The 57,671-nt window shown below is 64.5% G+C and carries 50 protein-coding genes and 2 pseudogenes (2 of these 52 cut by a window edge); 13 read left to right on the forward strand and 39 right to left on the reverse strand.

From position 1 onward, the window contains the following. Nucleotides 1-704 carry the 5' portion of an FAD binding domain-containing protein gene (locus A9975_RS02065; protein WP_183031185.1) on the reverse strand. The gene continues 496 nt to the left of window position 1, outside the view, so 704 of the gene's 1,200 nt are visible here — the first part of the coding sequence; the start codon lies at nt 702-704; its stop codon lies beyond the left edge, outside the window. Nucleotides 705-956: 252 nt separating this feature from the next. Between A9975_RS02065 and A9975_RS02070 the strand changes: the two genes are divergently transcribed. Next, nucleotides 957-1,616: a DsbA family protein gene (locus A9975_RS02070; protein ID WP_183031186.1), complete on the forward strand. Its 660-nt coding sequence runs from the start codon at nt 957-959 to the stop codon at nt 1,614-1,616. 134 nt (nt 1,617-1,750) lie between these two features. Here the strand turns inward: A9975_RS02070 and A9975_RS02075 are convergent, their stop codons facing one another. Then, nucleotides 1,751-2,719, reverse strand: a complete 969-nt coding sequence (locus tag A9975_RS02075) for a TIGR03571 family LLM class oxidoreductase (RefSeq protein WP_183031341.1) — start codon at nt 2,717-2,719, stop codon at nt 1,751-1,753. Nucleotides 2,720-3,472: 753 nt separating this feature from the next. Between A9975_RS02075 and A9975_RS02080 the strand changes: the two genes are divergently transcribed. The 3 genes from A9975_RS02080 (at nt 3,473) to A9975_RS02090 (ending at nt 9,050) form a co-directional block, all read left to right on the forward strand. Further along, nucleotides 3,473-6,871: an EAL domain-containing protein gene (locus A9975_RS02080; RefSeq protein WP_183031187.1), complete on the forward strand. Its 3,399-nt coding sequence runs from the start codon at nt 3,473-3,475 to the stop codon at nt 6,869-6,871. A 54-nt stretch (nt 6,872-6,925) separates the two neighbouring features. Further along, nucleotides 6,926-7,501 carry a hypothetical protein gene (locus A9975_RS02085; RefSeq protein ID WP_255503018.1) on the forward strand — a complete coding sequence of 192 codons (576 nt, stop codon included), beginning with the start codon at nt 6,926-6,928 and terminating at the stop codon, nt 7,499-7,501. A 148-nt stretch (nt 7,502-7,649) separates the two neighbouring features. Then, nucleotides 7,650-9,050, forward strand: coding sequence for a hypothetical protein (locus A9975_RS02090; RefSeq protein ID WP_183031188.1), 1,401 nt, complete (start codon nt 7,650-7,652; stop codon nt 9,048-9,050). 97 nt (nt 9,051-9,147) lie between these two features. On the opposite strand, the gene aroQ is transcribed toward A9975_RS02090, so the two are convergent. Genes aroQ through A9975_RS02120 form a run of 6 tightly spaced genes read right to left on the reverse strand, consistent with a single transcriptional unit; the run spans nt 9,148 to nt 13,476 of the window. Beyond that, entirely contained in the window at nt 9,148-9,591 is a 444-nt protein-coding gene (gene aroQ / locus A9975_RS02095; protein WP_183031189.1) for a type II 3-dehydroquinate dehydratase, read from the reverse strand. Nucleotides 9,592-9,610: 19 nt separating this feature from the next. Continuing rightward, the gene (aroE, locus tag A9975_RS02100; protein ID WP_183031190.1) at nt 9,611-10,444 is read right to left on the reverse strand and encodes a shikimate dehydrogenase; all 834 of its coding nucleotides are present in this window, start codon (nt 10,442-10,444) and stop codon (nt 9,611-9,613) included. Beyond that, nucleotides 10,437-11,663: a CaiB/BaiF CoA-transferase family protein gene (locus tag A9975_RS02105; protein ID WP_183031191.1), complete on the reverse strand. Its 1,227-nt coding sequence runs from the start codon at nt 11,661-11,663 to the stop codon at nt 10,437-10,439. Before A9975_RS02105 ends, aroE begins: the two co-directional genes overlap by 8 nt. Continuing rightward, a complete protein-coding gene (locus tag A9975_RS02110; RefSeq protein WP_183031192.1) occupies nt 11,663-12,121 on the reverse strand; it encodes a MaoC family dehydratase in 459 nt (152 codons plus the stop codon). The genes A9975_RS02105 and A9975_RS02110 overlap by 1 nt, the downstream gene beginning before the upstream one ends. Nucleotide 12,122: 1 nt before the next feature. Then, nucleotides 12,123-12,518 (reverse strand): VOC family protein, encoded by a 396-nt coding sequence (locus A9975_RS02115; protein ID WP_183031342.1) that lies wholly within the window; start codon nt 12,516-12,518, stop codon nt 12,123-12,125. Between the two features lie 10 nt (nt 12,519-12,528). Continuing rightward, nucleotides 12,529-13,476: a ketopantoate reductase family protein gene (locus A9975_RS02120; protein ID WP_183031193.1), complete on the reverse strand. Its 948-nt coding sequence runs from the start codon at nt 13,474-13,476 to the stop codon at nt 12,529-12,531. Between the two features lie 168 nt (nt 13,477-13,644). Here A9975_RS02120 and A9975_RS02125 point away from each other — a divergent pair, with 168 nt between their 5' ends. Next, nucleotides 13,645-14,652: a LysR family transcriptional regulator gene (locus A9975_RS02125; protein WP_183031194.1), complete on the forward strand. Its 1,008-nt coding sequence runs from the start codon at nt 13,645-13,647 to the stop codon at nt 14,650-14,652. A gap of 243 nt (nt 14,653-14,895) precedes the next feature. Here the strand turns inward: A9975_RS02125 and A9975_RS02130 are convergent, their stop codons facing one another. From A9975_RS02130 to guaB, 6 genes and pseudogenes are all read right to left on the reverse strand, one after another. Then, entirely contained in the window at nt 14,896-15,675 is a 780-nt protein-coding gene (locus A9975_RS02130) for a nucleotidyl transferase AbiEii/AbiGii toxin family protein (protein ID WP_183031195.1), read from the reverse strand. Next, nucleotides 15,669-16,664 carry a hypothetical protein gene (locus A9975_RS02135; RefSeq protein WP_183031196.1) on the reverse strand — a complete coding sequence of 332 codons (996 nt, stop codon included), beginning with the start codon at nt 16,662-16,664 and terminating at the stop codon, nt 15,669-15,671. The genes A9975_RS02130 and A9975_RS02135 overlap by 7 nt, the downstream gene beginning before the upstream one ends. 292 nt (nt 16,665-16,956) lie before the next feature. After that, nucleotides 16,957-17,435 (reverse strand): annotated as a pseudogene (locus A9975_RS02140) (Arm DNA-binding domain-containing protein); the annotation flags it as partial. Between the two features lie 206 nt (nt 17,436-17,641). Then, a complete protein-coding gene (guaA, locus tag A9975_RS02145; RefSeq protein WP_183031197.1) occupies nt 17,642-19,261 on the reverse strand; it encodes a glutamine-hydrolyzing GMP synthase in 1,620 nt (539 codons plus the stop codon). Further along, nucleotides 19,236-19,847, reverse strand: coding sequence for a hypothetical protein (locus A9975_RS02150; protein WP_150983475.1), 612 nt, complete (start codon nt 19,845-19,847; stop codon nt 19,236-19,238). Before A9975_RS02150 ends, guaA begins: the two co-directional genes overlap by 26 nt. 138 nt (nt 19,848-19,985) lie before the next feature. Beyond that, complete coding sequence (gene guaB / locus A9975_RS02155; protein WP_006163509.1) at nt 19,986-21,449, reverse strand: IMP dehydrogenase; 1,464 nt, start codon at nt 21,447-21,449, stop codon at nt 19,986-19,988. A 123-nt stretch (nt 21,450-21,572) separates the two neighbouring features. Here guaB and A9975_RS02160 point away from each other — a divergent pair, with 123 nt between their 5' ends. Continuing rightward, nucleotides 21,573-22,541, forward strand: coding sequence for a DMT family transporter (locus A9975_RS02160; protein ID WP_183031198.1), 969 nt, complete (start codon nt 21,573-21,575; stop codon nt 22,539-22,541). Between the two features lie 118 nt (nt 22,542-22,659). Then, the gene (locus A9975_RS02165) at nt 22,660-23,229 is read left to right on the forward strand and encodes a DUF4124 domain-containing protein (RefSeq protein WP_183031199.1); all 570 of its coding nucleotides are present in this window, start codon (nt 22,660-22,662) and stop codon (nt 23,227-23,229) included. Between the two features lie 29 nt (nt 23,230-23,258). On the opposite strand, the gene A9975_RS02170 is transcribed toward A9975_RS02165, so the two are convergent. Together A9975_RS02170 and A9975_RS02175 are read right to left on the reverse strand one after the other, a co-directional pair. Beyond that, nucleotides 23,259-23,603 carry an RnfH family protein gene (locus A9975_RS02170; RefSeq protein WP_183031200.1) on the reverse strand — a complete coding sequence of 115 codons (345 nt, stop codon included), beginning with the start codon at nt 23,601-23,603 and terminating at the stop codon, nt 23,259-23,261. Continuing rightward, entirely contained in the window at nt 23,596-24,033 is a 438-nt protein-coding gene (locus A9975_RS02175; RefSeq protein ID WP_150983478.1) for a type II toxin-antitoxin system RatA family toxin, read from the reverse strand. The genes A9975_RS02170 and A9975_RS02175 overlap by 8 nt, the downstream gene beginning before the upstream one ends. 239 nt (nt 24,034-24,272) lie before the next feature. Here A9975_RS02175 and smpB point away from each other — a divergent pair, with 239 nt between their 5' ends. Next, complete coding sequence (gene smpB, locus A9975_RS02180; RefSeq protein WP_006164727.1) at nt 24,273-24,725, forward strand: SsrA-binding protein SmpB; 453 nt, start codon at nt 24,273-24,275, stop codon at nt 24,723-24,725. A 74-nt stretch (nt 24,726-24,799) separates the two neighbouring features. Here the strand turns inward: smpB and A9975_RS02185 are convergent, their stop codons facing one another. The 3 genes from A9975_RS02185 to ppsA form a co-directional block, all read right to left on the reverse strand. After that, nucleotides 24,800-25,732 carry an SPFH domain-containing protein gene (locus tag A9975_RS02185; protein ID WP_183031201.1) on the reverse strand — a complete coding sequence of 311 codons (933 nt, stop codon included), beginning with the start codon at nt 25,730-25,732 and terminating at the stop codon, nt 24,800-24,802. An 84-nt stretch (nt 25,733-25,816) separates the two neighbouring features. Then, a complete protein-coding gene (locus A9975_RS02190) occupies nt 25,817-26,242 on the reverse strand; it encodes an NfeD family protein (RefSeq protein WP_183031202.1) in 426 nt (141 codons plus the stop codon). A 143-nt stretch (nt 26,243-26,385) separates the two neighbouring features. Next, nucleotides 26,386-28,770 (reverse strand): phosphoenolpyruvate synthase, encoded by a 2,385-nt coding sequence (ppsA, locus tag A9975_RS02195; protein ID WP_183031203.1) that lies wholly within the window; start codon nt 28,768-28,770, stop codon nt 26,386-26,388. A gap of 268 nt (nt 28,771-29,038) precedes the next feature. Between ppsA and A9975_RS02200 the strand changes: the two genes are divergently transcribed. Beyond that, a complete protein-coding gene (locus tag A9975_RS02200) occupies nt 29,039-29,950 on the forward strand; it encodes a pyruvate, water dikinase regulatory protein (protein ID WP_220810595.1) in 912 nt (303 codons plus the stop codon). A gap of 70 nt (nt 29,951-30,020) precedes the next feature. Here A9975_RS02200 and A9975_RS02205 read toward each other — a convergent pair whose 3' ends face one another. The 16 genes from A9975_RS02205 to rpsB all read right to left on the reverse strand — a co-directional run bounded on the left by A9975_RS02205 (nt 30,021) and on the right by rpsB (nt 46,231). Further along, entirely contained in the window at nt 30,021-30,803 is a 783-nt protein-coding gene (locus A9975_RS02205; protein ID WP_183031204.1) for an RNA methyltransferase, read from the reverse strand. After that, nucleotides 30,800-31,510, reverse strand: coding sequence for a ribonuclease HII (gene rnhB, locus A9975_RS02210; RefSeq protein WP_183031205.1), 711 nt, complete (start codon nt 31,508-31,510; stop codon nt 30,800-30,802). The genes A9975_RS02205 and rnhB overlap by 4 nt, the downstream gene beginning before the upstream one ends. After that, nucleotides 31,510-32,715, reverse strand: a complete 1,206-nt coding sequence (lpxB, locus tag A9975_RS02215; protein ID WP_183031206.1) for a lipid-A-disaccharide synthase — start codon at nt 32,713-32,715, stop codon at nt 31,510-31,512. The genes rnhB and lpxB overlap by 1 nt, the downstream gene beginning before the upstream one ends. A gap of 14 nt (nt 32,716-32,729) precedes the next feature. After that, the gene (gene lpxA / locus A9975_RS02220; RefSeq protein ID WP_183031207.1) at nt 32,730-33,533 is read right to left on the reverse strand and encodes an acyl-ACP--UDP-N-acetylglucosamine O-acyltransferase; all 804 of its coding nucleotides are present in this window, start codon (nt 33,531-33,533) and stop codon (nt 32,730-32,732) included. Nucleotides 33,534-33,636: 103 nt separating this feature from the next. Further along, a complete protein-coding gene (gene fabZ, locus A9975_RS02225) occupies nt 33,637-34,086 on the reverse strand; it encodes a 3-hydroxyacyl-ACP dehydratase FabZ (protein WP_150983486.1) in 450 nt (149 codons plus the stop codon). After that, entirely contained in the window at nt 34,083-35,189 is a 1,107-nt protein-coding gene (lpxD, locus tag A9975_RS02230) for a UDP-3-O-(3-hydroxymyristoyl)glucosamine N-acyltransferase (RefSeq protein ID WP_183031208.1), read from the reverse strand. The genes fabZ and lpxD overlap by 4 nt, the downstream gene beginning before the upstream one ends. A 34-nt stretch (nt 35,190-35,223) precedes the next feature. Beyond that, complete coding sequence (locus A9975_RS02235) at nt 35,224-35,751, reverse strand: OmpH family outer membrane protein (protein WP_150983488.1); 528 nt, start codon at nt 35,749-35,751, stop codon at nt 35,224-35,226. 36 nt (nt 35,752-35,787) lie between these two features. Further along, a complete protein-coding gene (bamA, locus tag A9975_RS02240) occupies nt 35,788-38,121 on the reverse strand; it encodes an outer membrane protein assembly factor BamA (protein WP_255503019.1) in 2,334 nt (777 codons plus the stop codon). Nucleotides 38,122-38,219: 98 nt separating this feature from the next. Next, a complete protein-coding gene (gene rseP / locus A9975_RS02245; RefSeq protein WP_150983490.1) occupies nt 38,220-39,611 on the reverse strand; it encodes an RIP metalloprotease RseP in 1,392 nt (463 codons plus the stop codon). 138 nt (nt 39,612-39,749) lie between these two features. Continuing rightward, a complete protein-coding gene (gene ispC, locus A9975_RS02250; RefSeq protein ID WP_183031210.1) occupies nt 39,750-40,928 on the reverse strand; it encodes a 1-deoxy-D-xylulose-5-phosphate reductoisomerase in 1,179 nt (392 codons plus the stop codon). A gap of 11 nt (nt 40,929-40,939) precedes the next feature. Further along, nucleotides 40,940-41,761, reverse strand: coding sequence for a phosphatidate cytidylyltransferase (locus A9975_RS02255; protein ID WP_183031211.1), 822 nt, complete (start codon nt 41,759-41,761; stop codon nt 40,940-40,942). Between the two features lie 38 nt (nt 41,762-41,799). Beyond that, a complete protein-coding gene (locus A9975_RS02260) occupies nt 41,800-42,573 on the reverse strand; it encodes an isoprenyl transferase (protein ID WP_174425188.1) in 774 nt (257 codons plus the stop codon). A gap of 53 nt (nt 42,574-42,626) precedes the next feature. Next, entirely contained in the window at nt 42,627-43,187 is a 561-nt protein-coding gene (gene frr, locus A9975_RS02265) for a ribosome recycling factor (RefSeq protein WP_043346946.1), read from the reverse strand. A gap of 120 nt (nt 43,188-43,307) precedes the next feature. Next, nucleotides 43,308-44,018 carry a UMP kinase gene (pyrH, locus tag A9975_RS02270; protein WP_043346948.1) on the reverse strand — a complete coding sequence of 237 codons (711 nt, stop codon included), beginning with the start codon at nt 44,016-44,018 and terminating at the stop codon, nt 43,308-43,310. 325 nt (nt 44,019-44,343) lie between these two features. Beyond that, nucleotides 44,344-45,222, reverse strand: a complete 879-nt coding sequence (gene tsf, locus A9975_RS02275) for a translation elongation factor Ts (RefSeq protein WP_006163113.1) — start codon at nt 45,220-45,222, stop codon at nt 44,344-44,346. 265 nt (nt 45,223-45,487) lie between these two features. Beyond that, the gene (gene rpsB, locus A9975_RS02280) at nt 45,488-46,231 is read right to left on the reverse strand and encodes a 30S ribosomal protein S2 (RefSeq protein ID WP_043346950.1); all 744 of its coding nucleotides are present in this window, start codon (nt 46,229-46,231) and stop codon (nt 45,488-45,490) included. 395 nt (nt 46,232-46,626) lie between these two features. Between rpsB and map the strand changes: the two are divergent. The 3 genes and pseudogenes from map to A9975_RS02295 all read left to right on the forward strand — a co-directional run. Beyond that, nucleotides 46,627-47,448, forward strand: a pseudogene (gene map, locus A9975_RS02285) (type I methionyl aminopeptidase); the annotation flags it as partial. A gap of 67 nt (nt 47,449-47,515) precedes the next feature. Further along, nucleotides 47,516-50,101 carry a [protein-PII] uridylyltransferase gene (locus A9975_RS02290; RefSeq protein WP_183031343.1) on the forward strand — a complete coding sequence of 862 codons (2,586 nt, stop codon included), beginning with the start codon at nt 47,516-47,518 and terminating at the stop codon, nt 50,099-50,101. 23 nt (nt 50,102-50,124) lie between these two features. After that, nucleotides 50,125-51,978 (forward strand): pseudouridine synthase, encoded by a 1,854-nt coding sequence (locus A9975_RS02295; protein ID WP_183031212.1) that lies wholly within the window; start codon nt 50,125-50,127, stop codon nt 51,976-51,978. Nucleotides 51,979-52,237: 259 nt separating this feature from the next. Here the strand turns inward: A9975_RS02295 and A9975_RS02300 are convergent, their stop codons facing one another. Continuing rightward, entirely contained in the window at nt 52,238-53,389 is a 1,152-nt protein-coding gene (locus tag A9975_RS02300) for a hypothetical protein (RefSeq protein ID WP_183031213.1), read from the reverse strand. 174 nt (nt 53,390-53,563) lie between these two features. On the opposite strand from A9975_RS02300, the gene A9975_RS02305 reads away from it, so the two are divergent. Further along, complete coding sequence (locus A9975_RS02305; RefSeq protein WP_183031214.1) at nt 53,564-54,508, forward strand: LysR family transcriptional regulator; 945 nt, start codon at nt 53,564-53,566, stop codon at nt 54,506-54,508. Nucleotides 54,509-54,536: 28 nt separating this feature from the next. Here the strand turns inward: A9975_RS02305 and def are convergent, their stop codons facing one another. The 3 genes in view from def to A9975_RS02320 are tightly spaced (at most 52 nt apart) and all read right to left on the reverse strand, a layout consistent with a single transcriptional unit that may run on beyond the window. Then, nucleotides 54,537-55,070, reverse strand: coding sequence for a peptide deformylase (gene def, locus A9975_RS02310; protein ID WP_183031215.1), 534 nt, complete (start codon nt 55,068-55,070; stop codon nt 54,537-54,539). Continuing rightward, nucleotides 55,067-57,193, reverse strand: a complete 2,127-nt coding sequence (ligA, locus tag A9975_RS02315; protein ID WP_183031216.1) for an NAD-dependent DNA ligase LigA — start codon at nt 57,191-57,193, stop codon at nt 55,067-55,069. Before ligA ends, def begins: the two co-directional genes overlap by 4 nt. Before the next feature lie 52 nt (nt 57,194-57,245). Next, nucleotides 57,246-57,671, reverse strand: partial view of a cell division protein ZipA C-terminal FtsZ-binding domain-containing protein gene (locus A9975_RS02320; protein ID WP_183031217.1) — the final stretch only. 948 nt of this gene lie beyond the right edge of the window; the window shows 426 of its 1,374 coding nt (coding positions 949-1,374); its start codon lies off the right edge, out of view — the gene reads right to left on this strand; its stop codon occupies nt 57,246-57,248.

Consider the following 57,671-nt stretch of genomic DNA (forward strand, 5'->3'; position numbering starts at 1 on the left):
GAACCGTCGACGCCCGGGACCATGTACTGCAGCATCATCGATCCGGGGTCATGCTGGAACACGAAGTTCTCATAGAGCAACGGTCTGGCGGCGTCGGGCAATTGATCTTCCTCGATCAGGCCGCGCCATACCACATAGCCCGCGTAGGTCGGTGCGACATCCGGGAGCATGAGCTGTCGCACGGTGGAGTTCGCCCCGTCCGCGCCAATCAGCAGATCCCCCTCAACCCGGCGCCCGTCGGCAAACGTGGCAATCACGCTGTGATCGTTCTGTTCTACGCCGCTCAGCTGTGCATTGCGATGATAGTGTTCGGCCGGGAAGCTCTTGAGCAGTGCGGAGTAAAGCGTGTTCCAGGACGTCTGGGTCTGCGGCATGCTTTGCCGGTGGCGAATGCCGCCATCACGGCCGAGATAGAGCCTGTCATGCGAGCGAACGCCGAGCGCCCCGTGCGGTTCGACACCCGCAAACGAGAATGCCCGTACCACCTCTGGCTGCAGGACGATGCCGCCACCACGGCTCGTCAGATCGGACGGCGACCGTTCGAATACCTCCACGTCCCACCCCACTGCGCGCAGCGCGGTCGCCGCGAACAGGCCGCCCAACGAACCGCCGATCACCAGCGCCTTGCGCGTTCCCGCGGGTGCAATGCCATCCGCGGCAACGGGCGACGCCGGCCGGCTTCCAAGGGATACATTCGCTTCCATTTCCTGCTCCGCTATGTGAGTACATGGCGCAATGGTAGAAGGCAGCCCGCGATAGCTTAATAGGGCGTCCACGCAACACCGCTTTGCAGAGAAGGCAACACGATGCCCCCTCGATCTGCCGACCTCCCCTCCTCGCACATCGCTTTGCGCCCGATGCAACGCTGGGTTGCGTGCTGATCCCATTCAATCGACATGCGATTGAACCTAACCTTCCCGCATCACAAACGCATCGCGTTGAACCGGAGAATCCACATGGACAAGCAGGCAACCCTTCACTATGTCTACGACCCATATTGCGGATGGTGCTACGGCATGGCGCCGCTCGTGTCAGTGGCCGACGAGACCGAAGGTCTGAAGGTGGTGGCGCACAGCGGCGGCATGCTCGCGGGCGATCAGGCACAGAAGATGTCGACTGAGTGGCGCGACTTCGTCCGCCCGCATGAGGAGCGCATTACCGCGCTCAGCGGCCAGAGATTTGGCAAGGCGTACCAGGAAGGCACCCAGTTCGACTATGACGTGGAGCTCGATTCCGCACCGCCAACGGCGGCGATGCTGGCGGCGGAGTCTGTGGCGGGCACTGGGATCCGCATGCTCAAACGCCTTCAGACTGCGTACTATGTGGAAGGCCGGCACATTTCCGAGCGGGCGGAACTGATCGGCATTGCCGTCGAGCTCGGGCTGGACGCGGGTGCATTCGCGAAGGCCTACGATGCAGCCACGCTGAATGTGACCGAGCACTTCAGGGATACGCAGGCCCTGCTTGAAGCGCTGGGCGGCCGTGGCTATCCGACACTGGCCATCGAAAAGGACGGCAAGCTGTCACGGCTTCACCTGGGACGCTACTTCGGCAAGCCCGAGCGATTTCGCCACGCGCTTGCTGAACTGCTCGCTCCCGCGCAGTCTGCAAACTGAGCGCGCCGCCCGGGTACTTAGCCCGGGCGGTGCGTCGGCCCGGGCAGTGCGGCCAGGAAATCCAGAAACGCCGCTCGACCGGATCGATCGGCATGCCCCGGCTCTCCAGATAGGATGCAAGGAGCTTGTCCATATCAGGCCGCCTTCGCGTGGAAAGCAGGCAGCACCGAAGTTGCGAGTTCATCCAGCACTTCCCGTACCGGCCGCTCCGAGTCCGTGATATTGAAGGCCACGTGATGGATTCCCCCCGCGCGCATCTCTTCGAGAATCGCCACCAGATGCTGGGTGCCCGTCTTGTATCCAAGTCCGATTGCCGTGGGCGGCTCGGATGCGCGTTCACTCAACTGCAGGCGCACCGCAACCCCGAATGCATGGAATTGGCCTGGAGCCACGCGGTCGCACGCCGCTCGCCACATGCTGTGCCGGTCGTGTTGCGTTGCCGGATCGCGATGATAGGTCATCCATCCGATCGAATGACGGGCAATCCAGTCGACGCTCTGCCCGGCGGAGCCGACCGCCAGCATCGGGACCGCGCGCTGCTGGCGCGGCAGCATATAGAACCGGGTCCCATCGTCGGGTTGCCGATCCGCAACGACGCTGGACGGGACACCTACGGCCGCACTCACCACATCCCAATGATTGCGATAGAGGTCTCGCCGCGCGTCGCCGTCTTGCCCGAACGCCGCGTACTCCGGCGGTCTGTCTCCAGAGCCAAGTCCAAGAATGAAGCGCCCCCCCGATAGTTCCTGCGTGGATATCGCCGCCTTGGCGATATGCAGCGGATGCCTGAGCGTAAGGACAATCGCCCCACTCACGAGTATGGCGCGTTGCGTGCGCATGGCGAGTCCCCCCAGTAGCACCCATGGGTCCAGATGACCAACAGGATCGGGGTAGTTGGCGCTGTTGAGCGGCACGTCACGCACCCATAGCGCACGAAAGCCGGCCGCATCCGCATGCTGGGCCAGGTCGAGTTGCGCGCCGTAGTCCACCACTGCCTGGCCTGAACCTAGCAGCGGAAGCACCAGGCCAATGGACAGTTCACGCTCCCGAAAGAGTCTGAGAGCGGCGTCGGCCTGAAACAACTGGGGGTTGTAGTTCGCCATGGTCCATGTATTCGACACAATTGCGTTCCACGAGATGATGCCATTCCTCGTTCTGGACTGCGTAGTGCCGCCTGCAGCAAGGCTTTCCGGCCTTGTATCCACCGCATCACTTTGCGGAATATCATTCCGATGGCCCGAATCAGGGTAAATACCCCGCTCATCAGGCACCGGCACGCTCGACCACATCGCCTTCCTCGCCACCGGCGTCAGACAGATGTGGGAAGCCCTGCACGTGGAAGGCATCCCCTGGCCATCAATCCGGACTCGTGCCCTACCTTTGTGTCATTGCCGATTCATTGCATAACAGGAGCATGACCCCAATAGACATCGTCATCACTGATGACTTCATTTGCCCCTGGTGCTGGATCGGACACCAGTCGCTGAAAGCCGGCATCGAGCAGGCTGGCAGGGAATAAACGCCGTTCGATCGGCGATTCGGAAATTGGCGCAAAGATCTGAAATGCAACAACCCTCCTCTATGGGATCGACGACTCGATCATTGACGATCACATCGAGCTGGATGCGCCCCTTATGTTTGACAAAACACATCCCCCCCCACTTGAGTGGGGAATCCAAAACCGTATTCGACCTTGCCCTTGCTCCAGTTTGGGATAACGTTTTAGAGACAGGTAAAAGAACGCTGTGCATATCCGCGCGCCCGGGTGGCGGCGGCCCAGCAGTAGCCGGCTGACACCATCGCCGCTTGATCGCTTAGGTCTGCAGTCCACAGGTCACGTTCCTGGGGGATATCGTGTGCGCAAGCTACTGACGCAATTGCTGCGTCCGATCGGACGCGTCAGTACAACCGCCATCACACTCGGCACGCTGCTGCTCGGCCTGCTTAGCACGATCGTCGTGCATTCGCTCTACACAGAGTTGCTGGAGAGGGATGCGCGCCTGCGATTCAAGAGCGATACCGACGATATCGCCCAGCAGATCGATACGCGTATCCGGCTCTACACCGACGTCCTGGTAACCATGCAGGCGCTCTTCGGCGCTAGTGATGATGTTTCGCGCGAGGAATTCCGCGACTTCGTCAATGGCCTCAACCTGGAGCAACGCTACCCCGGGTTCCAGACGCTGAACTACGCGCCCTATGTGCCGGCCTCCGAGCTGGCCAGCTTTGTCGCCAGCCAGCGCAAGGACCCAGTCCTGCGCGAGGCTGGAGTGGCGTTCTCCGTCCACCCTGCAGGGAAGCGGCCAGCCTATTTCGTGTTGACTTATGCCGAGCCGTTCCAGAACAACCTGCCGTCGATCGGCATCGACATGGGTGCGGAGCCGGGGCGCCTGGCCGCTCTCGAAAGAGCCCGTGACAGCGGGCAGGCAGTGAGCAGCGGGCGCCTGATCTTCAGCGAGGCCAAAGGTCCTCACGTCGGCATTGCCTTGCGCCTTCCGGTCTACAGAAAAGGCCAGCCGCTCGATTCAGTGGAGCAGCGCCGCCTTGCCTATATCGGCTCCGTTGGTGCTGGCATACGAATCAGCGGGCTGCTTGGGGAGATCGCCGGCAGCGAGCGCGTGTATGGGACTCGTTTCGAACTGTACGACGCCGGGAAACTCGATGGTGATCCGGTGCGACCGTCCCCGGCGACTCTGCTGTATGACAGCGCCGGCGGCATGACGGCCACCGCCCCCACCAGTGCCAAGGCGGCTAGCCAGGCCGGCGCCGCACGGCTCGCCGCCAGCGACGAGCCCCCCGCGCGCCAGCGGGCAAGCGTATCGGACGATCGTTCCCTCCAGCGCAAGGAGTTGACACAGCCGTTTGGAGGGCGGCGCTGGCTCATTGTCTTCTCCGCCGACGCCCAGGCCATGGCGGGCCCGCAACGCTACCTGAAGCGTGTGGTGCTTGGGGCCGGGCTGATCATTACCGCGCTGCTGGCCGGGCTGGCCTACGCGCTATCCAGTGCCCGGTCACGCGCCCTGGCGGTGGCCGATGGCATGACGCACAACTTGCGCGAGAGTCAGGAGGGGCTTGCCCAGGCACAGAGGATCGCGCACCTGGGCGATTGGCGTCTCGACCTTGAGCGCAATGCGGCCTATTTTTCCCGCGAGATGGCCCGGCTGCTGGGTGTGCGAGCGCTGGATCCCACCCCCGACACACTGCTAGGCGCAGCCGATCCCCGTTTTCGCGGGGTGTTGCGGCAGAGGATGCAAACCGCCTTGCGGGAGCACGTCGCTTTTGAGCTCGAATGCCCCTACCGCTCGTCACGCGGACGCATGGGTTGGCTTCACTTCATCGGCCATGCGCATGGCCCACCGGGCACCGCCGTCCTGCGCGGTACCGCGCAGGACATCACACAGCGAAAGCTCATCGAGCAGGCTCGCGCACAGGAGCATCTGGTTGCCTTGCATCTCGCCACCGAGTCTAGCGAAGCCGAAGTCCTGGAAAAAATCATCCATACCTTGGTCGCGGGAATGGAATGGGAGGCGGGTGCATTCTGGCCTTCGGATGCAGGACGTGGCTTGGCGCTTGCGCCGGTTTGCCGGGCCAAAGAGCAAGAACTGGAACCTTGGCTGGCACGGCGGCCGGCCGAGCCGCAGGCAGATCTGGCAAATCAGGCGGACGCACTGACGGAGCCGCGTTGGTATGCGGGCTGCGGTGCCATCGCGCGTTTGCCTCAGCATCGCTGGCTGGCCGACGGGGGCGTGCGAACTGTATTCGCTTTCCCGCTGCGCAAGGGCACGAGCACGCTTGGACTGGTGGAGATGTATTCGCGCACCAAGCGTCCGCGCGATCCACATGCGCTTGCCATGGCTAGCGCGATAGCTAGCCACACGGGCCACTTCCTGCTGCGTTGCCAGGCCGAGGAGACCCTGCGCTTTTTTGCCAATCATGATGCGCTCACTGGTCTGCCCAACAGGTTGATGTTCAAGCGCCATCTCGAGAGCAGCCTCGCTCGTTCCCGCTCCCGGCAACATCGTCTCGATATCCTCTTTGTTGATCTGGACCAGTTCAAGAGGGTCAACGACACAATGGGCCACAACGCAGGCGACGTCTTGTTACGCGCCGTGGCAGATCGCTTTAGCGCCACGCTTGGCGAAGCCAGCCTGATTGCCCGGCTCGGCGGTGACGAGTTTGTCGTACTGGTCGAGCCGATCGACGACTTTTCCCTTTTGCACCGCATCATCAAGCGTATCCAGGCATCTCTCGCCTCCGGCTTTGTCGTCAATGGCAAGGAGCTGCAGGTGACGGCCAGCATTGGCGTCAGCTCCTTTCCTGAAGATGGCAATGACGCGCAGACGCTACTCAAGCATGCGGATCTCGCCATGTATGCCGCCAAGCAGCTCGGCAAGAACGGCTTCCAATACTATGTGCGCGAGATGAGCGTGACGCTGCAGCATCGCATCGACATGGAATCGCATCTGCGCGGCGCGCTCGAACACAATGAGTTCGTGCTGCACTACCAGCCACGCATCTCGCTGGACACCAATGCCTGTACCGGCGTCGAAGCCCTGATCCGATGGCACCACCCGAAGCTCGGCATGGTGATGCCTGCGGACTTCATCCCGGTTGCGGAGGAATGCGGGGCCATCGTGCAGATTGGGGCGTGGGTACTGCGTGAGGCCTGTCGCCAGAATGCGCAATGGCTTGCCGACGGCAATGCCCCGATACGCGTCTCGGTCAATCTTTCCGCAAGGCAATTTGCCGACAAGGACCTGAGGCGGGTCGTGCTCGATGCCCTGAAGCAAGCCGGCTTGCCCGGGTATCTGCTCGAGCTTGAACTGACCGAAAGCATGGTCATGCGCGATGCCGAGCAAGCGGCCCGCTGGCTGTCGCGCCTGAAGCGAACCGGGGTACGGCTGGCCATTGACGATTTCGGCACCGGCTATTCCTCGCTCGCCTACCTGAGCCGCTTCCCGATTGACACCGTGAAGATCGACCGCTCGTTCATACGCTATCTGCCCGATAGCAGGAGCGATGCGCAAATCACGAGCGCAATCATCGGGCTAGGACATCAGATGGAGCTGGAGGTCGTGGCCGAAGGCGTCGAGAACGAGGCTCAGCTGGGCTTTCTTCGCCGCGAAGGCTGTGACGAAGTCCAGGGCTACTACTTTAGCCGTCCTATGCCTGCCGAGGACGTCACCGCGTTCCTCGCCGGCCATACCGTGCACGATCCGCTGCCTGAGCAGGGACCGCAGCCGATGCGCGCCTGATTCTGAATTCGGGCGCGCGCTCCAGCGTCAACTCAACAATAGGAGGGATACATCATGACAGTGCAGAAACGATCGATTGAAGGGTCATGGCAAGCCATCGATGCGCTCGATTTCTCGAGGATCAAAGCCAAGCTTCTACATGGCAACTCCGCCCATTGGAGCCCCGAAAGCCTGATTGATGCCGAGTCCGGTTACCGCAGGTTTCTCAAGCTTGCGGCGAAGTACCCCGACGCACCCATCGTGCCAAGCGAACAAGTGGACGCGTTCTGGCACGCCCATATTGTCGATACCAGGCGCTATGCGAGCGACTGTGAGCACATTTTTGGCCATGTCCTGCATCATGACCCCTACGTCGGTATCGATGGTCCACAGGATGAAGCCCGCCTGCGCGCGTTGGCCAAGGCAAGTGCCCAGCTTAGCACGCGCGAGTTTGGGTTGACACCGGCGACGGCGGCCTACTGTGCGGTCACGAGCGAGGGGAAACCCGCGCCAAGCGCGCCCGCGGACGCCAAGGCGGCGTATTGCGCAATCACCAATGGGAACCAAGCGGCTTACTGCGCGATCACCTCCGGAGTCGCTTCGTGCAGCGGTCGGGATGCGGCTTCCCCTGCGAGGCTTGCGCGTCACTGATGCGCAGTTGCAACTGTTGGCCAGATCACCCCCGTCGATGTCCTGCCGGTCTAACGGGTTAAGTCAGTGCCGTGCCAACTGGCCGTAGGCGCATTCGCGGCACCCCGCCCACGTCCGGGAGGGGTGCCATTCTGTGGGAGACGATGCGATGATGGATTCATTGCTGTTTAGCAAGCCGTTTACCTTCCTGGCCTGCCCGCCGATTGCAGAGCTCAAAGAAGCCATCGATGCGCTTAACACCTTGCCGGGACATTCGCGCTGGCTCAAGGAGGAAAACGCCATCCGCCGTGAGCATGTTCCAGCCTTTGTCGAGCAGAGCCGCCAGGCCCTGGAGGCGCTTGTTCCGGGCCGGTCCTTCATGGTCGACAGCCTCGCCGATCGGATTCGGCACACACCACGGGTGCTACAGGAGTTGCGCGAGTACGGTCCGGAGGTGGCAGCTGCCGCTCACTCCTATTTCTACTGGCGCTATTCAGCTGACGTGCTCGGACGGGCGCAGGGCATTCCGCGCAGTGCGCTGGAACGTCAATTCGGCAGGGTGGCGGCACGCGATGGCTCTCACAAGATCATATGGGGATGCCCGTGCTGCGATCATCCAGCGCGATACCAGGTCGATGGGCTACTTGCCAATCAGCGCCCGGCGCGCCAGGGCGGCTTTGCGCTTGAGTGCGATCACTGCGGGCATCAGGAACGGGTGTATGCCGGATTTCTGCATTACGGGCGTCTCCAGTGCCAATGCGCTGCGTGCAGGAGCTATGTTGGTGTTCTCGCCTATGACATGGCCAGGGCCGCGCGAAAACTTGCTGAGAACCTCGAGAAGTACGCCTGGAGCCAAGCTGCCGAGACCATTGCCGAGATCCAGGAGTACAAGGACGAGTTCCTGCAAATGCTCCAGCGCCGGGCTAGCCCATCACGCAATGCCATCTCCTTCGCACTCGAAGTTGCGTCCGGCAGGCACCAATCGATGCCAGCGATTCTAGCGAGCCTGGACCCTGGCCTGAAAGGATGCATGGAGAAGAATCCCAGGGCTTGGGCGTTGCTGTGCGAACTGCTGCGCGAAGGCGTGGTTGACAACGAATACCTCATCTACGAGGAAGCCGACCGCGAGCGCGTGGCGCTGCAGCTGTCACTGCTAGATGAGCCCTCCTCCCAAACGGAAGGCTTGCCACAGAAGAATCTCGAAACGCTGCTGCAAGGCTACCAGCCTGCGTCTCGCGAATCGTTTGTCGCTTGGCTGAAGGCAAGCATGCAACTAAAGATTTTCACCGGCAAGTTCTGTACCGCGGTGGAGGTCACCTGGAAACCCAACGCGCAGCGGTGCGAGATCGTCGCCGGCAGCCAGGTCGAACATGCCCAGCCGCTCGCGCACGATGCGGCGGCAAGATCAGCTACGTCGTTCGTGCCGCATTCAAAACACCTGCCTCACACTGACGCTGAAATTGAGGCGGTGACGCTATTGAGATCGCTGGGGTACATTGTTGTGGATCCCGCCGTCATTGAAGCGCATGGCTACGCAAAACTGGAAGAAAGCACACCGCTCAACAAGTAGCTCTGCGTAGCATGCATCGGTGATCTTCATCTGACGGCCCGGAGTACTTTGCTTTCGGCAAGGGGGCAGCGCCTTGCGCCACCGGTTGCGGCCCCTTTCATTCTCGATCAATATCTGCGGCTACCGCCCGCAATGCGAGGAGGTAGCTCTGCATACCGAAGCCGCAGATCTGCCCCCGAACAATTTCCGCGAACACGGAGTGGTGACGGAACGGCTCTCTGGCGTGGATGTTGGACATGTGCAATTCGACGACCGGGCAGGTGAGCATAGCCAGCGCATCGCGAATCCCGTAGCTGTAGTGTGTCCAGGCGCCGGCGTTGATCAGAACGGCGTCTTGGCCTTCTTCGAGTGCACGATGGATGCGTTCGCACATCGCCGCTTCGCTGTTCGTCTGGAAGGACTCAACCCGTATGCCCAGCTCGCTGCCCAGAGCCTGCAACTGTGTATCGATCTCGTCCAGCGTGATCGCCCCATATTGCAACGGGTCTCGCTTGCCGAACATGTTGTGATTGATGCCGTGGAGCATCAGGACCTTGCTCATTCATATCTCCGCTGCGGGTTCAATCGAGTGGCACCGTGAGTCGATCGATGACGGCCCCTGTCTGAGGGCGCACGCCACGCCACCAGGCGAAGGCTTCCGCCGCCTGCTCCACCAGCATGCCGACGCCGTCCGCGACACCCGCCACGCCAGCATTGCGTGCGAGCCGCAGGAAGGGCGTCAACCGCTTGCCATAGGCAAGTTCATATGCCGTGCCCTCCGTGCTGAAGACGCCTGGGGGCACGGGCGGCAGGTCGCCAGTGAGACTGGCCGACGTGGCGTTGACCACAAGATCGAAGCGTCCCATCGCCTCGAGATCGCCATAGCCGCAAGCGAGCAGCGGACCGCGCCCGCCGGCTTGCGCGACCAGTGCCTGGCCCTTGGCGATCTCTCTATTAGCGATGACCAGTTCAGCCGGCCGCGCTGCGAGCAAGGGCAGCAATGCGCCACGCACCGCTCCACCCGCACCGAGCACCAGCACGCGCTTGCCGGCCATCGACAAGCCCAGATTGACCTCGATATCGCGCACCAGTCCGAGCCCATCGAAGTTCTCGGCCACAATCCGCCCGTCCTCAAATCTCAGGGCATTCGCGGCGCCGGCGAGTTTGGCGCGCTCACTGCGTTCATCTGCCATCGCGAACGCCTTCAGCTTGAACGGCGCTGTCACGTTCATCCCCTTGCCGCCCGCGGCGGCGAAAGCACGCACTGTCACGGCAAAGGCGTCCTGCGGCTCCAAGGGACCCTCGATGGCCGTATAAGACATGTCCTGCTGCGTCTCCCGCGCAAAGAGACCGTGGATCAAAGGAGATTTCGTGTGTCCGATCGGGTTGCCGATCACCGCGTACTGGTCAGTCATCCTGGCCTCGCTTTGAATACAGAACGCCATCGGTCTGCATGGCGTCGATTTCGGCCGGGTTGAAGCCCAGCGACTGCGCCACTTCCGCGTTATGCTGACCGAGGTCCGGCGCTACCTCGCGGATCGTCGTGTCGCAATCCGAGAAGCGAAACGGCAAGTTGGGCAAACGCAGCATCCCATAGCGCGGGTGATGCTGTTCGACCACCATGCCCCGCGCGATGATCTGCGGATCGGCGAGCACTTCGTCAATGCGCTGCACCTTGGCGCAAGGCACGTCGATGCCATCCAACAGTTCCAGCACCTGCGCGACCGGTCGGCCGGCCACCCATGGATTCACAACCGACAGGATCTCCTCGCGATGAGTATTACGCCCCGTCAGGTCGTGGAAGCGCGTGTCGGCGCCAAAGCCAGCGGGCCCTCCGTGCGCTCCGACCAGTGCGGCGAAGCGTTTCCAGGCGTCGTCCACCTGCGCCGCGATCACCAGGTTAGCGTCGGCGGCACGGAACACGCCATATAGCGTCGACGTGGGCATGTCGTGACCCGTCTGCTCAGGCAGCACACCTTGCATCGTGTAGCACTGCACGGCGTATTCGTGCATCGACACCAGCGTGTCGTACAGCGCCATGTCGATGTGCTGGCCGCGCCCACTCTTCACGCGACCGAGCAGTGCGGCGTTGATGGCCGCCACCGCGTGAATACCCGTGTACATGTCGCCAAGCGAGATGCGCATGAGCGGCGGTGGCTCGCCGGGCTCGCCGATCATCTGCATGATGCCGCTCTTCGCTTCGGCAATCAGACCGAAGCCTGCGCGGTGCGCATCCGGCCCGGTATGGCCGTAAGCCGAAATCGAGCAGTAGACGAGGCGCGGATTGCGCGCCGACAACTCTGCATAGCCCAGCCCCAGCTTGTCCAGCGCGCCCGGCCGGTAGTTCTCGACGAACACGTCCGCCGAATCGCACAAGCGCTGTATGAAGTCCTTGCCGCGGGGATCCTTCATGTTGACGCTGACGCCGCGCTTGCCCATGTTGAGTTGCAGGAAGTAGCCGCTTTGCTGGTCATCGAGCACGGTCGCATGCTGGCGCCCTGCGTCGCCGCTGCCTGGGCGTTCAACCTTGATGACTTCGGCGCCAAGCGCCGCGAGGCAGCGCCCTACGTACGGGCCGGCCAGGAAGTGGCTGTAGTCGACGACGCGAATACCTTCGAGAGGACGGTCCTGCATCACATTGCTCCCGGCCGGCGCGGCACCATCAGGCGATGCTCGCCACGCTGGACGACCTTGCCGTCCTGATTGACCAGCTCGGACGGCAGTACGACGATGCCCCAGTCCGGTCGGCTCTTGCTCGCGCGCATGGCACCCACGCGGAATTTCACTTGCAGCACGTCATTGACCTTGATTGGCAAGAGGAAGTCCCATGTCCAGCCCAGCGACATGCCCGGCAGGAAGCGGTAGTCGCTCTGCGTCTTGAGGCCATCGGCGATCGACAACCCGAACAGGCCGTGCGCCACGATTGAGCCAAAGTGGCTGGCATTGGCATACTCTTCGTCGACGTGTACCGGCGTGTGGTCACCCGTGAGGTCGGCGTAGGCCAGAATGCGCTCTTTGGTGACTGTGTAAGTGGCGCTCACGCACTCGTCGCCTTCGCGGGCGTCGTCCCAGTATTTTTCAATGATCGTCATGTCACACCTCTGCACGTGGGTTGATCGCCAGCGCCTGCGCAACGCATGCGGCGGGCCTGGCCTGAATCAGTTCGACCGCGAGGCCGTCCGGCAGGCGCAGCCAGTTGCGGCCTTGCGGCATCTCGGTGATGCCGAAGCGTCGGGCTGCCGCCAGCGCGGCCTCCAGGTCCTCGCACATCACGCCCAGGTGCGCGAGGCGGCCTTCGGGACCCTCGAATGCGGGGTTGGCAATGAACTGCATGCCGCCCAGCGTCCAGTACTGCCGCGGCTGTTCCGGCGTGCCGTCCACCTCGCGCAGGGTCATGCCCAGCACATCGTGAAAAAAACGGATATGCCAGTGGATGTCCTTCACCCAGACGGCGACATGCTCCACATAGGCTTTGGTTGCGACTCCCATGTCAGTCATGTCATTGGCTCCCCGCGGCCGGCTGCTGCGGCAGGCCGCGCTCGATGCCCTTGATGCAGGCCACCAGCGCCTCGTTGACGGGCGTGGGAACGCCGCAGCGCGCGCCGGCTCGCACCACTGCCCCGTTGATGAAATCGATCTCGGTGGGAGAGCCCTTTTCCAGGCTCTGCAGCATGGACGCCTTGAAGTCCGGCGGCAGGCCATCGGCCGCCATCGTCCAGGCATCGCGCGGCTCAGCGATCGAAAGCCTGACCTGATTGGCGCCCGCCACGGCCATGGCCTCCGCAACCGCCGCCACAGCGCAGGCCTCCACCTCTGGCACGGCGTAGAGGCTGCCGTAGGGCAGGCCGGTGATGCCACTGAGCGCGCCAGTGGCCACGTTGATCAGCAGCTTGTCCCACATCGTGCCGACGATGTTCTCGCTGACCTCCGTACGCAGGCCAGCGCGCTGGAATTCGGCTGCGATGGCCAGTGCACGATCACTCAGCGTGCCGTCGAGTTCGCCGATGATGGTCAGCTTGCCCTGGGTGCCGGCAATGATGCGGCCGGGGCCAAGAAACACACCGCCAACATAGGTCTTGCCGGCCAACACGTGTTCGCGGCCTACGGCCTGCGCCAGGACATCTTCATGGCCCATGCCGTTCTGCAGCGACATGACCACGGTCCGCGCGCCGACGACGGGCATTGCCGATGCGATCGCTTCGGCGGTATGGAAGGATTTAACGAGCACGATCACCAGGTCGGCCGGCGCCAGGCCGGCGCAACAGGTGGCAGCTTTCACCCGGACGCAATGTTCCGAGTCGCCGTCCCGCATGATCAGGCCATCGTGGTTGATGGCATCGACATGCGCCTGGAATCGATCGATCAGCGTGACATCCGAGCCGGCCTTGGCCAGTGTTCCGCCGATCGCGCAACCGAGTGCGCCGGCTCCGAGGACATAAATCTTCACCTTGTCTCCTTACGCCGCGTCGAAGGGATACGGCCATGGGTGAACGATATGGACCGCGAGCGCATCGGTAAATACAATGACGGCAATAGTATTCATTGCAAAATGCAATATGGATGAATCACTCGCGCCATCCATGCATTGCATGAAGCACATAACCCTGCGCCGCCCATGCCCAACTTGCAGCACATCCCCAACCCCGATGAGGATCTGATCGAGCCGCGCATGCTTCGCCTGCTGGATCTGCTCTACCGCACCCGCAGCGTGACGCAGTCGGCGGCGGCGTTGGGGCAAAGCCAGTCCACGGTCAGCATCTGGCTTGGCAAGTTGCGCCGCCAGTTGAACGATCCTTTGTTCGTGCGCACGCCCACTGGCATGCAACCAACACCGCGCGCCGACGCGCTGATCGAGATGGCGCGCAATGCGCTGGAATCCCTGCGCCTATTGACTACGTGCGACGTAAGCTTCGACCCCGCCACAGCGCAACGCACGTTCCGAATCTGCATGACCGACGCCAGCCACATCACGCTGCTGCCGCTGCTGCTGGCCCGCTTGCGCGCGCTCGCCCCAAACGTGCGGCTGGTGGCAACGCGGATCGATGGCGAGACGGCGGCTGCGCTGCAGTCCGGCGAAGCCGACCTGGCGCTTGGGCTGGTGCCCTGGCTGGATGCGGGCTTCTACCAGCAGAGCTTGTTTCCACAGGACTGGGTGTGCCTGGTCAGCGCGCGCCATCCGCGCGTCGGGGAGGTGCTCTCGTTGCAAAGTTATCGCGAGGAAGGACACATCGGCATCGTTGGCGGCACTGGCGCGCAACTGCTGGAAAGCGCGCTGGAGGCCCAGCAGATCCAGCGCCGCATCATGCTGGAGTTGCCAGGCTTTCTCGGCCTGGCGGCGATTGCCTCATCGACCGACCTGATTGCCACGGTGCCGCGGCACATCGGCGAGACGCTTGCGGTCATGTCCGAGCTATCGGTCCTGCCTTGCCCCGTGGAGATTCCGTCGTTCACGGTCAAGCAGCATTGGCATGCGCGCTATCACCATGATCCCGCCAACCGCTGGCTGCGCGGAATCTGTGAGACCTTATTCCAGGGACGTCAGATCAAACGCGGCGAGCCGATAGGCAGGGCGAAAGCGGTACCGGGAAAGCGTACGGGAAGACGTCCAGGAGAAGGTCCATAGGAAGCGACGATCGCGGACCTCGCGCCCCGTGCTCGCATTCAAGCCAACAAGCTCCACCCGGCAGGAGGGCGGCAGGATTTCCCGAACGGCCCGCAGCGGCCAATGGTGAGCGTCCCGCGCCGGCCATTGAGACGGTAATCGTAGCGGAGGGTGACGGTAGCGGTAGGCGATAACGTTGCCCCGGGAATCCCTATCTCTTTGTCGCGGACATCGCCTGCTCCCAAGAATTTGGGCTGCGTGTCCTCATCTGCTACTCGGCATATCCAGTTCGTACGCTTGAACGATACGTGCGACTAGGTCAGGCACGGCGGCATTCCCCAGTTGCAGTGTTTTTGGATCGATCGAAGTGTCTGAGGCCACGGCGGCGAGAAAACGTGTCATGTCGGTGGCAATCTTCTCGTTGAGCGAGATGCGAGTAGCTGGTGCCAAGAGTTGAGACAGGCGCAGCACATCGTTGAGATGCTTGCGCACATCTTTCGCATCCACCTTGGCGCCCTGCTCTTTCCGTTCGCTCAGTTCCAGCCACGCGATCGCTTTCAGTGGGATCAACCGGTCCTCTCCGACCCATGGCAGACCGGCGACCTCACGGCGGCCGGACATGATGAATGCGTAGTAGGCCTCGTCCAGCAAGATGGCCGATAGGCTTGAGACAGCTTCGTCCAGGGGTATCGGCGTGAGTTGGCTACCTTCAGTCGGCTGCAATCCGTCGGGCGTTCGAGCGAACAACTCGATCATGACGGGGTAGCGGTTGTCGACAGGTTTCTGGAATCGATAGAAGATCGGTTTGCCGGTGTCGCTGGCCTGCCGGATCTCGTACCCGCCGGCTTCGACGAACTGCCAGAAGGCTTCGCCGAATGCCGGCGTCAACGCCTCGACGTGCAAGACGATATCGAGGTCTTTGGTGGCGCGGAACGCCAGTCCGGCCTCGTCCATGGTCAAGCTGGCGGCCGTACCGCCGATCAGGACGTACTGGTCGGCATAGGCCGAGAACCAACTTTGAAAGACATCCAATCCTCTTACCATGGAAACCGCTCCTTCAGTTCATCCAGCGCGATCTGGACACGGTCGTCGCCGCTATCCTGCAGGCTGAGCAGCAGTGACAACGGGTCGACCGTGGCTGCGTCGGGCGCAAGAGCCGGGCTATAGCTCCACAGCTGCCATTCCTGGGCTCCGGCGATGGGTTCCGGCAGCTCTCGAACGCCGGCGTCCATCGCGGCTTTCCATTCAGCGCCACCTACTGCATACACCGGCCACTTGGGTTCGGCCAACATCGAATACCGGGCCAGCGCACTGAGGCCGGCCAGCCGACTTGGTCGAGCGTCCAAGTAGCCTTGCGCGAGCACCCAAACGGTCCGCTTGACCGGTGTTCGCAGCACCGCCTTCGCCCGCTCCCAGAGCTGCTGCGGCGAAGGGTCCATGCGCAGCCAGCGCGTGCGACCGACAGCATGCACAGTCGCAAGCCCGGCGGCCGTGAGTTCCTTGACCGCACGAGACAGGGTCATTGGCGTGTAACCCAATGCGCTGCCGGCTGTCGAGGGCAGCCATTCGGCCTCCCAAGGTTGACGCAGCAAAGCGGCAATCAACATGGCCTGCGCGGAGGGGCTCAATGCCGCCTCGGCCGCCGGTGCACGTTGACGGAAGTATTCGCGCAGGTCGAGGCCCAGATCGGGCAGGTAGAGTTGGTTTCCCGGTACGATGAACGGCACCTTGTACTCGATCAGGCGCCGGCGTTCGTAGGAGGCCAGAGCCTCTGTGACATAGATAACTGGCTGCTCTGCTATCGCCCTCACCTTGTCAATCCATGTGTGAACGTCGCTGAGAGACGGCCGTTGTTCGGAACGCGCCGTCGCCAGCACGATGTGCTGCCCCAGCAGCTCGAGCTCGCTGAACTCGAAAGCGTCCCGCAAGAAGTACGGCAATTCGTTTGCGCGCGCCCACGGCGCCAGTTCTGGCTTGGGTACGCCGAGGATCTCGTGGAGATACTGACGGACGGCGGCAGAAAGAGGCTGCACAGGTGACTCGCTCAAATAACAACAAATTGCACGATAACATAAACAAGGTTATCGTGCGAACCCCTGTTATCCAAGCAGGACAAGCTCATCGGGACTCGCTAACAGTGGTCAATGGCGCGTCAGTTTGTGCAACAGGGCGGCCGCTCCCAAGAGCGCTCCGATGCCTGCCACAGTCCAGCAGATTTACTATGGAGTTCGGAGGCGGCATCTCCGTTGGCCGAGCCAAGCCCTGTTTGCGCAAAAGGACGCCGGCCATGGAATCGCCAAGTCGGCCAGCAGCACGTCATCGAGCAGTGGGCGTAATCGCCTCCAGCTTGAGCCGCCCAAATTCGTCCGCCAGGTTGCGGTCATAGACCGCCTTGCGCATGGCTCTTGTGGACTCGGCCAAGTCCACCTCAGCAAAGTACTTTTCGGCCCACTCACCGAAAGTCAGTGCCTCAGTGGCTTCAATGCGCTTCTCAACCTTCGTCCGTGAAGGACTCTCCCCTTGTTCAACGGATCTTCTAGCACAGGCCAGGAGCAAGCGTGCCTCCGCCAACGAGATGGACATGTCGTAGTTCAACTCGTCCAAATCGCACGGCTTCCTAGCGCCAAGACTGGGATCGTACTGGCCAATCGTCAGCGTTTCACGTCGGCCGTTCAAGCGGTAGTCGAAACGAAAAACTGATCACACTAGTCCGCGTAACGGCCAGCGTACAAACCTTGCTGGTCCACTACCTTGTAGATTTTTCCTGTGGGCTTCAGCGTCCGCAGCTTCATATCGTTGAGCATCCTTACCGCCGAACTGATACCGTCAACGCCGTTGACGGTATCAAATGAGTCGTTCGAAAGTCGGCTCTCAGTACCGTCAGCAATACCGACAAACTGGTCGAGCACTGCTGAGTCGCCACGGGACGACATGCGACACTAAGCTACTGATATTAAAGGGAAAATCTCAAAAAACGGGACGAATCGAATCGACCTGAACTAATGATAATTCACTCCCACTCAATCGTCGCCGGCGGCTTGCCCGACACGTCATACACCACGCGATTCAACCCCCGAACCTCATTGATGATGCGGTTCGAGCAGCGGCCCAGCAGCGCGTACGGCAAATGCGCCCAGTGCGCCGTCATGAAGTCGGTGGTCTGCACCGCGCGCAGCGCGACCACGTAGTCATAGGTACGACCGTCGCCCATCACGCCAACCGACTTGACCGGCAGGAACACCGCAAAGGCCTGGCTGGTCAGGTCGTACCAGCTCTTGCCCACTTGCGAAGGCTCGCACATGCCGGCAGCGGCATCCTGCTCGGTCGCAACCGTGCCACGCAGCTCTTCGATGAAGATCGCGTCGGCGCGGCGCAGCAGCTCGGCGTAGTCACGCTTGACCTCGCCCAGGATACGCACGCCCAGGCCCGGGCCGGGGAACGGGTGGCGGTAGACCATCTCCGGCGGCAGGCCAAGCGCCACGCCGAGTTCGCGGACTTCGTCCTTGAACAGGTCGCGCAGCGGTTCGAGCAGCTTCAGGCCCAGTGTTTCCGGCAGGCCGCCCACATTGTGGTGGCTCTTGATGGTGGTGGCCTTCTTGGTCTTGGTGCCACCGGACTCCACCACGTCGGGGTAGATCGTGCCTTGGGCCAGCCACTTCGCGTTGGTCAGCTTCTTGGCCTCGGCCTGGAACACTTCGACGAACTCGCGGCCGATGATCTTGCGCTTTTGCTCGGGATCGGTCACGCCGGCCAGGTGGCCGAGGAACTGCTCGGACGCGTCGATGGCGATGACCTTGGCGTGCAGGCGGCCGGCGAACATGTCCATCACCGTCTTGCCTTCGTTCAGGCGCAGCAGGCCGTGGTCAACGAACACGCAGGTGAGCTGGTCGCCGATGGCGCGATGGATCAGGGCTGCGGCCACCGAGGAATCGACGCCGCCGGACAGGCCGAGGATCACTTCTTCGTCGCCGACCTGTTCGCGGATCTTGGCGACGGCTTCGGTGATGTGGTCATGCATGACCCAGTCCGGCTTGGCGCCCGCGATCTTCAGCACGAAGCGCTCCAGGATGTCGCGGCCCTTGGCGGTATGCGTGACTTCCGGGTGGAACTGCACGGCGTAGTAGCCGCGCGCTTCATCGGCCATGGCGGCGATCGGGCAGCTGGGCGTGGAGGCCATCAGCTTGAATCCCGGCGGCAGCTCGGCGACCTTGTCGCCGTGGCTCATCCAGACCTTGAGCATGCCGTGGCCTTCGGGCGTGGAGAAATCCTCCAGGTCCTTGAGCAGCGCGGTGTGGCCATGCGCACGCATCTCGGCGTAGCCGAACTCGCGATGGTCGCTCCACTCCACCTTGCCGCCCAGTTGCACGGCCATGGTCTGCATGCCGTAGCAGATGCCCAGCACCGGCACGCCGAGGTCCCATACGGCCTGCGGCGCGCGCAGCTGGTGGTCTTCGTAGGTGCTGGCGTGGCTGCCGGACAGGATGATGCCCTTGGGCGCGAACTCGCGCACGAATTCGTCCGTGACGTCGTTCGGGTGGATTTCGCAGTAGACGTGCGCTTCGCGCACGCGGCGGGCGATCAGCTGCGTAACTTGCGAGCCGAAATCAAGGATGAGGACTTTGTCGTGCATGATGGGCGGATGGCGTTTCGTCCGGTGCGGGCTCGGTCATCACTTCGGTGCCCGGACCATAGCCGGGCGGCGGCGTGACACCCGGCTCGCGCCGGTATTCGGGTGATTGCGGCCGGCGTGCCACGGGGGCGGTGCCGGCATCCTTGTTTTGCGTCTCTTTTTGCAGCTCGCGTTGTTCACGCTGCTCGCGTTCGCGCACGCGTACGCGCTTGGCGGCCGGGATCTGCACCGCGGCGAAGAAGGCCAGGACCGCGGCCAGCACCGGCAGCCAGATCTTGCCGGCGCCCTGCACCGGCAGGTCGAACATAAGCATCCACGCCACGATCAGCACCGCGCTGGCGAGGTTGACCTGCCCGACTGTTCGCGCCACCGCCACCGTGAGTTGCCCGTTGACGGTTGCCTGCCACAGCAGCAAGGCCAGGCCGACCAGGGCCACGCCGAGCAACTGCCCGTACATCGCGGGCTGCGGCTGCGGCAGTTGCAGCGCGCTATAAAGGGTCGTGAAAGGCGACAGCAGCATGACGATGCCGAGCAGCAGATTCAGCAACGCGTCCAGGAACAGCACGGCACGCAGCAATACTTTCATGAGAACTCCTCCGGCCAGGCGCAGTGCCTGGCTTGCGGGCGGCGCCGGTCGGCGCAGCCGGCGTGCGGCTGGCGGGACATCCAGGCCGCGCCAGCCGCCAGTTCATAAAGACCTGCCTGGCCGACTCACTGACTCGACTTAGTCGATGTAGTAGTTCGGCGCTTCCTTGGTGATCTGCACGTCGTGCACATGCGACTCGCGCATGCCCGCGGCGGTGATCTGCACGAACTCGGAGGTCTCGTGCCAGTCGGCGATCGAGCTGCTGCCGCAGTAACCCATGGAGGCACGCACGCCGCCGCACATCTGGTGGATGATGGCGGTGACCGAGCCCTTGTAGGCCACGCGGCCTTCAATGCCTTCGGGGACCAGCTTGTCGACGTTGGCGGTGTTGTCTTCCTGGAAGTAGCGATCTGCCGCGCCGTCCTTCATCGCGCCGACCGAACCCATGCCGCGGTAGCTCTTGAAGGAACGACCCTGGTACAGGAACACTTCACCCGGTGCCTCTTCGGTACCGGAGAACATGCCGCCCATCATGACCACATGCGCGCCGGCAGCCAGTGCCTTGGCGATGTCGCCCGAGTAGCGGATGCCGCCGTCGGCCACCAGCGGCACGCCGGTGCCCTTGAGGGCTTCGGCCACGTTGGAGACCGCCGTGATCTGCGGCACGCCCACGCCAGCGACGATACGGGTGGTGCAGATCGAGCCCGGGCCGATACCGACCTTGACGCCGTCGGCGCCATGATCGACCAGCGCGCGCGCGGCAGCACCGGTGGCGATGTTGCCGCCGATCACCTGCACTTGCGGGTAGTTCTGCTTGACCCAGCGCACGCGGTCCAGCACGCCCTGGCTGTGGCCGTGGGCGGTATCGACCACGATCACGTCCACGCCGGCCTTGACCAGCAGGTCCACGCGTTCGTCATTGTCGGGGCCCACGCCGACTGCGGCGCCGACCCGCAACTGGCCGCGGTCATCCTTGCTGGCCAGCGGATGTTCCACTGCCTTCTGGATGTCCTTGACGGTGATCAGGCCGTTGAGCTCGAAGTCCTTGTTGACCACCAGCACACGCTCGAGGCGGTGGCGGTTCATCAGGCGCTTGGCGTCTTCCAGCGATGCGTCTTCGCCCACCGTGACGAGCTTTTCGCGCGGCGTCATCTTGGCGCGCGCGGGCGCGTCCAGTTCTTCCTCGAAACGCAGGTCGCGGTTGGTGATGATGCCGACCACGGTCTTGCCTTCCACCACCGGGAAACCGGAGATGCCGTATTGATGTGATAGTGCAATCACATCGCGGATCTTCATGTCGGGGGGAATGGTGATCGGGTCACGCAGCACGCCGGATTCGTAGCGCTTCACGCGCGCCACTTCCCGGGCCTGGTCGGCCGGCTTCAGGTTCTTGTGGACGATGCCGATACCACCGGCCTGCGCCATGGCAATTGCCAGGCGGGCTTCCGTGACGGTATCCATGGCGGCGGATACCAGCGGAATGTTCAATTCGATCGAACGGGTCAGGCGGGTACGGAGCGAAACATCCCGGGGCAGTACCGACGAATAGGCCGGCACGAGGAGCACGTCATCGAATGTGAGTGCTTTCTGGACAAGACGCATAGCAATTCCTCTAGGCGCAAAACCGAATTATACAGGAATGGCACGTTTCTTGACGCGCCTGCGAGTGCCCTTGTTCAAGTCTGCTATGCTCTTTGTCTTTTTTTCAGGGATAGGCAAGCCACAATGGGTATTGGCGTACTGTGCGGCCTGCTGGCCGGCGCCTTCTGGGGCATGGTGTTTATCGCCCCCAAGCTGCTGCCCGTCTTCTCCCCCTGGGAACTCGCGATCGGCCGCTACCTGGCCTATGGGCTGGTCGCCTTCATCGCCGCGCTGCCGCTGATGAAGCGCATTGCGCGCAAGCTCACCCGCGCGGACTGCCTTGCGCTGCTGCGCCAGGCCTTCACCGGCAACCTGCTGTACTACGTGCTGCTGGCGTTCGGCGTGCAGCTGGCCGGCGTGGGCCCCACCTCGCTGATCATCGGCATCCTGCCCATCTCCGTTACCATCATGGGCCGGCGCGACCATGGCGCCGTGCCGCTGTCGCGCCTGATCTGGCCGTTGCTGGTGGTGGCCGCCGGCATCGCCTGCATCAATATCGACCTGTTCGCCGGCGGCGGACACGCGCACGGCGCTGCCGCGGGCGAGGCGATGCGCACCGTCTGGCAACGGCTGGCCGGCGTGATCTGCGCGGCAGGCGCACTGGTGTGCTGGACACTCTACGCGGTCGACAACGCACGCTACCTGCAGCGCAACCCGCAATACAGCGGCAATGAATGGTCCGCGCTGTATGGTATTTCCACAGGCGTGGTGTCGGTGGTGCTTGCGCTGCTGGCACTGCTGGGCTGGCTGGTGGCCGGCGACAGCCTGGATGCGGCCAGCGGCGGCCGCGACTGGCAATGGTTCTGGATGGTCAACGCGGCTGTGGCGCTTGGTGCGTCACTGATCGGCAACAACCTCTGGAATATCTCCAGCCGCCGCCTGCCGCTTACGCTCTCGGGGCAAATGATCGTATTCGAGACGCTGTTCGCGCTGGCGTACGGCTTTGTCTTCGACCATCGCCTGCCGCGCCCGCTGGAGATCGCGGCCATCGCGTTGCTGATGATTGGCGTGGCCTGGTCGGTTCGCTTGCACGCTGTCGACAAGTCTGCCTAAACTAGCGGCCAATCCCGGCAGCCAAGGGCGCGCGAGTCACTCGCACAGCGGGGTTCCAGCCCTGCGCGCCCCGCTGCCGCACTCACTCTCACCGCAGGCTGCCCCAACTCGCTAAGCCATGAAACGATCGACCGCGCACATCAAGCTCGCCACGCTGGCCGCCCTCGCCTGCCTGTGCCAGGCAGCCACCGCCCAGGCGGATTCGCAATGGCAGTGGCGCGACGGCAGCGGCCGCATGGTCTACAGCGACGTGCCGCCGCCGCCCTCGGTGCCTGCCTCCAGCGTGATCAAGGCACCTGGACGCTTTGCCGGCAGCTTGCGCCCGGTCGAGCCGCCAGCCGCTGCAGCCAGCCCCGCAGGCGTTGCCGCCGCCACCCAGGCTGCGCCAGCGCCGGGTGCAAAGGGCAATGGCAACGCGAAAAAAGAGCCCGTGGCAAGTGCCGAGGAAGCCTTCGAGAAACGCCGCGCCGCGCAGGCGAAGGCCGAAGCGGACCAGGCCGCCAAGGACCTGGCCGCGCAGGAGCGCCAGGTACGCTGTGCGCAATCGCGCAACTATGCGGCGTCCCTGCAGCAGAACCGCCGCATTGCCGTGTCAGCGCCAGACGGCTCGCTGCAGCAACTCAACGATGACGAGCGGCAGGCCGAATTGACGCGCGTCAACGCCACGCTCGAGCAAAACTGCACCTGAGCGCCTGCGCAACGCCGCGCCGGGGCCTGTCAGCCGCCACGCAGCCATTTCTGCCCTTCGCGCGTGCCGCCCTTGCGGGTCTTTTGCACGCGCCGGTTGCGCGCCGACTGGGGATCGGCCACCAGCGGGCGATAGACCTCGACGCGGTCGCCGGCCCGTACCAGGGTATCCGGCGTCTTGAGCTTGCTGAAGATGCCGACCCGCATGGTGGCGGGATCCACCTCCGGACAAGCCTGCAGCAGGCCCGAGGCTGCAATCGCGGCGACAATGCTGGTGCCGCAGGGCACCTCGACCTCCTTCAGGAAGGCGTCGCCAGGACGGGCATAGCAAACCGAGATGCGCACCGGGGCCGCGGTGCCGGCGTGCTCAGCCATTGCCGTACACCATTTCGGCACGCTTGACGAACGCATCGACAAACGTATTGGCGATCATGCTGAACACCGGACCGATGATTTTCTCCAGCAGGAAGCTGGAAAACTCGTAATGCAGGTGGAATTCGATCTTGCAGGCATCCTCGCGCAGCGGCGTGAAGCGCCAGGAACCGCTGAAGGTCTTGAAGGGGCCGTCCTCGAACACCATATCGATCTTGGTGGGCCGCTCCTGCGTATTGCGGGTGTGGAAATACTGCTTGATGCCGTTGAAGTGGATGTAGATCTTGGCGTCGAGCATCGTCTCGGTCTGCTCGAACACCTCCACGCCACCGCACCAGGGGAGGAACTTGGGATAGTCCTCGACTTGCGTGACCAGGTTGTACATCTGCTCGGCGGAATGGCCGAGCAGCACGGATTTATGGACGTCTGCCATGTAGTGGGGAATCATGGTCCGCGCGGGCGCCGCCAGCGCCATGACGCGCTGCGGAATCCACCGGAGCGGGCCGGTTTGCTAGAATCCCGATTTTAGCCCACGCGCGGGCCGACGGCACCCCGGACGCGCACGATAGCGCCCAAACCGCGGCCTGATGGCCTTGCACGGCCCTGCAGCGTCTTTCCCCTTCGTTGTTTGGTGTTTGTTTTACTTATCTCCATTTCCACTATCCGGACCGCATGACCATCGCAGACAACAAGAAGGCCTTTTTCGACTACTTCATCGAAGAGCGATATGAGGCGGGGATCGTGCTCGAGGGCTGGGAAGTCAAGGCGATCCGCGCGGGACGCGTGCAGATCAAGGAAGGCTACGTGGTCATTCGCGACGCCGAGCTGTTCCTGATCGGCGCCCATATCAGCGCGCTGAACAGCGCCTCCACGCACATCTCGCCCGACGCGGTGCGCACCCGCAAGCTGCTGCTCAAGGCAGAAGAGATCAAGCGCCTGATTGGCAAGGTGGAGCAGCGCGGCTTCACGATCGTGCCGCTCAACCTGCACTACACGCGCGGACGCGTCAAATGCGAGATCGGCCTGGCCAAGGGCAAGAAGATGTTCGACAAGCGCGAAACCGAGAAGGACCGCGACTGGCAGCGGGAGAAGGCACGCATCATGAAGGGCGCGGGCAAGGAGTAAAAGACCGCGGCGGCCCGGCGGCACGCCGCAAGACTGCCTCCCCTGTGCAAGCTTTCTCCTTAACCCTCCTCGCTTCAAGCCCCCTTCTGCTGGCCTTTGACGATCTGCAGCGCTGACGCAATCATGGTGCTCATGTCGCCAAGGTTGCCCGGCACGATCAGCGTGTTGCCTTGCTTGGCCAGATTGCCGAAGGCGCTCACGTACTCCTCTGCCACCTTCAGGTTCACCGCCTCCATGCCGCCGTCCGTGCGAATGGCATGCCCGATCTTCTCGATGGCCTGCGCGTTGGCCTCCGCCACCGCCAGGATCGCCGAGGCCTCGCCCTGCGCCCGGTTGATGGCCGCCTGCCGCTCGCCTTCGGACTTCTGGATAGCCGCCTCGCGCGCGCCCGTGGCCAGGTTGATCTGCTCCTGGCGCTTGCCTTCCGAGGCGGCGATCAGCGCGCGCTTTTCACGCTCGGCGGTAATCTGCGCCTGCATCGCATGCAGGATTTCCTTGGGCGGCGTGAGATCCTTGATCTCGTAGCGCAGCACCTTCACGCCCCAGCTCGCGGCGGCCTCGTCCAGCGCATTGACCACGCTGTGGTTGATGTACTCGCGCTCCTCGAAGGTCTTGTCCAGCTCCAGCTTGCCGATGACCGAGCGCAGCGTGGTCTGCGACAACTGGGTGATGGCCACCACGAAATTGCTGGACCCGTAGGATGCCTTCATCGGGTCGGTTACCTGGAAATACAGCACGCCGTCCACCTGCAATTGCGTGTTGTCCTTGGTGATGCAGATCTGGCTCGGCACATCGAGCGGTATTTCCTTCAGGACATGCTTGTAGGCCACGCGATCGATGAAGGGCAACACGACAGTCAGCCCCGGCGTCAGCGTGGCGCGGTACTTGCCTAGGCGCTCCAGCACCCAGGCATGTTGCTGCGGCACGATCTTGAAGCTTTGCGCCACCAGCACGATGACGGCGACCAGGATCAGCAGGGGCAGCAGGCTGCCGAAGAATTCGAACATGGGACCTCCGTGACGGGGTTGAGAAAAGCGAACTGCAAAAAACGGGGAAAACCGAGGCCGCACCCAGCCTCGCACTACGTTGCGCTAGCGCGGGCTGACGAAGAGCGTGTTGCCGCGCACCTCGACGATACGAAAGCGCCCGGGCGCTGCCGGGCCGGCCGCCTGGAGCTCCACGTCCCAGTCGGTGCCGCGGTAACGCACGCGTGCCCGGCCCGCGTCGCCCCAGGCCGGCACCTCGAGCTCCTGGCCGATGTCCGGGTTGACGTTGGGATCGCGCTCCGCCGCATCGCGCCTCACGCGTCCATAGCGGGAGCGCCGCAGCGTGACAAAGCCGGCTAGCGCCACCAGCGCCGCCAGCAGGGTCTGGGCGGCTGCGCCAAGCCCGGCCAGCGCACCCAGGCCACCTGCCGCGGCGCCCAGCGCCACCATCAACAAGTACAAGGTGCCGAGCCCCAGTTCCGCGATCACCAGCACCGCGGCCAGCGCAAACCAGATGTAGTACGGCGCCATCTTTGCCTCCTTGCTTACCTGCTGCTTACCTGCGTATGTCCTGGCCATGGCCAAAACAAAAACCCCCGCAGCGCCAGGGCGCCTGCGGGGGTTCGGAACACCTGGCGCAGGGCCGGTGTACCGCTATTGTGACGTCAAATGCCTCAGGAAGCCAGTTGCTTCCAGGTATCGACCACCGAATCCGGATTCAGCGAGATCGACTTGATGCCCTCCTTGGCCAGCCACAGCGCAAAGTCCGGGTGGTCCGAGGGGCCCTGGCCGCAAATGCCAACGTACTTGTCCAGGCGCAGCGCGGTAGAGATAGCGCGCGACAGCATGAACTTGACGGCCGGGTCGCGTTCGTCGAAGTCCTTGGCCAGCAACTCCATGCCGGAGTCGCGGTCCAGGCCCAGCGTGAGCTGGGTCAGGTCGTTCGAGCCGATCGAGAAGCCATCGAAGTACTGCAGGAACTCTTCAGCCAGGATGGCGTTGGACGGCACTTCGCACATCATGATGACGCGCAGGCCGTTCTCGCCGCGCTTCAGTCCGTGCTTGGCCAGCAGGCCGATGACCTTCTCGGCCTGGCCGAGCGTACGCACGAACGGCACCATGATCTCGACGTTGGTCAGGCCCATGTCGTCGCGCACGCGCTTCATGGCCTTGCATTCCATCTCGAAGGCCTCGGCGAAGTCTTCGGAGATGTAGCGCGAGGCGCCACGGAAACCCAGCATGGGGTTTTCTTCGTCCGGCTCGTAGCGCGAACCACCGATCAGCTTCTTGTACTCGTTGGACTTGAAGTCCGACAGGCGCACGATGACGGGCTTGGGGTAGAAGGCCGCGCCAATGGTGGCGATGCCTTCGGCCAGCTTGTCCACGTAGAAGGCGCGCGGGCTGGCATGGCCGCGGGCCACGCTTTCCACGGCCTTCTTCAGGTCGGCATCGACTTGCGGGTAGTCGAGGATGGCCTTCGGGTGGACACCGATGTTGTTGTTGATGATGAACTCGAGGCGGGCCAGGCCAACACCCTGGTTCGGGATCTGGCAGAAGTCGAAGGCCAGTTGCGGGTTGCCGACGTTCATCATGATCTTGACGTCGATCTCCGGCATTTCGCCGCGCTGCACTTCGGTAACCTCGGTTTCCAGCAGGCCGTCGTAGACGCGGCCTTCATCGCCCTCGGCGCACGACACCGTCACCAGCGTGCCGTCCTTGAGCAGGTCGGTGGCGTCGCCGCAGCCGACCACGGCGGGCACGCCCAGCTCGCGCGCAATGATGGCCGCGTGGCAGGTACGGCCACCGCGGTTGGTCACGATGGCGGCGGCGCGCTTCATCACCGGCTCCCAGTTGGGATCGGTCATGTCGGCGACCAGCACGTCGCCGGGCTGCACGCGTTCCATTTCGGACGGGTCATTGATCACACGGACGCGGCCGGTGCCGATCTTCTGGCCAATGGCGCGGCCGCTGGTGAGCACGGGCGCGGTGCCCTTGAGCTTGAAGCGCTGCTCCGCCTTGCCGGCCGACTGGCTCTTCACCGTTTCCGGGCGGGCCTGCAGGATGTAGATCTTGCCGTCGCGGCCGTCTTTGCCCCACTCGATGTCCATCGGGCGGCCGTAGTGCTTCTCGATGATCATCGCGTACTTGGCCAGCTCCGCCACATCGGCGTCGGTGATGGAGTAGCGGTTGCGCAGTTCGATGGGCACGTCGACGGTCTTGACGCGGCCGGCTTCGCCCGGCGCGGTGAATTCCATCTTGATCAGCTTGGAGCCGATCGAGCGGCGGATGATGGGGTACTTGCCCGCTTGCAGCGTGGGCTTGAAGACGTAGAACTCGTCCGGGTTGACCGCGCCCTGCACCACCGTTTCGCCCAGGCCGTAGCTGGAGGTGATGAAGACGACATCGGGGAAGCCGGATTCGGTGTCGATGGTGAACATCACGCCTGCGGCGCCCACATCCGAGCGCACCATGCGCTGCACGCCGGCGGACAGCGCGACGATGTCGTGCGCGAAGCCCTTGTGCACGCGATAGGAAATGGCGCGGTCGTTGTACAGCGAGGCAAACACGTGGCGGATCTTGTCCAGCACATCGTCAATGCCGCTGACGTTGAGGTACGACTCCTGCTGGCCAGCGAACGATGCATCCGGCAGGTCTTCGGCGGTCGCCGACGAACGCACGGCGAACGAAGCCTCGGCGCCTTCGCGCTCTTCGGCACGCGCGTAGAATTCGCGGATTTCCTTTTCCAGGCGGGGCTGGAACGGCGCTTCGACGACCCAGTTGCGGATCTCGGCACCGGCTTCGGCCAGGGCCTTGACGTCGTCGACGTTGAGGGCCTTCAGGCGATCGGAAATGCGCTGGGTCAGGTTGCTATAGGCGAGGAAGTCGCGGAAAGCCAGCGAAGTGGTGGCAAAGCCGCCGGGCACACGCACGCCAGCCTCGGCCAGCTGCGAGATCATCTCGCCGAGCGACGAATTCTTGCCGCCCACGGTTTCCACATCTTCCTTGCGCAACTGCTCGAACGGCAGCAGGTATGCGCCGTCAATTGCCGGGTTGTTCATAAAAGCCTCAAAACAAAGTAAGAAACCTGTTGCTGACGCCCGGAATATTGTTGGAGTTCTGCTACCGGACGGATCGCTTGGCTAAACAGCCCCAGCGGCTCACAATCGGTGTGCGATCGTGATTGCTGCAGCGCACATTGTTGACAATTCGTGGCCGAATCGTTGTGCCAACAGCGCTGGCGGAATTGCTTAGCGAAAAGATCGCCGCTATTCTACCGTGCCGCACCGCACTTTCGCGGAACGCGGATTCAAAAATAATTGTCCATACATGTCCCTCCCCGACGCTCCCCAGCCCGACGCTCCCGCCGCGCCACTTGCGCCGCAGCAACCCCAGGAACCGCGTAAGGAGGAGGAGCGCCCGGCCATCCGCACGGTCTTTATCGTCTCCGATGGCACCGGCATTACCGCCGAGACCTTCAGCCACTCGATCCTGGCCCAGTTCGAGATGCGTTTCCGCAAGGTGCGCATGCCGTTCGTCGACACGCCCGAAAAAGCGCACATCGCCGTGGGCAAGATCAACGAGGCCTTCTACGCGGAGGGCGTGCAGCCCATCGTCTTCACCACCCTGGTCAACCAGGAGTCGAACAAGGCGATCCGCCGCGCCAAGGCCATGATCCTGGACATGTTCCAGACCTTCATCGAGCCGCTGGAGAAGGAACTCGGCCTGAAGTCCACCCATGCGATCGGCCGTTTTCACCAGAATGCGGACACCGAGGCCTACCAGAACCGCATCGAGGCGATCAACTTCTCGCTCGCGCATGACGATGGCCAGTCGCACAAGAACCTGGCCGAGGCCGACATCATCCTGGTGGGCGTGTCGCGCAGTGGCAAGACCCCGACCAGCCTTTACCTTGCCATGCAGTACGGGCTGAAGGCGGCCAACTACCCGCTGATTCCGGACGACTTCGAGCGCGGCAAGCTGCCCACCGCGCTCTACGCGTTCAAGAGCAAGATCTTCGGGTTGTCGATCAACCCGCAGCGCCTGGCCGAGATCCGCAACGAGCGGCGTCCCGGCAGCAAGTACGCCGCGCCGGAAAACTGCCGCTACGAGGTCAACGAGGCCGAGGCCATGATGCGCCGCGAGGGCATCAAGTGGCTGTCATCCACTCACAAGTCGATCGAAGAGATCGCCACCACGATCCTGCAGGAGATCAAGGTGGATCGCGACAGCAACTATTGAGTCAGGCTGACGCCGCACGGCGGGCACGCAGGCCCGTCGGTGCGGCGAAGCGGCGGCAGGCGCGGCAGGCTTAACCAGGACGGCGCTGCCGCACCGCCTCGAACAGGCAGATCGCCGTTGCGGCCGCCACGTTCAGCGACTCCAGGCCGCCCGGCTGGGGAATGCCCACCGTGCGGCTGACCTTGGCCATCCATTCCGGGCTCACACCCGCGCCTTCATTGCCGACCACCCAGCCCACCGGTGCGCGCAGGTCCGTGTCGAACACAGCTGCCTGCGCGTGCGAGGACGTGGCCAGCAGCGGCACCGCCAGGCGCGGCGCCAGCATGTCGAGCGTGCAGTGCTCGACAATGTTCAGGTGGAAATTGGCGCCCATGGCGGCGCGCAGGGTCTTGGTGGACCAGGCGAAGGCGCTGCCCGTGACGAGGAAGGCGTGCTGGATGCCTGCGGCCGCGGCGCTGCGCAGGATAGAGCCGACATTGCCGGCATCCTGGACGCCGTCCAGGATGATGCAATCGGTGTCGATATGCGACGGCAGGTGGCCGGAGGGCGTTTCGATGACCAGCATCAGGTCGATGCCGTTGACCACGCCGGCGATCAGATCGAACAAGGCATCCGCCAGCAGGACCACGCGCTCCGGCTCGATCTGCCTGAGCAGTTGCGCCACCTCGGCATGATCGTAGTGCCGCTCCGACACCACGCACTGCACCGGCTGGCCCAGCGCGTCCAGGTAGGCTTGCGCCAGGTGCACGCCATCCAGCACCGACTGCCCCGCCTTGCGGCGCGCATGCGTGGAACCAGTCAGTGCCTTGAGATGCTTGAACAGCGCGTTTTCGCGCGACGTGACGTGTTTCACAGCAGCGGCTCCGGGAAAGCTGGCGCCGGGATGGCGGCCACGGGCGCGATCCGCCCCATCGCGATGGCTTCGCGCACGGGCGCGAACGAGCGCCGGTGGTGCGGCGTGGCGCCGAACTCGGCAAGCGCGGACAGGTGCTGCGGCGTGCCGTAACCTGCGTGGGCATCGAAGCCGTACTGCGGGTATGCGGCATGCAGTACCAGCAGCTCGCGGTCGCGCGCCACCTTGGCGAGGATGGAAGCCGCCGAGATGGCCTGCACCTTGGCATCGCCTTTGACGATGGCCTCGACCGCAAAGCGCACCTGCGGGCAGCGGTTGCCGTCGACCTGCACCAGGTCCGGCTCCAGGCCGGAATCGGCCAGGCCGTGCACGGCACGCTGCATGGCCAGCATGGTGGCATGCAGGATGTTGATCGTGTCGATTTCTTCCACCGAAGCCTGGGCGATATGCCAGCCCAGGGCGCGCTCGCGAATCTCGTCGAACAGCGCCTCGCGGCGCCTCGCGGTCAGCACCTTGGAGTCCGCCAGGCCCTGGATCGGGCGGGCCGGATCCAGCACCACAGCGGCAGCGTAGACCGGGCCGGCCAGCGGGCCCCTGCCCGCTTCGTCCACGCCGCACAAGTGGCGTACCTGCGCGGCGGTGCCGGCCAGGTCAAAGCCGAGCTGGGCCGAATCGCCCTTGGCGGTGGCAGTGGGGCGGCGCGCCATTACACGCCCCTCCGCTGCCGGATCAGGTCGGCGACCACGGCCGAAGCGATCTCGGCGGTATTGCGTTTAAGCGTCTGGTGCATCTGGGTGAAATGGTCCCGCAGGAACGCGGTATTGCCTTCGTCGTTCAACTGCAGCAGCGTCTCGCGCGCCAATGCCTCGGGCGTGGCATCATCCTGCAACAATTCGGGCACGACAAAACGCCCCGACAGGATGTTGGGCAGGCCCACATACGGCAGGTAACCCTGCCGCTTCATGATCTGCGCGGTCAGCCAGGGCACCTTGTACGAAATCACCATGGGCTTCTTGTACAGCGCGGCCTCCAGCGTGGCGGTACCGCTGGCCAGCAGGATCACGTCGGCAGCTTCCATGGCCAGGTGAGACTGCCCGTCGATGATGGTCAGCGGGATCTGCGGATACTGCTGGTGCAGGCCCGCGACGATCTCTCGCAGCGGCGCGCTGGCGACCGGCAGCACAAAGGCGAGATTGCCGTCCATGCTGTGCATGCGCGCCATGGCCGCGAAGAACGTCGCGCCAAGGTTGCGCACCTCGGACTGCCGGCTACCGGGCAGCACGGCCACCACGCGCGGCCCGGCCGGCAAGCCAAGCTTCTCGCGGGCGCCTTGCGTGTCCGGCACCATCGGGATCACGTCGGCCAGCGGATGGCCCACATAGGTGGCGGGAATCCCGGCGCGGGCGTAGATCTCCGGCTCGAACGGAAACAGGCACAGGATGTGGTCGACCGCGCGTGCGATGGTGCGGATGCGCCCGCCGCGCCAGGCCCAGATCGACGGGCTGACGAAGTGCACCACCGGGATGCCGGCACGGCGCAGCGGCACCTCGAGCCCGAAGTTGAAATCCGGCGCGTCCACGCCGATAAAGCACAGCGGCGGCTGCGCCAGCAGCTTTTCCCTGATGGCGCGGCGCGTGGCGAGAATCTCGCGCAGCGAGCCCAGCACCTCCACGTAGCCGTTGACCGAGAGGGTGTCCATCGGCCATTGCGACTCGAACCCCTGCGCCATCATGCGGGGGCCGCCAATGCCGGCGTAGCTCACTTCACCGAGGCGGGCCTTGAGCCCGCCCATCAGCAAGGAGGCAAGCAGGTCGCCGGAGTTCTCGCCAGCCACCATGGCAATGGTGCCGCGATTGCCCGCGCCCGCCGCAACCGGCGTGGCCTCCATGGCCGGTAGGACACCGTCGACCATGGCTGTATCCGGCTTCAGCGCACAATGCCGCGCTGCGTGGCGGCAATGAAGTCGAGGAAATCCCGCAACGGAGCCGTGGCGGTGCCTTCGGCCTGCGCAATCAGTTGCGCGATCTCGTTGCGGGCGGCTTCAAAGCTCAGGTCGGATTTGTACAGTACCTTGTAAGCCTGGCGCAGGGCCGCGATCTGCGCGGCGTCAAAGCCACGGCGGCGCATGCCTTCCACGTTGATGCCGTGCGGCGTGGCCTTGTTGCCACCCTTGTCGCCAGCGGCGATCACGAACGGCGGCAGGTCCTGCACCAGGGCCGAGGCGCCGCCCAGCATGGCGTGCGCGCCGATGCGCACGAACTGGTGCACCCCGCTCATCCCGCCAAGAATGGCCCAGTCGCCCACCTGCACGTGGCCGGCGATCTGCGCATTGCTCGAGAACACCGTGTGGTTGCCCACCTGGCAATCGTGCGCGATGTGCACGTAGGCCATGATCCAGTTGTCGTCGCCGATGCTGGTCACGCCCCGGTCCTGCACCGTGCCGGTGTGGATGGTGGTGAATTCGCGAATGGTATTGCGATCACCGATCACAAGCCGGGTCGGCTCGTTGCGGTACTTCATGTCCTGCGGCGTGCCGCCCACCGAAGCGTAAGGCCCGATGCGGTTATCCGCACCAACGGTGGTATGCCCTTCGATGGTGGTATGCGCGCCCACCTGGGTACCGCTGCCAAGGCGCACATGCGGACCCACGATGGAAAACGGCCCGACGGTCACGTCGGCGGCAAGCTCGGCCTTCGGGTCAACCAGTGCGCTGGGATGGATTTGCGTCATGCGTCCTGTCCTATGGTCTGAGATGAAAAGATTGAACGGTCAACACAGTGAGCCGAATACGTCCAAGACCTGCCCTCAAGACGTAGCCCTGAAGGCGGGTTTCTTAGTCGGCTTGTTTGACGGTGCACATCAACTCAGCTTCACAAGCCACCTTGTCGTCGACGGTGGCAAATGCCTTGAACTTCCAGATGCCGCGGATATAGCGCTCGACAGATACCGTCATGTGCAGCTGGTCGCCCGGCGTCACGACCTGCTTGAAGCGCGCGCCGTCGATGCCGACCAAGTAATACAGCGAGTCTTCCTTGCGCTCTACGTCTTCGCCGAAGGTCAGCAAGCCGGCCGACTGCGCCAGCGCTTCGAGGATCATCACGCCCGGCATCACGGGGTGACCCGGGAAATGGCCCTGGAAGTACGGCTCGTTCATGGTGACGTTCTTCAGCGTTTTGATACGCTTTTGCGGCTCCAGTTCAAGCACGCGGTCTACCATCAGGAACGGGTAACGATGCGGCAGCAGCTTGAGGATCTTGCGGATGTCGATATCGACGGCGTTCATGTTTTTTTCTCTTCGGTATGCTGGATAGATTTGCCGGCGTCCTGCCCTTGCAAGCGCTTCTCGAGCTGGATCACGCGATCGCGCAATTTGCTCAGGCCTCGCAAGGTGGCTGCGGTGCGCTCCCACTCGCCATGCGGCTGGACCGGGAACACGCTGGTGAAATGCCCACCGGGCTTGGAAATGGATTTAGTGATCGAAGTGCCACCGGACACCGTGGTGCGGTCGGCAATGTTCAGGTGGCCGGCAAAGTTGGCCGAACCCCCGATCACGCAGAAGCGCCCGACCTTGGTACTGCCGGCAATCGCCGCGCATCCCGCGATCACAGTATGCGCGCCCACCCGCACGTTATGCGCGATCTGTACCTGGTTGTCGAGCTTGCAGCCGTCCTCGATGACCGTGTCGGCCATGGCGCCGCGGTCGATCGCGGTATTGGCGCCGACCTCGACGTCATTGCCCAGCACGGCGCGGCCGGTCTGGGGAATCTTGACGTATTCGACGCCAGCCGGGCCGATGTCCGGGGCAAAGCCGAAGCCATCCGCACCCAGCACCACACCGCTGTGCAGTATGCACCTCATGCCCACCACGCACTGGTGGTAGACCGAGACATTGGCGTAGATCAGCGTGTCATCGCCAATCTGCGCCCCGGCGCCGACAAAGCCGTTGGCCAGGATGCGCACCCGCTCGCCAAGCCGGGCGCCGCTCTCGATCACCACGTTGGGGCCGATAAAGCAGGACGCCGGGACCACGGCATCGGGCGCCACGCTGGCGCGCGGGTCGATGCCGGTACGGTGATCGGTATTGGCGCGGCGATCGAACCCCTGCGCGATACGTGCGAAGCACACGTAGGGATTGCGTGCCACCAGCCAGTTGCGGCCGTCGGCCTGCCCTTCGGCGCGAATGCGCTCCAGGTCGGCCGCCGACACGATCACGGCGCCGGCCCCGGAGGCCAGCGCCTGCGGCAGGTACAGGGGATTCGAGAGAAACGAGAGCTGGTCGGGGCCGGCCTGGTCGAGCGGCGCGAGGCCGCGCACGGCGAGGTCGGGATCACCCACAACCTGCGCGCCGGTATCGGTGGCGAGCTGACCCAGTGTGGGTGTTTGCATGGCAGTACTTCCTTGGACGGCGAAAACTGGCAGCTTACTTGCTGCCGGCGTTCAACGCTTTCATCACATCGTCGGTAATGTCGATGCGAGGATTGACGTACACGGCCTCTTGCACGATCAGATCGTACTTGCGCTGCTCCGCAAGCTGACGGATCACGCGGTTGGCGCGCTCGAGCACCTGGGCCAGTTCCTCGTTGCGGCGCTGGTTCAGGTCCTCGCGGAATTCACGCTGCTTGCGCTGGAATTCGCGATCGAGATCGGCCACTTCGCGCTGACGGCGCTGGCGGTCGGCATCGGCCAGCACGGCGGTGTCCTTGTCGAGCTTGTCGGCCATGCCCTTGATCTTCTGGGCCATGTCCTGCAACTCGCGGTCGCGCTTGGAGAACTCCTGCTCCAGCTTGACCTGGGCCTGCTTGGCAGGCACCGAATCACGCAGGATACGCTCGGAATTGACCGCGGCGATGCGCGCTTCCTGCGCCATGGCCGGCGCGGCTGCCAGCAGCGCGCCAACCGTCAGCGCGGCCGCCGTCAGGCTTTTGATCAGTGGGAATGTTGTTTTCATGAATCCGTTCCTCAATCTTCTATCTTCTATGCCCGATCAGAACGCAGTACCGATCTGGAACTGGAAGCGCTGTACCTTGTCGGTCTCGTCCTTCTTCAGCGGGAAGCCCACGCTGATCTTGAGCGGACCGATCGGCGACAGCCAGGACATGCCCAGGCCCGTCGAATACTTGAGCTGGCTGAACAGCAGCGGTGCGCCTTCTTCGTACACGTTACCGAAGTCGAAGAAGGTGAACAGGCGCAGCGTCCGGTCCACGCCCGAACCCGGCAGCGGGAAGATGAATTCGACGTTGCCGATCATCTTGGAAGCGCCACCAATCGGGTTGCCGTTCTGGTCCTTCTTGCCCAGCGTGCTGGTCTGGTAGCCGCGAACCGAGCCGATACCACCGGCGTAGAAGTTCTTGAACACCGGGAACGGCGTATTGCCGTAGCCGTGCCCGTAAGCCACCTCACCGTTGAAGGCCAGGGTAAAGGCCTTCGACAGCGGATAGAAATACTGCTGTTGCACACTGGCGCGATAGTACTGCGTATCGCCACCGGGCACGCCCACTTCCAGGTTTGCCTGCGTGTAGGGTCCCTTGGTGGGGACCAACGCGCTGTCGCGGCGGTCGCGGGCCCAGCCGATCGTGAACGGGAAGTTGTTGATCGGGTCGCCGCTGGACTTGCCGATCTTGGTCAGCCACTGTCCGTACTGGATCGGCGTGTTCGGCGAAATGGTCACCTGGGTACGTTCGTAGCCGATGCCGAAGAACACGGTATCCGTTTCCGTGAACGGCACGCCGAACTTGATGTTGCCGCCCTCCGAAACGATCTTGTAGTCCTGGTCGCCGGTGTAATACAGCGGCCGCGACGTACGGTAGTAGATATCGGTCGAGCGGCTGATGCCGTCCACCGTGAAATACGGATCGTATTGCGTCAGCGAGATCGTGCGGAAGGACTTCGCGGTGTTCACGTCCAGGCCAAGGCTGGTACCCGAGCCGAACACGTTGTCCTGGCGCAGGCCGGCTTGCAGCACCAGCTTGTCCGTGGAGGAGAAGCCCAGGCCCAGGCTGATCTGCCCGGTCGGCTTCTCGGTCACGTTGACGTTCACATCGACCTGGTCGGGCGCGCCGGGCACGTCCTCGGTGGTGATGTTGGTGTCGGTGAAGTAGCCGGTACGGTTGATACGGGCCTGCGATTGCGTCAGCTTTTCGCTGTCGAACCACGAGCTTTCCATCTGGCGCATTTCGCGGCGCACCACTTCGTCGCGCGTCTTGCTGTTGCCCACCACGTTGACGCGGCGCACATAGACGCGACGGCCCGGATCGACCATCAGGGTCAGCGCGACTTCACGCTTTTCCTTGTCGATCTGCGGCTGCGGGTTGATGGTGGTGAACGCGTAGCCGTAGGTGCCCAGCAGGTCGGTAATGGCCTTGGTGCTCTGCGTCAGCTTCTCGGACGAGAAGACCTCGCCCTTCTGCAGCTTGAGCAGCTTTTCCATCTCGGCCTGCTTGCCGAGCAGCTCGCCCGCCAGGCGGATGTCCGACACCTTGTACTGGTCGCCTTCCTTGATGTTCAGCGTCAGGAAGATGTCCTTCTTGTCCGGCGTGATCGACACCTGCGTCGATTCAATGGCGAACTCGAGGTAGCCGCGGTTCAGGTAGTACGAACGCAGTGCTTCCAGGTCGGCGGTGAGCTTTTGCTTGGAATACAGGTCGTTCTTGGTGTACCAGGACAACCAGTTCGGGGTCGACAGCTGCATTTCATCGCGCAGCGTGCTTTCCTTGAAGGCCTTGTTGCCGACAATATTGATCTGGCGGATCTTGGCCACCGGACCTTCGTCGACATTGAACACCACCGACACGCGGTTGCGGTCGACCGGGGTGATCGTGGTCTGGATGTCGGCGGCATAGTAGCCGCGCGCCACGTACTGGCGCTTGAGCTCCTGCTCTGCCTTGTCGATCAGGGCCTTGTCGTAGTACCGGGCCTCGGCCACGCCCACCGCGCGCAGCGAGCGGCGCAGGGTGTCCTTGTCGAATTCCTTGATGCCGACGAACTCGAGCTGCGAGATGGCGGGACGCTCTTCCACTTGGACCACCAGCACGCCGTCCTCGGAACGGATCTGGACATCCTTGAAGAACCCGGTGTTATACAGGGCACGAATGGCGTCCGCGCCCTTGTCGTCACTGAAGGTTTCGCCGACCTTGACCGGCAGGTAGCCGAACACCGTACCCGGCTCGACCCGCTGCAGGCCCTCGACACGAATGTCCTTGACGACGAATGGCTCCGCGGCCCAACTCACTGGGGTCCAGGCCGCGATGATGGCACTCGCCAGCACGCCCAGCGAGATGCGCTTATGTCTGATCAATCTTGATCCCCTCTTTGATTCCATGCAGGATTGGGCTCCGATGCTTCACGGGGCTGCGCCTTGGCTCGGCATCCGGCGCGGGGTGTCAGTGACACCCGCACGCCGCAGCCGGCAACCTATGTCTAGCCGCGCGCTAAAAACAGCCGGCTGACATCGTTGAACAAGGCGAGCGAAGTCAGGAGCAAGACGCAGGCGATGCCGACCTTCTGCAGCACAGCCTGCCAGTGGTCTGGTACGGGCCTGCCAGTCAAAAATTCAACGCAATAATACAGCAAATGCCCCCCATCCAATACCGGAATAGGTAACAAATTCAATACACCGAGGCTAACACTGACCAACGCCAGGAAGCCGACAAAGGGCTGCCATCCGAGGTGGGCGGCGCGCCCCGCGTAGTCCGCCACGGTCAGCGGGCCGCTCAGGTTCTGCAGCGAAGCCTGCCCCACCAGCATCTTTCCGAGCAACTTGAGCGAGAGCGCGCTGGTGCTCCAGACCTGTCCGACCGCGCGGCTCAGCGCCTCGACCGGCTGGTAGCGCACGGTTTCCATCTCGACCGCCTGGCTCAGCGCGGCGCCCAGCTTGCCGGTGGCGGCGGCTGCCGCGCTAGCGCCCTCCGCCGCGGGGACCACATCGAGCTTCACGGGCACATCCAGGCGCCGGCCCTCGCGCTCGATGCCAAGCGTGACCTCGGCGCCGGGCTGCGCCCTGACCCCGCGGATCAGTTCGCCAGCCTGGGTCAGCGGGCGTCCTTGCCAGGCCACCACGCGATCGCCCTGGCGCAGGCCAGCGCGTTGCGCGGCGGAGTCCGGCAGGACTTCGGTGATCGTCACCGGCCCGCCCTTGAGGGCCAGGCCCAGCGTGGCAAGCGGGTCTTGTTCGGGATTGCCGCCGGTATTCGGCAGCCGCGGCAGCTTCACATCGCGCTCGGCGCCATCGGCGGCGCGCACGTGCAGCACCGCGCTAGCATCGCCAAAGCCCTGGGCGAACACAGCCATGCGCAGGTCGTTCCAGGATCGCACCTGTTCGTTCTCGCCGTTGGCCTGCAGCGCCAGCACGCGGTCGCCCTCGCGCAAGCCCGCCGCAGCCGCCGGGGTGCCGGCAGGCGGCGCCGCGACGATGGGCGCGGCCTCGCGCATGCCGCCGGCAAACAGCACGAAATACAGCACGATGGCCAGGGCGAAGTTGGCCAGCGGCCCGGCCGCCACGATCGCGAAGCGCTTGGCCACCGGTTGGCGGTTGAAGGCGCGTGGCAGATCCGCGGGATCGACCGGTGCATCATGGCCCGGATCGCTCTCCCGCTCATCGAGCATCTTGACGTAGCCGCCGAGCGGAATCGCGGCGATGGTCCACTCGGTACGGTCCCGCCCCTTGGACACCCAGCGCACCAGTGGCCGCCCGAAGCCGATCGAGAAGCGCAGCACCTTGACCCCGCACAGGCGCGCGGCCAGGTAGTGACCCATTTCATGGAAATAGATCAGGATGCAAAGGGCAGCGACGAAAGCAATTACGGTTTGCATGGCAGGTAGCTTGTCGTCAGGGGCGGGAACGCCCCGATGGCACAAAGTAGACGCCGGGCACGAGGCCCGGCAACCGGTGCGCCGGCATGGGCCGATGCGCCGCTATTGTCGCCGATCCCGGCCGCGCCGCCACCGGCATCAGCACGAACGCGCGCTTTCCAGCAAGGCGCCGGCGCTGCGGCGCGCATCCTGGTCGATGTCCATCACGCCTTCCAGCGTGTCGACACTGCCCGGCGAGGCCTGCGCCAACACCTGCGCCACGATGCGTGCGATGTCGGTAAAACGGATCCGGCCTTGCAGGAACGCCTCGACGGCAACCTCGTTGGCGGCATTCAGGACGGCCGGGGCCACCCCGCCCGCCCGCAAGGCGTCGAATGCCAGGCCCAGGCAAGGAAAACGCGCCAGGTCCGGGGTCTCGAAGGTCAGCGCGCCGGCACGGGTAAGGTCCAGCGGGGAAACGCCCGCGTGCATGCGCTCGGGATAGGCGAGCCCGTAGGCGATCGGCGTACGCATGTCGGGGTTGCCGAGCTGGGCCAGCACCGAGCCGTCCGCGTAGGACACCATCGAGTGCACGATGCTCTGCGGGTGGATCAGCACCTCGATGCGGTCCGCCGGCGCGGCGAACAGCCAGTGCGCCTCGATCACCTCCAGCCCCTTGTTCATCATGGTGGCGGAGTCGACCGAAATCTTGCGGCCCATCACCCAGTTCGGGTGGGCGCAGGCCTCGCCCGGCGAAATATCGTGCAAGGTGGCCGGGTCCCGGGTCCGGAACGGGCCGCCGGAAGCCGTCAGCAGTATCTTGGAGACGCCGGCGCTCAGGCGCGGATCGTCCGCCGGCAGGCACTGGAAGATGGCATTGTGCTCGCTGTCGATCGGCAGCAGCGTGGCGCCGTGCTCGCGCACGGCATCCATGAAGAGCCGGCCCGACATCACCAGCGCTTCCTTGTTGGCCAGCAGCACGCGCTTGCCCGCCCGCGCCGCGGCCAGCGTGGGACGCAAGCCGGCGGCGCCGACGATGGCGGCCATCACCGAATCGGCCGCGGCATCGACCGCCACCGCTTCCAGGGCCGCTTCGCCATAGCCCACCTCGGTTTTGATGCCGTCGGCACGCAACAGCGCCTGCAGCTCGCTCGCGGCCTGGGCCGTGCCTACCACGGCGTACGCCGGGCGGAACTCGCGGCACTGCGCCGCCAGCTTGTCGACCTGCCGGTGCGCCGTCAGCGCATGGACGGCATAGCGCTCGGGGTGGCGCTTGACCACATCAAGCGTACTTTCCCCGATCGAGCCGGTGGCACCCAGGACGGTAATACGACGCATATCAGATCAACTCAAAGATAGATGGCCAGCAAGGCGGCCAGCGGAAACACGGGCAACAGCGCGTCGATCCGGTCGAGCACGCCGCCATGGCCGGGCAACAGGCGGCTGCTGTCCTTCATGCCAACCTGGCGCTTGAGCAACGACTCGAAGAGATCGCCGACCACGCTGGCGACCACCAGCAGGGTCGACAGCAGCGCCACGACAGCCAGGCCGTTACGGTCGGCCATGCGAGAGAACCAGGTCGGGGAAAAGGCTTGGGTAGCGGCCAGCCCGAGTGCGATCAGCAGCACCAGCAGCCAGCCGCCGATGGCGCCCTCCCAGGACTTGCCCGGGCTGATGGTCGGGGCAAGCTTGCGCCGACCGATGGCCTTGCCAACGAAATAGGCGCCGATATCGGCAGCCCAGACCAGCACCGCTACGGACAGCAGCACCCCGATGCCCAGCTCGCGCAGGATCAGGGTGGCATGGCCGAACGCCGGCAGCATGAACAAGCCGAGAATGGCGCCCAGCAAGGTAAAGGAAGGGCTCGCCTGGCGCACGCCGCGCGCCAGCAGCACCACGGCGACGCCCCAGCAGGCCACGCCGATCTGCAGCAGGCGCGTCAGCGCCTGGCGGTCGGCTGCGTCATGCCAGCCGATCAGGGCGACCAGGCAGGCCACCGCATAGACATAGGGCCAGAAGCCACGCAGCCCGATCAGGCGGCCAAATTCCCAGCCCGCCAGGACGACGATCACCGCCACCAGGCCGGCCAGCGCCGACGGAGGTGCCAGGAACAGGATCGGCAGGATCAGCAGCAACAGGCATACGGCGGTGATGACACGGGTAAGAAGCATGCGCTGCGGGATTCCGGTGAAAAAATGGAAAACGGGCTTCAGGCGGTGCCGGAAAGGCCGGGTGGTGCGACCACTTGCGCGCTGGTGCGGCCGAAGCGGCGCTCGCGCTGCCGGTACGAGGCAAACGCCTTGTCGAGCTCCGCAGCGCTGAAATCCGGCCAGAACACGTCGGTGAAATAGAGCTCGGAGTAGGCCAGCTGCCACAGCAGGAAATTGCTGATGCGCTGCTCGCCGCCGGTGCGGATGAACAGGTCCGGCTCCGGCGCGTAGGCCATGGCCAGGTGCGGCGCGAGCACGGATTCGTCCACGGATTCCGGATCGAGCATGGGCGAGCGCGCCAGCATCTTGCGCATGGCCTGGAGCAGGTCCCAGCGGCCGCCATAGTTGGCGGCGATAGTCACCGTCAGGCCGGTGTTGCCGTCCGTGCGGGCCTCGGCATCGGCGATCAGCTGCTGGATGCGCGGGCTGAAGCGGCTCAGGTCGCCAACCACCCGCACGCGGATGTTGTTGGCGTGCATCTTGATCACCTCACGGCGCAGCGCGGTCATGAACAGCCGCATCAGGAACGAGACTTCGTCCGCCGGGCGGCGCCAGTTCTCGGAACTGAACGCGAACAGGGTCAAGTACTGCACGCCACGCGCGGCGCAGGCCTCCACCACGGCCCGGACGGCATCCAGGCCACGGCTGTGGCCGGCTACGCGTGGCAGGTGCCGCTGGGTCGCCCAGCGGCCGTTGCCATCCATGATGATGGCGACGTGGCGGGGCACATAGGTAGAGTCGGGGACGCTGAGCGTGGAACTGATGTGATGCATGATGGGAAACGGTACCGGACACAGCGGCGGCTGGCAAGCCGCCGCATCATGCGTCACACCGTCATGATCTCCTTGTCCTTCTCGGCAACCATCCTGTCGATCTCGGCAACGAACTTGTCGGTCAGCTTCTGCACATCGTCCTGGCCGCGGCGCTCGTCGTCCTCGGAAATGGCTTTGTCCTTGACCAGCTTCTTGAACTGCTCGTTGGCATCCCGGCGCAGGTTGCGCACGGCGATCTTGGCGCCCTCGGCCTCGCCCTTGACGACCTTGGCGAGTTCCTTGCGGCGCTCTTCGGTCAGCATGGGCATGGGCACGCGGATGGTCTCGCCCATGGTCGACGGGTTCAGGCCCAGGTCCGCGTCGCGGATGGCCTTCTCGATGGCGCTGACCATCTTCTTTTCCCAAGGCTGCACGCTGATGGTGCGCGAATCGGCCAGGCCGACGTTGGCCACCTGGCTGATCGGCACCGGGGAGCCGTAGTAATCCACTTGCACGTGGTCGAGCAGACCTGTGTGTGCACGACCAGTGCGAATCTTGGCCAGGTCGGCCTTGAACGCTTCAATGGTCTTTTGCATTTTCTGCTCGACGCTCTTCTTGGTGTCGGCGACGCTCATCTTTACCTCCGAAAACGGGTAATCATGATCCCGGACGGTGGGATCGAAAATGAATCATTCTACTCTTTGCCGGCACGCGCGCCACCTTCGGCGGCAGCGCGCCAGCGACTGGTGCTGCACTTATACGTGCACCAGCGTACCTTCGTCTTCGCCCAGGATCACGCGTTTGAGCGCGCCCGGCTTGACGATGGAGAACACCTTGATCGGCAGCTTCTGGTCGCGGCACAGGGCGAATGCCGTAGCATCCATCACCTGCAGGTTGCGCGAGATCGCCTCATCAAAGGAGATGGTGGTGTAACGCGTGGCGCTGGGATCCTTCTTGGGGTCGGCGGTGTAAACGCCGTCGACCTTGGTCGCCTTGAGCACGATCTCCGCGCCGATTTCCGCGCCGCGCAGGGCCGCCGCGGTATCGGTGGTGAAGAACGGGTTGCCGGTGCCGGCGGCGAAGATCACCACCTTGCCCTCCTCCAGCTGGCGGATGGCGCGCGGGCGGATGTAAGGTTCGACCACTTGGTCCATGCGCAGGGCCGACTGCACGCGGCCCACGATGTCGGCGTGGCGCATGGCGTCCTGCAGGGCCAGCGCATTCATCATGGTGGCCAGCATGCCCATGTAGTCGGCAGTCGCGCGGTCCATGCCCGCTGCCCCGCCGGCCACGCCGCGGAAAATATTGCCGCCGCCGATCACCACCGCGACCTGGACGCCCAGCCTCACGATCTCGGCGATGTCATTGACCATGCTTTCGATGGTGGAGCGGTTAATGCCGAAGGCATCATCGCCCATCAGGGCCTCGCCGGACAATTTCAGTAGGACGCGCTTATAGGCTGGCATATTGATCCCCGGAGCTGGTTCGGCTCGTTCTGTTGAGCCGGATATTTGAAGGCGGGCGGCACGGATCGGCGTGCCACCGCTATAAAAGCCGGTTTTCGGGGTGGCCTGGTTCCGGCACGGCAACAGCGCGATAGCACACGAAAACTCGCGTTCAAAGCGCCCCTGAAGCACGGCTGGACAGACGACTGCGGAAACGGGCTACCAAGCCCGCGCCGCACGGGTAAGCGCGGCGCGGTCATTTGTGCCGAGGGGCACCTTGCGGTGCCCCTCGGCATTATACGGCGACCGGTGAGGCACCCTGCCGGGCACCCTGGCCGCCAGGACTTCAGGCCTTTTGGGCAGCTGCCACTTGGGCGGCCACTTCAGCGGCGAAGTCGTCCTGCTTCTTCTCGATGCCTTCACCAACCACGTACAGGGTGAAACCCTTGACCGTGGTGTTGGCAGCCTTGAGCATCTGCTCGACGGTCTGCTTGTCGTTCTTCACGAAGGTCTGGTTGAACAGCGACACTTCCTTCAGGTACTTCTGCACCGAACCGTCGACCATCTTGGCGACGATTTCGGCCGGCTTGCCCGATTCGGCAGCCTTTTGCTCGGCGATGCTGCGTTCCTTGGCGATCAGGTCGGCCGGCACGTCGGCGGACGACAGCGACACCGGCTTCATCGCGGCAACGTGCATGGCCACGTCCTTGGCGGCGGTTTCGTCGCCGTCGAACTCGACCATCACGCCGATGCGGGTGCCGTGCAGGTAAGCAGCCAGCTTGCCGCCATTGGCGTAGCGGGCAAAGCGGCGGATCGCCAGGTTTTCGCCGATCTTGCCGATCAGGGCGGTACGGGTGGCTTCCACGGTCACGCCGTCGATTTCCAGCGCCGACAGCGCAGCCACGTCGGCCGGGTTCTGCTTGGCGACCAGTTCGGCGACCTTGTTCGAGAACGCCATGAAGTCATCGTTCTTCGACACGAAGTCGGTTTCGCAGTTCAGTTCCACCAGCGCGCCGGTGGTACCTTCGATGAAGGACACGACCACGCCTTCGGCTGTCACGCGCGAAGCGGCCTTGCTGGCCTTGTTGCCCAGCTTGACGCGCAGCAGCTCTTCAGCCTTTTCCAGGTTGCCTTCGGCCTCGGTCAGGGCCTTCTTGCATTCCATCATCGGCGCGTCGGTCTTCGCGCGCAGTTCTGCCACCATGCTTGCGGTAATTGCCGCCATTTGTCACTCCTTGAATGGTTCGCCCCGCCCTACCCCGCCGTCGATGTGGCGCGATCCGGGACCGGAGGTAAGTTCAACTTCACCCGCGCCAGATCATGCCAGGGGCGGATGACAACAATTCGAAAAAAGGGGGCGTAAGATTCGCCCCCTCGTTTGCCGGAAAGCCCCCGGCTGCGCGCAGCGCCCCGGCCCAGGGGCCGGTTGGCTAGCGATGATGTGTCAGCTTGCGATGCGCGCGGTACGGGGTCCTCTGGGCAGCAAGCCTTTAGGCTTCTTCGACTTCGACGAAATCGTCGCCGCCGCGTGCGGCTTCAACCACGTCCTGCACGGCGTTTGCACGGCCTTCCAGGATCGCGTCGGCCACGCCGCGCACGTACAGGGCAACTGCCTTGCTCGAGTCGTCGTTGCCCGGGATCACGTAGTCGATGCCTTCCGGCGAGTGGTTGGTATCGACCACGCCGATGACGGGCACGCCCAGCTTCTTGGCTTCGGTCACGGCAATCTTGTGGTAGCCGACGTCGACCACGAAGATGGCGTCAGGCACGCCGCCCATGTCCTTGATGCCGCCGATGGACTTTTGCAGCTTGTCCATTTCGCGCTCGAACATCAGGGCTTCCTTCTTGCTCATGGTTTCCAGCGCGCCAGCTTCCTTGGCGGCTTCCATGTCCTTCAGGCGCTTGATCGAGATCTTGACGGTCTTGAAGTTGGTCATCATGCCGCCGAGCCAGCGGGCATCGACGTAAGGCATGCCGGCGCGGCCTGCTTCTTCAGCCAGGATTTCGCGCGATTGACGCTTGGTGCCAACGAACAGCACGGTGCCGCGGTTTGCTGCCAGTTGACGCACGTACTTCAGCGCGTCCTGGAACATCGGCAACGTCTTTTCGAGGTTGATAATATGGATCTTGTTGCGATGGCCGAAGATGTACGGAGCCATCTTGGGGTTCCAGAAGCGGGTTTGGTGGCCGAAGTGGCAACCGGCTTCCAGCATTTCGCGCATGGTAACGGACATGAAAATCTCCAAAAGGGTTAGGTCTGAAGTCCGCCCCGACATTCCTGAAAAGGAACACCCCGGATGGACGGACTCGCAATTTCAATAACTTTGTATTTAATAAGCGCAAGGCGCTTGCCAAATACCGTAGCACTACCGCAGCACAGTTGTGACTGCCCGGCCCGCCAGCTGCTGCCCGCAAGTCACATCGACCTGCCAGGTAGCCGCAAGAAGGCTAGCCAGCGATTGTAGCAACAAAATAGGACTTCGCTCAAGGGGCCACTTACCATGGAAAGCAGGCACCTGTAGCCGGCGCGGCCCGTTTTCGGCTGCGGTTGGTGCCCGATGGTGCGATAATCCCACTTTCAGATTCAATTTGAGGCGCAGCCCGTGGCTTCGCCGCCACTTTTGCGAGCAGCATGAGCATCCATATCAAGAACGCCGACGATATCGCCCAAATGCGGGTAGCCTGCCGGCTGGCCTCCGAGGTCCTCGACTACATCACGCCCTTCGTCAAGCCGGGGGTCACCACCGGCGAACTCGACCGGCTGTGCCACGCCTATATGCGCGATGTGCAGGGCACGGTACCCGCGCCCCTGAATTATGCGCCGCCCGGCTACCCCCCCTTCCCCGGCGCCATCTGCACGTCGGTCAACGACGTGATTTGCCATGGCATCCCGGGCGAGCGCGTGCTGAAGTCCGGCGACGCGGTGAACCTCGACATCACCGTGATCACCAAGGAAGGCTACTACGGCGACACCAGCCGCATGTTCATTGTCGGTGAGGGCTCGATCCTGGCCAAGCGCCTGGCGCAGATCACCTTCGAATGCATGTGGAAGGGCATCGCCCAGGTGCGCCCCGGCGCCCGCCTCGGCGATATCGGCCATGTGATCCAGGTCCATGCGGAAGCGGCCGGCTATACCGTGGTGCGCGAGTACTGCGGCCATGGCATCGGCAAGAACTTCCACGAGGACCCGCAGATCCTGCACTACGGCCGCCCCGGCACCGGCATGGAAATCCAGGCTGGCATGATCTTCACGATCGAGCCGATGGTCAACGCCGGCAAGCGCGATATCCGCACCATGCCCGACCACTGGACCGTCAAGACGCGTGACCGCAGCCTGTCCGCGCAGTGGGAGCACACCATCCTGGTGACCGAGACCGGCTACGACGTGCTCACCGTCTCCGCGGGCACGCAGGCGCCGCCGTCGTTCGTCACTGATTCTGTTGCAGCCTGACGCTACGGGCGCCAAAGTTGGCGCCCTTCTTGTTTCAGCCGTCCCTTCGATGCCCCCAGCCCTAGCCATGGACGCCACGCCGGAAATCATCCTCGCCACCCGTGTTCGCGATCAGTTGAAAGCCGACAAGCAAGCCGTGTTCGCGGACTTCAACGCGCACGGCCATGTCGGCCACCTGCTGACGCGCCTGCGGCGCGCGGTCGATGCCGCGCTGGTCGAAGCCTGGCGCGGCCTGGGCCTGCCGGACGACAGCGCGCTGGTGGCGGTGGGCGGCTACGGGCGCGGCGAGCTGTTCCCGTTTTCCGATGTGGATGTGCTGCTGTTGCTGCCCTCGGAACCCGACGAGGACACCACCTCCAGGCTGGAGAAGTTCATTGGCCTGTGCTGGGACCTGGGCCTTGAAATCGGCTCCTCGGTGCGCACCGTGGACGACTGCATCCGCGAATCGCGCCAGGACGTGACGATCCAGACCTCCTTGCTGGAAGCGCGCCTGCTGACGGGCAACCGCAAGCTGTTTGCCGAGCTGCAGACGCGCTACCAGGCCGACCTGGACCCGCGCGCCTTCTTCCAGGCCAAGCTGCTGGAAATGCGCCAGCGCCACGCCAAGTACCAGGACACGCCCTACTCGCTCGAGCCCAACAGCAAGGAAAGCCCCGGCGGCCTGCGTGACCTGCAGGTGATCCTGTGGATGACCAAGGCCGCCGGGCTGGGCGACAGCTGGAAGGAACTGTTCGAACGCGGGCTGCTGAGCGAGCGCGAAGCGCAGGAACTCGCCCGCAACGAGCGCCTGCTCAAGACCATCCGCGCGCGCCTGCACCTTGTGGCCGGGCGCCGTCAGGACGTGCTGGTGTTCGACCTGCAGACCGCGCTGGCCGAGGCCTTCGGCTACCGCCAGAACAATAACAAGCGCGCCAGCGAGCAGCTGATGCGCCGTTACTACTGGGCAGCCAAGGCGGTCACGCAGCTCAATATCGTGCTGCTGCTCAATATCGAGGCCATGTTGTTCCCGAGCGAATCCAAGGTGACGCGCGTCATCAACGAGCGCTTCGTGGAACGCCAGGGCATGCTCGAGATCACCAGCGACGATCTCTACGAGCGCGAGCCCCACTCCATCCTGGAAACCTTCCTGGTGTACGAGCGCACGCCGGGCGTCAAGGGCTTGTCGCCACGCACGCTGCGCGGCCTTTACAACGCCCGCACGGTGATGGATGCGAGCTGGCGCAACGATCCGGTGAACCGCCGCCTGTTCCTCGCCATCGTGCAGGAGCCGCAGGGCATCACCCACGCGCTGCGCCTGATGAACCAGACCAGCGTGCTGGGCCGCTACCTGATCAACTTCCGCCGTATCGTCGGGCAGATGCAGCACGACCTGTTCCATGTCTACACGGTGGACCAGCACATCCTGATGGTGGTGCGCAACATGCGCCGCTTCGCCATCGTCGAGCACACGCACGAGTTCCCCTTCTGCAGCCAGCTGATGGCCACCTTCGACCGCCCCTGGGTGCTGTGGGTGGCGGCGCTGTTCCACGACATCGCCAAGGGCCGCGGCGGCGATCACTCCAAGCTCGGCACGGCGGATGCGCGGCGCTTTTGCAAGCAGCACGGCATCGAGCGCGAAGATGCCGACCTGATCGCCTGGCTGGTCGAGCATCACCTGACCATGAGCCACGTCGCGCAAAAGCAAGACCTCACCGATGCGGACGTGATCCATGCCTTTGCCCGCGTGGTCGGCACCGAACGCTACCTGACCGCGCTCTACCTGCTGACCGTGGCCGATATCCGCGGCACCAGTCCCAAGGTGTGGAACGCGTGGAAGGGCAAGCTGCTGGAAGACCTCTACCGCATCACGCTGCGCGTGCTGGGCGGCGCGCGCGTGGACCCGCACTCGCTGTGGGCGCAGCGCAAGGACGACACCATCGCGCAGCTGCGGCTCAAGGCGTTCGACCCGGAACTGGGCAAGCCGTTGTGGGCCCAGCTCGACGTGGCCTTCTTCCTGCGCCACGACGCGCGCGACATCGCCTGGCTCACGCGGCACCTGTACAACAAGGTGGACAGCCCGGTGCCGGTGGTCAAGGCGCGCCTGTCGCCCGCGGGCGAAGGCCTACAGGTGGCGGTCTACGTCAAGGACCAGCCCGACGTGTTCGCGCGCATCTGCGGCTATTTCGAGCGCAAGAGCTTCTCCATCCAGGAAGCCAAGATCCACACCACGCGCCACGGCTATGCGCTGGATACCTTCCAGGTGACTGACCCGGGCATCAGCAGCGATGCCAGCGGCAACTACCGCGACATCATCGCGCTGGTGGAGCATGAACTGGCCGAGCGCCTGCAGCAGCAAGGCGCGCTGCCGGAACCCGCCCAGGGGCGGTTGTCGCGCCAGTCGCGCAGCTTCCCGATCAAGCCGCGCGTGGACCTGCGCCCCGACGAACGCGGCCAGTACTACCTGCTTTCCTTGTCGGCCAACGACCGCACCGGCCTGCTGTACGCGATCTCCCGCGTACTGGCCAAACATCGCACCTCGGTGCATACCGCCCGCATCAATACGCTCGGCGAGCGGGTGGAAGACGTTTTCCTGGTCGATGGCAGCCGCCTCGCCTCGGATAACAAACTGCAGTTACAGCTTGAACAGGACCTGCTGGCGGCGCTGGCCATCTAGGCCGGACGCCCCACATAGAAGATATGACCGATAGCAATTCGCCCAAGCGCAAGACGCTGGGCATCAAGACCGCCGCGCCCGAGGGCAATGCCCGCAAACCCGCCGCCACCCGGCCGGTGCGGGTGTCCGACCTGAACCGCGGACGCGTGCGCGCCGTGGTCGACGGCATCAAGCAGGCCCAGGAACGCGCCGGCGGCCGCAAGAAAGAGCAAGACGCTGGCCAGCGCCCGCCGCGCGGCCCGCGCACGGGCGAAGGCCAGGATCGGCCGCGTCGCTTTGGCCCGGGCGAAGGCCAGGATCGTCCTCGCCGCTTTGGCGGCGACAGCAATGACCGCCCACGTACCTTTGGCTCCGGCGAAGGCCAGGATCGGCCGCGTCGTTTCACCCCGGGCGAAGGCCAGGATCGGCCTCGCCGCTTTGGCGGCGAAGGCAACGACCGCCCGCGCAATTTCGGCTCCGGCGAAGGCCAGGACCGGCCGCGCCGTTTCACCCCGGGTGAGGGCCAGGACCGGCCCCGCCGCTTTGCTGGCGAAGGCAATGACCGTCCGCGTCGTTTCGCCCCGGGCGAAAGCCAGGATCGGCCTCGCCGCTTTGGCGGCGAAGGCAACGACCGCCCGCGCAATTTCGGCTCCGGCGAAGGCCAGGACCGTCCGCGCCGTTTCACCCCGGGCGAAGGCAACGACCGCCCGCGCAATTTCGGCTCCGGCGAGGGCCAGGACCGTCCGCGCCGTTTCACCCCGGGCGAAGGCCAGGATCGACCCCGCCGCTTTGCTGGCGAAGGCAATGACCGTCCGCGTCGTTTCGCCCCAGGCGAGGGCCAGGACCGTCCCCGCCGTTTTGCCGGTGAAGGCAATGATCGTCCACGCAATTTCGGCCCGGGCGAAGGCAACGATCGTCCGCGCCGCTTCAGCCCCGGCGAGAGCCAGGACCGGCCGCGCCGCTTTGCCGGCCAGGGCGACGACCGCCCTCGCCGTCCCGCTCACGGTGGTGACAATGACCGTCCGCGCCGCGCCGGCGATGCCGGCCAGCGCGACTACCAGGGCGGCGCCCGTGCGGAACGTACCGAACGTGCCGCACCCGTGCAGAACGCGCCCCAGCCCAGCTCCGATGGCCTGGTGCGCCTGTCCAAGCGGATGTCGGAACTCGGCCTGTGCTCGCGCCGCGAAGCCGATGAATGGATTCCGCGCGGCTGGGTACTGGTCGACGGCCAACCCGTCACCGAACTGGGCTCGCGCATCAGCCCTGACGCCAATATCGAGATCCACCAGGCTGCACGCTCCGAGCAAGGCGAACGCGTGACCGTGCTGCTGCACAAGCCGGTCGGTTACGTGTCGGGCCAGGCCGAAGATGGCTACGAGCCCGCCGCCGTGCTGTTCGCGCCGGAAAACCAGTGGGAGCTGGACCCCACCCGCAAGCGCTTTGCCCCGTGGCAGCGCAAGAGCCTGGCACCTGCCGGCCGGCTCGACATCGACTCCACCGGCCTGCTGGTGCTGACCCAGGACGGCCGCGTTGCGCGCCACCTGATCGGCGAGGATTCGACCGTCGAGAAGGAATACCTGGTGCGGGTGAGCTGGGAGTCGCCGGAAGGCCTGGTCGAGCGCGACATCTCGCACGTGTTCCCGGTGGAACTGATCGAGAAGCTGCGCCACGGCCTGTCGCTGGATGGCGAAGCGCTCAAGCCGGCCAAGGTGAGCTGGCAGAACGAGGAGCAATTGCGCTTCGTCCTGCGCGAAGGCAAGAAGCGCCAGATCCGCCGCATGTGCGAACAGGTTGGCCTGCGGGTCGTGGGCCTGAAGCGCGTGCGCATGGGCCGCATCGTGCTGGGCGACCTGCCGGTGGGCCAGTGGCGCTTCCTCGGCGCCTTCGAGAAGTTCTGAGCGCCAGGCCAAACAGCAAGCTGGTGGCCGCCATGGCCACCAGCTTGCTTCTGCCGAACCGCATACCCACCAGCTCGAGCGCGTGATGCCACACGTCGCGCCATTGCCAGGCACGTGGCACTCGGCACGCTAGCACTGCTTGCCCGGCCTGACCGCCGGGACAAACCCAGCGGCCTCGCATGGCCAATGCTTCAAGCCATGCCTCACGCCACGCCTCACGCCACGCCGCAAACGCCCGCCCTGCCCTGCGCCAATCGCCTCACAGCTGCGGCGCACGGCAAGCCGCGCCGTCCGCATTGGCCGTCTCCGCCAGCCCGAACACTGCCTTGGCGCCGCATTGCGAGCCAAGCATCCGGTGCTGGTTGTGCCCGACGCCAACCACCTCGAACGCCTGGTGACGCACCGGCGGGCGCTGGCTGCCCATCGGCGCGGCAAGGTACTGCGCGTAGCGCAGGTAGCCGCGCGCGCGCTCCAGCCGGGTCGGCCCTTCGGCCTCGGCGCCGCAGGCCTTGTCGAGCACGCGGTGGTTGGGGTCGTTATCTTCCGAGCCCACAAGGTACGTCACCTGGCGCTGGAGATAGCGGCGGAACAGCGCATCGCCGGTCGCACCGCGCGCATAGGGCACCATGTCGCGCATGCCGTAGCGGTATTTGTCGTAGTCCGCGCAAATAGCCGTGTCATAGGGCGCAAAGCCCTTGCCGCGTGGGCGCTCCGGCGTGAAATACAGATATGACGAAGGATTCGCCACTACGTAGCGCAGATCGATGCCGCCCGCGCGGATACGTTCGTCGACATTGTTCAGCACCGCATAGCGATGCACCAACTGCGCGCCACCCGAGTGGCCGGCCACCGTCACGCGGGTCACCGCGGGAAAACGGGCCTTGTTGGTCACCATGCCGACGAGGTCGTCCAGCACCTGCAGCGAGCTGACCGAGAACGGCGGGTTGACCGCATCCTCCCCGCTCATCCAGCCCTGCACGCTCCATATCGGCATGCCGTCGAAATGCTTGCCCTTGGCCGCGTCGGGCGTGCCGGGGAAGTTCGGCGCGATGAGCAGCACCTCGTCGGGATTGCGCCCGGTTTGCTTGAGCAGCGCCGCGCCGGCCGCGAAGTAGTCGTCGCCGTTACGCTGCAGCCCGTGCTGGACGAAGATCACCTCGCGGATGCCGCGCAGGTCCGCGTCCAGCGGATGGTTGGCGTAGACCGGAAAATCGTAGGCGCCAGCGCCCGTGCCGAGCCTGACCCGCTGCCATTGGGGCGCGGCAGCTTGCGGCGCCGTGCCGGGCGCCGGTGCGGCCTGCTTCGCGCTCGCGGCACTGTCCGCGCCTGGGGCGGCGCAGCCAAACTGGGCCGCCGCGGCTAGCGCAATCAGTGCGATCGATGCGCAACGCGCAAGGCGAAGTGTCTTCATGTCCTGTCTCCCGGTGCTCGATGCGGCGCGCCGCCTGGGGCGCGCGCCCCCGTGTTTTCGTTCGTAAAGCCGTATCATCCTAGGCTGCCGCGACCCGGATGTAAAATATATGCCACAGAGGAAATGCATATCGAAAACATATGCCTTCTGCTGCTTCCGGCCCGCAAGGACACCATGGAACAGAGACACCTTCGCTACTTTCTCGCGGTAGCCGAAACCGGCCACATCACGCGCGCCGCCGAGCAGCTCGGCATCCAGCAACCTCCGCTGTCGCAACAGTTGAAGGCGCTCGAGACGGAGCTGGGCGTGATCCTGTTCGAGCGCCAGCCGCGCGGTGTGGCGCTGACCGCCGCCGGGCACGCGCTGCGTACCGACGCGCTAGACATCTTCGCGCGCCTGGACCAGACGCGCCAGCGCATGCAGCGCATGGCGCGCGGCGAGGAAGGCATGCTTTCGGTCGGCTTCACCAGCTCGGCAGCCGCGCATAAGCTGACGCCCGAGGTCCTGCGCGCCTGCCGCCGCCGCTTTCCCGGCATCGCGCTCAAGCTCAGCGAGAACAACGCCGCCGAGGTCATCGAGCAACTCACCGCGGGCACGCTCGATGTCGCGCTGCTGCGCGCGCCGGTGGGACGCCCGGAAGGCCTGCGCTTCGAGTTGCTGCTGGAAGAGGAAATGGTCATCGCGCTGCCGCTGGACCATCCGCTGCTGCGCAAGCGCGGCGCGCCAGCCCACGCAGCGGCCCAGGAAGCCATCTCGCTGCGCGCGCTGGCAGACGATGCGTTCATCCTGGTGCGGCGCCCGGGCGCGCCGGGCATGTATGGCGATCTGCTGAAGGTGTGCGAGCGGCTGGGCTTCACGCCGCGCGTGGGAGCGGAAGTCGAGCGCATGCTGAGCAACCTGAACCTGGTGGCCGCCGGCGCCGGCGTGACCGTGGTACCGGCCTCGATGGCCGGGCTCAACCCGCACGGCGTGGCTTACCGCCGCATGGAAGAAGCCGACCAGTTGCGCGCGCCGTTGACGCTGGCTTACCGGGAGCGAGACGACAATCCTGCCTGCGCGGCGCTGGTCGCCCTGACCCACCGCATCGCGGCACGCCATCGCCGCCAGGGCGATCGCTGATCAGTCGTCGCCGGTCAGTCGTCGCGGGTCAGTCGTCGCTATTGGGAGGCAGCTCGGGGAACAGCACATCGGTGAAGCCAAAGCGCGCGAAGTCCGTCACCCGCATGGGATAGAGGATGCCCTGCAGGTGGTCGCATTCATGCTGCACCACGCGCGCATGGAAGTCCTCGGCAACGCGCTCGATGCGCCCGCCCATCACGTCAAAGCCGGTGTACTTCAGGCGCGTGAAACGCGGCACCACCCCGCGCAGCCCCGGCACCGACAGGCAGCCTTCCCAGGCTTCATCCTGCTCCTCGCCAAGCGGCGTCAGCTCGGGATTGATCAGTACGGTCTTGGGCACGGTGGGGGCGTCGGGATAGCGCGGATTGCGGTCGAAGCCGAAGATCACCACCTGCAGGTCCACGCCGATCTGCGGCGCGGCCAGGCCAGCACCGTTGGCGTGATCCATGGTGTCGAACATATCGTCGATCAGGATGCGCAATTCGGGCGTGTTGAAGCGCGTGACAGGGCGCGCTACCTGCAGCAGGCGCGGGTCGCCCATCTTGAGAATGTCACGGATCATGCTTGATCTCCGGTATTAAGCTCGGCCAGCAAGGCCAGCAGAGCGGCCTCGTCCAGCACGGGCACGCCGAGCGCCTCGGCCTTTTCCAGTTTGCTGCCGGCTTCCGCGCCAGCCACCACATAGTCGGTCTTCTTCGACACCGAGCCGGCCACCTTGGCGCCGGCCGCTTCCAGCTTTTCCTTGGCGTCTTCGCGCGACAGCGTGGGCAGCGTGCCAGTCAGCACGAACGTCTTGCCGGCCAGCGGCGCGGGCGCGGCGCGCTCCGCCGGCTCGCTTTCCGGCCAGTGCACGCCGGCGGCACGCAGTTGCTCGATGACTTCCACATTGTGCGGCTCGGCCAGGAAGTTGGCGATGGATTGCGCCACCACCGGCCCCACGTCGTTGACCTCGAGCAGGGCGGCCTCGTCGGCGGCCAGCAGCCCATCGAGCTTGCCGAAATGCTTGGCCAGGTCCTTGGCCGTCGCTTCGCCCACATGGCGGATGCCGAGCGAGAAGATAAAGCGGTTGAGCGTGGTCTCGCGCGACGCCTCGATGGCTGCCACCAGGTTGGTGGCCGACTTGTCGGCCATCCGGTCCAGCGCGGCCAGCTTGGCGACGCCGAGCTTGTAGAGATCGGCCGGCGTGTGCACGATCGCCATGTCGACCAGTTGCTCGACCACCTTGTCGCCCAGGCCTTCGATATCCATGGCGCGGCGCTGCGCGAAATGCAGCAGCGCCTGCTTGCGCTGGGCCGCGCAGATCAGCCCGCCGGTGCAGCGCGCGATCACCTCGCCTTCCAGCTTCTCGATGTGCGATCCGCACACCGGGCATGCGGTGGGCATGACGAAGGCGCGTGCGTCGGCGGGCCGGCGCTCCGGCACCACCGCCACCACTTCGGGAATCACGTCGCCGGCGCGCCGCACGATCACGGTATCGCCGATATGCACGTCCTTGCGGCGGATTTCGTCCTCGTTGTGCAGCGTGGCGTTGGTCACCGTCACGCCGCCCACGAACACCGGCGCCAGCCGCGCTACCGGCGTGATGGCGCCGGTGCGGCCAACCTGCACTTCGATGTCCTCGACCACCGTGGTCATTTCCTGGGCCGGGAACTTGTGCGCCAGCGCGAAGCGCGGCGCGCGCGACACGAAGCCAAGCCGCTCCTGCTCGGCCAGCGCGTTGACCTTGTACACCACGCCGTCGATGTCGTACGGCAACGCCGCGCGCCGCTCGCCCACTGCGCGATAGAAGCTCAGCAAGCCGTCCGCACCCCGCACGACTTCGCGCTCCGCGCAGACCGGCATGCCAAGCCCGGCGAACCAGTCGAGCATGGCGCTGTGCGTCTCGGGACGCGGCGCGCCTTGCAGCTCACCCAGCCCGTAGGCGAAGAACGACAACGGACGCTTGGCGGTGATGCGCGGATCCAGCTGGCGCAGGCTGCCGGCGGCGGCATTGCGCGGATTGACGAAGGTCTTTTCCCCGGCCTCGGCCTGCCGCGCATTGAGCTTGTCGAATTCGCGGCGATACATGAAGACTTCCCCGCGCACTTCCAGCACCGCCGGCAAGGCCTCGGCCTCGCCGCGCAAGCGCAGCGGAATCGCCTTGATGGTGCGCACGTTGACGGTCACGTCCTCGCCGGTCTCGCCGTCGCCGCGGGTGGCGGCCTGCACCAGACGGCCGGCCTCGTAGCGCAAGGACATGGCCAGGCCATCGAACTTCAGCTCGCAGGCATACTCCACCGCCTCGGCGGCGCTGAACAGGTCGGCCGTGCCCTCGGCGGGGGCGGCACGCCCCAGCCCCTGCGCGCAACGACGGTCGAAGGCCAGCACATCCTCATCCTCGAAGCCGTTGTTGAGCGACAGCATCGGGATGGCGTGGCGCACCGTATCGAAGGCCGACAGCGGCTGGCCGCCCACGCGCTGCGTGGGCGACTCAGGTGTCAGCAGTTCGGGATGCCTGGCCTCGATGTCCTGCAATTCGCGGAACAACGCGTCGTACTCGGCATCGGGCACCGACGGCGCATCAAGGACGTAGTACTGGTAATTGTGGCGCTCCAGCTCGGCGCGCAGCCAGTCGGCGCGCGCGGCGGGAGAATCGCTGACAGGCGCGGGGGCTTGCGCCGCCGCACCTTCTGGTTTGGTGCTCATGCTGAAGGACTGAATCCGTTGTCGTCGTTATCGTCGATGCCGAACTGGCGTATCAGAGACTGAACAAACGTAGCGTCACCGCCGAGCCCGCAGGCATGCCGCGGGCTTCCAGCTTGTCGTAGAGTGTTTGAAGCTGGCCGAAGATGGCGACGAAGGACGATTCGCTCAACGGCCGCATATTGTCGTCGACCAGTTGCGCGCCCATGCGCTGCGCCAGGCTGTAGCCGTACTCGCACACGGTCTTGAACGGCTTGGTCGCCTGCGCCGCGGACGGCACATCGAGCAGCAGCGTGATCTGGCGGCCGGCCTTGGCCGTGAGGTCATCGCGCAGGAAGTTGGTATCGCCGAACTGCAGCGTGAACAGCGCCCGCTGCACGCCCTCGGCGTTGGCCTGATAGCGCGTGAAGCGAGTGCCGTCGCGCGACAGGACCAGCCCGTCCTGGGTCGCCACCGTCTGCACATAGGCGGCCGACCACGG

This window comes from Cupriavidus sp. UME77, from assembly GCF_014170355.1.
Classification (GTDB): domain Bacteria; phylum Pseudomonadota; class Gammaproteobacteria; order Burkholderiales; family Burkholderiaceae; genus Cupriavidus; species Cupriavidus basilensis.

Bases quoted from the DNA above. Each gene is read 5' to 3' on its own strand.
- A9975_RS02070 (WP_183031186.1), top strand. From the start codon at position 957: ATGGACAAGCAGGCAACCCTTCACTATGTCTACGACCCATATTGCGGA.
- A9975_RS02075 (WP_183031341.1), bottom strand. From the start codon at position 2,719: ATGGCGAACTACAACCCCCAGTTGTTTCAGGCCGACGCCGCTCTCAGA.
- A9975_RS02085 (WP_255503018.1), top strand. From the start codon at position 6,926: ATGACAGTGCAGAAACGATCGATTGAAGGGTCATGGCAAGCCATCGAT.
- A9975_RS02090 (WP_183031188.1), top strand. From the start codon at position 7,650: ATGATGGATTCATTGCTGTTTAGCAAGCCGTTTACCTTCCTGGCCTGC.
- aroQ (WP_183031189.1), bottom strand. From the start codon at position 9,591: ATGAGCAAGGTCCTGATGCTCCACGGCATCAATCACAACATGTTCGGC.
- aroE (WP_183031190.1), bottom strand. From the start codon at position 10,444: ATGACTGACCAGTACGCGGTGATCGGCAACCCGATCGGACACACGAAA.
- A9975_RS02105 (WP_183031191.1), bottom strand. From the start codon at position 11,663: ATGCAGGACCGTCCTCTCGAAGGTATTCGCGTCGTCGACTACAGCCAC.
- A9975_RS02110 (WP_183031192.1), bottom strand. From the start codon at position 12,121: ATGACGATCATTGAAAAATACTGGGACGACGCCCGCGAAGGCGACGAG.
- A9975_RS02115 (WP_183031342.1), bottom strand. From the start codon at position 12,518: ATGGGAGTCGCAACCAAAGCCTATGTGGAGCATGTCGCCGTCTGGGTG.
- A9975_RS02125 (WP_183031194.1), top strand. From the start codon at position 13,645: ATGCCCAACTTGCAGCACATCCCCAACCCCGATGAGGATCTGATCGAG.
- A9975_RS02130 (WP_183031195.1), bottom strand. From the start codon at position 15,675: ATGGTAAGAGGATTGGATGTCTTTCAAAGTTGGTTCTCGGCCTATGCC.
- guaA (WP_183031197.1), bottom strand. From the start codon at position 19,261: ATGCACGACAAAGTCCTCATCCTTGATTTCGGCTCGCAAGTTACGCAG.
- A9975_RS02150 (WP_150983475.1), bottom strand. From the start codon at position 19,847: ATGAAAGTATTGCTGCGTGCCGTGCTGTTCCTGGACGCGTTGCTGAAT.
- guaB (WP_006163509.1), bottom strand. From the start codon at position 21,449: ATGCGTCTTGTCCAGAAAGCACTCACATTCGATGACGTGCTCCTCGTG.
- A9975_RS02160 (WP_183031198.1), top strand. From the start codon at position 21,573: ATGGGTATTGGCGTACTGTGCGGCCTGCTGGCCGGCGCCTTCTGGGGC.
- A9975_RS02165 (WP_183031199.1), top strand. From the start codon at position 22,660: ATGAAACGATCGACCGCGCACATCAAGCTCGCCACGCTGGCCGCCCTC.
- A9975_RS02170 (WP_183031200.1), bottom strand. From the start codon at position 23,603: ATGGCTGAGCACGCCGGCACCGCGGCCCCGGTGCGCATCTCGGTTTGC.
- A9975_RS02175 (WP_150983478.1), bottom strand. From the start codon at position 24,033: ATGGCAGACGTCCATAAATCCGTGCTGCTCGGCCATTCCGCCGAGCAG.
- smpB (WP_006164727.1), top strand. From the start codon at position 24,273: ATGACCATCGCAGACAACAAGAAGGCCTTTTTCGACTACTTCATCGAA.
- A9975_RS02185 (WP_183031201.1), bottom strand. From the start codon at position 25,732: ATGTTCGAATTCTTCGGCAGCCTGCTGCCCCTGCTGATCCTGGTCGCC.
- A9975_RS02190 (WP_183031202.1), bottom strand. From the start codon at position 26,242: ATGGCGCCGTACTACATCTGGTTTGCGCTGGCCGCGGTGCTGGTGATC.
- ppsA (WP_183031203.1), bottom strand. From the start codon at position 28,770: ATGAACAACCCGGCAATTGACGGCGCATACCTGCTGCCGTTCGAGCAG.
- A9975_RS02200 (WP_220810595.1), top strand. From the start codon at position 29,039: ATGTCCCTCCCCGACGCTCCCCAGCCCGACGCTCCCGCCGCGCCACTT.
- rnhB (WP_183031205.1), bottom strand. From the start codon at position 31,510: ATGGCGCGCCGCCCCACTGCCACCGCCAAGGGCGATTCGGCCCAGCTC.
- lpxB (WP_183031206.1), bottom strand. From the start codon at position 32,715: ATGGTCGACGGTGTCCTACCGGCCATGGAGGCCACGCCGGTTGCGGCG.
- lpxA (WP_183031207.1), bottom strand. From the start codon at position 33,533: ATGACGCAAATCCATCCCAGCGCACTGGTTGACCCGAAGGCCGAGCTT.
- fabZ (WP_150983486.1), bottom strand. From the start codon at position 34,086: ATGAACGCCGTCGATATCGACATCCGCAAGATCCTCAAGCTGCTGCCG.
- lpxD (WP_183031208.1), bottom strand. From the start codon at position 35,189: ATGCAAACACCCACACTGGGTCAGCTCGCCACCGATACCGGCGCGCAG.
- A9975_RS02235 (WP_150983488.1), bottom strand. From the start codon at position 35,751: ATGAAAACAACATTCCCACTGATCAAAAGCCTGACGGCGGCCGCGCTG.
- bamA (WP_255503019.1), bottom strand. From the start codon at position 38,121: ATGGAATCAAAGAGGGGATCAAGATTGATCAGACATAAGCGCATCTCG.
- rseP (WP_150983490.1), bottom strand. From the start codon at position 39,611: ATGCAAACCGTAATTGCTTTCGTCGCTGCCCTTTGCATCCTGATCTAT.
- ispC (WP_183031210.1), bottom strand. From the start codon at position 40,928: ATGCGTCGTATTACCGTCCTGGGTGCCACCGGCTCGATCGGGGAAAGT.
- A9975_RS02255 (WP_183031211.1), bottom strand. From the start codon at position 41,761: ATGCTTCTTACCCGTGTCATCACCGCCGTATGCCTGTTGCTGCTGATC.
- A9975_RS02260 (WP_174425188.1), bottom strand. From the start codon at position 42,573: ATGCATCACATCAGTTCCACGCTCAGCGTCCCCGACTCTACCTATGTG.
- frr (WP_043346946.1), bottom strand. From the start codon at position 43,187: ATGAGCGTCGCCGACACCAAGAAGAGCGTCGAGCAGAAAATGCAAAAG.
- pyrH (WP_043346948.1), bottom strand. From the start codon at position 44,018: ATGCCAGCCTATAAGCGCGTCCTACTGAAATTGTCCGGCGAGGCCCTG.
- tsf (WP_006163113.1), bottom strand. From the start codon at position 45,222: ATGGCGGCAATTACCGCAAGCATGGTGGCAGAACTGCGCGCGAAGACC.
- rpsB (WP_043346950.1), bottom strand. From the start codon at position 46,231: ATGTCCGTTACCATGCGCGAAATGCTGGAAGCCGGTTGCCACTTCGGC.
- A9975_RS02290 (WP_183031343.1), top strand. From the start codon at position 47,516: ATGGACGCCACGCCGGAAATCATCCTCGCCACCCGTGTTCGCGATCAG.
- A9975_RS02295 (WP_183031212.1), top strand. From the start codon at position 50,125: ATGACCGATAGCAATTCGCCCAAGCGCAAGACGCTGGGCATCAAGACC.
- A9975_RS02300 (WP_183031213.1), bottom strand. From the start codon at position 53,389: ATGAAGACACTTCGCCTTGCGCGTTGCGCATCGATCGCACTGATTGCG.
- A9975_RS02305 (WP_183031214.1), top strand. From the start codon at position 53,564: ATGGAACAGAGACACCTTCGCTACTTTCTCGCGGTAGCCGAAACCGGC.
- def (WP_183031215.1), bottom strand. From the start codon at position 55,070: ATGATCCGTGACATTCTCAAGATGGGCGACCCGCGCCTGCTGCAGGTA.
- ligA (WP_183031216.1), bottom strand. From the start codon at position 57,193: ATGAGCACCAAACCAGAAGGTGCGGCGGCGCAAGCCCCCGCGCCTGTC.